Below are 57,424 nucleotides of genomic sequence, written 5' to 3' on the forward strand. Positions count from 1 at the left end.
GGCAGCTGGCGCCGGAGCATCTCCAGCCGCCACGCCGAAATACTGCTGGTGCTGGCCACCTGCAGGCAGGGCCGTTCGGCACCGGAGCTGGCCGAGGACCTCTACGGCGACCGGTCCCGGGTGGTGACGGTGCGGGCCGAGATGTCCCGGTTGCGTAAGCAGTTCGCCGGCCTGATCTCGGGGAAGCCATACCGCTTCGGTGACCCGGTACAGGTCGACGTCAAATACCCGCACGACATGTCGACACTGCTCACTTCGTCAACGGCACCGGCCGTGCGGGCGGCCCGCGGTATACGTTGACGTGGTGTCGGAGTTGCTCGAGTTGCTCGATGGTCTGGAAGGCCAGACGCGGGCCCAGCGTGCCGAGCTGATCGCGTGGCTGGCCGACCAGGGCTTCACGGTCGATCAGATCCGTACCGCGTCCCCGCCGATGCTGCTCGCCTCCCGTCGGATCGTCGGAGATGACGGCCGGTACGTCAGTACACGTGAGATCAGCGACGAGACGGGCATCGACGTCGAACTGCTGCACCGCCTGCAGCGGGCGATGGGATTGTCCACCGTGGAGGATCCCGACGCGGCGGTACATCTGCGGGCCGATGTCGAGGCGGCGGCCTTCGCCCAGCGTTTCGTCGATCTCGGCATCGAACCGGATGACATCGTGCAGGTTTCCCGGGTGCTTGCCGAGGGGTTGAGTCGGGCGGCCGAGGTGATGCGGTATGCGGCGTTGTCCACGGTCCTGGTGCCGGGCGCCTCGGAGCTGGACATCGCCAAACGTTCGCAGGCCCTGGTGACCGAGATGGCCCCGCTGATCGGGCCGATGATCCAGGACATGCTGTTCGTGCAATTGCGCCATGCGATGGAAACCGAGGCCGTCAGCGCCTCCGAACGCGCGGAGGGGTTGCCGTTACCTGGCGCGCGGCGGGTCACGATAGCGTTCGCCGATCTGGTGGGGTTCACCCGGCTGGGCGAAGTGGTGCCGCCGGAAAACCTTGAGCGCCTGGCCAATCGGCTGGCCGATGCGGCACGCGAGGTGGCCGTGCCGCCGGTGCGGCTGATCAAGACGATCGGTGACGCGGTGATGTTCGTCAGCACCGACCCGGCCGTGTTGCTCGATGCCGCACTGGAGTTGGTGGCCGCCACCGAGACCGACGAGGAGTTTCCCCGGCTGCGGGTCGGACTGGCCACGGGCCTGGCGGTGAGCCGGGCCGGCGACTGGTTCGGCAGCCCCGTGAACCTGGCCAGCCGGGTCACCGGGGCGGCCCGTCCCGGCACGGTGCTGGTGGCCGAATCCACCCGGGATGAGATCGCCGACGAATCCCGCTTCACCTGGTCTTTTGCCGGCGCACGGCACCTCAAAGGGATCAAGGACGACGTGAAGCTCTTCCGCGCCCGGATGGCCTGAGTCACCTCGGCAGCTTTATCGAATCTTCATCGAACGACGAGGGGAGCGATATCGATGGTTGGGAGGCTCGATATCGACATACTGATACATGGAGGACAGCCCGATGTGGACACGGACAATTCTTTTGGGTGCGGGAGCGTTGGTGGCGGTTGCCGCCGCGGCAGGCTGTAGCAATCCCGCCGATCAGCAGCAGGCGAGCACATCTTCGGCCGTTGCGACCACCGTTGCGACTACGACCAGCTCGGTCGCGCCGAGCGTCGACGCCCACAATGAGGCCGACGTGATGTTCGCCCAGCACATGATTCCGCACCATCAGCAGGCCGTCGAGATGAGCGACATGCTGCTGGCCAAAGAGGGCATCGATGTGCGGGTGACCGATCTGGCGACCCAGATCAAGACGGCGCAGGGCCCGGAGATCGAGGAGATGCAGGGCTGGCTCAAGGATTGGGGTAATCCGGCGATGCCGCCGATGCCCTCGGACGGCACGGAGCACGGTGGGCACGGCGACATGCCCGCGATGCAGGGGATGGTGTCGGAGGAAGAGATGAACGCGTTGCGCGATGCCCAGGGCGTCGAGGCGGCCAAGCTCTTTCTGACGCACATGATCGCCCATCATGAGGGCGCGATCACCATGGCGCAGGACGAAATCGACGATGGTCAGTTCCCGGCCGCGCTGCGGCTGGCGCGCGCGATCATCGCCACGCAGCAGCAGGAGATCGACACCATGCACGGGATTCTCGACACGCTCTAGCCTGCCCGGGCGGGCAGGGTGATCGTGAAGGTGGTTCCGGTACCCGGCCCGGCGCTGCTTGCCATGATGCGGCCGTAGTGGGCTTCGACGAGGGCTTTGGCGATGGCCAGGCCGATGCCCGAGCCGCCGCGGTCGCGGTCGCGGGCGGTGTCAGCGCGGTAGAACCGTTCGAAAATGTGCGGCAGGTGTTCGACGGCGATGCCGTCACCGGTGTCGGTCACCGTGAGTGTGACGGCGTCATTCGTTGTGGTCGCGGAGATTTCGACATCTCCGCCGGGCGCGGTGTGTCGCAGGGCATTGTCGAGCAGGTTGCCCAGCACCTGCTCGAGCCGGTGTGCGTCGACCCACAACCGTGGCAAGCCCTCTGGGACAACCGACCGCAGGCCGACCCCCTTGGCGTCGAAGCGGTCGCGCGCCACGGCTGTGACCGCCGCGACCGTCGCGTCCACCGACACCGACGCCGGGTCGATGGTGGCCCTGCCGTCCTCGGCCCGGGCCAGGGCGGCCGCATCGTCGGCGAACCGGACCAGCCGGTGCGTTTGTTGACGCAGCATCGAGACGGTCTCGGGGTCAAGGGTTCTCACGCTGTCCTCGACGGCCTCGAAATAGGCTTCCAGTACGGCCACCGGGGTGCGAATTTCGTGCGCCAGGTCGCTGAACAGTCGGCGCCGGCTCGCGTCCACCGTCTCCAGCCGACCTGCCATCTCGTTGAAAGACCGTGCCAGCGAGTCGAAGTCATCACCGAGGTGCGCCGGCGGCACGCGGGAGTCGTAGTGGCCGTCGGCGATCGCGGTGGCCGCTTCGGCGACGTCGGCGACCGATCGCTGCAGACGCCTGCTCAGGTACCAGGTGACCACGAGCGCGGCCAGGGCGGACACGCACAGCGCGACACCCACGGAGATCACCGTGGCGTAGACGTAGGCCTCCTCGGCGTGCATCTGCTCGGCCGAATGGCCGGTCACCCCGGCGCGGTGCAGGTGCTCACGAAACAACGGCGGTCCGACGACCACGGCCACCAGCCCGATGGTGGCCGCTCCCGTGGCCAGCACCAGGGCCTGGGCCAGCAGCAGCCGGACACTCAGCCTCATCGTCCGGTGCCCATCCGGTAACCGACGCCCCGGACGGTGACGACGTACCGCGGGTTGGTCGGGTCGTCACCGAGTTTGCGTCGTAAGTGGCCGATGTGGACGTCGACCAGATGTTCGTTGCCGACGTAGCTTGGCTCCCAGACGGTTTCGAGGAGTTGACGTCGGTGCAATGCGACCCCCGGGCGGGCGGACAAGGCGGCCAGGACGTCGAATTCGGTGCGGGTCAGCATGATCGGTTCCTCGTCGAGGAAGACTTGCCGCCCGGCGACGTCGATGCGCAGCGCCCCGAAAACCCGGGCGTCCGCGGCGGGGGAGGTGGTGCGCGGCCGGCGCAGCATGGCGCGGATGCGGGCGACCAGCTCGCGCGGGCTGAACGGCTTGGTCACGTAGTCGTCGGCCCCGACGGACAGGCCGACGATGGTGTCCATCTCGGTGTCGCGGGCTGTCAGCATCACCACGTAGGCGTCGGAGAATGTACGGAGCCGGCGGCAGACCTCGACGCCGTCGACCCCGGGCAGGCCGAGATCGAGCACCACGACGTCGGGGTCCACCTCCCGTGCCAGCGTGAGGGCATCGAGTCCGTTGTGGGCCATGCTGACCTCGAACTGTTCGCGCGCGAGATAGCTCGCGACGACCCCGGCGAGCGGGACTTCGTCGTCGACCACCAGGGCGCGGTAACCCGCCGGCATTCGCTCCACCTCCTCATGGTGCACCAGAGCCCACATTAATACCCTAGGGGGGTATAGTATGAAAAGAGGCGAGAACAGTCGGAGGAAGGAACAGTCTGATGAGCGTCCAGACCATCACCGTCACCGGGATGACCTGCGGACATTGCGCAACTTCGGTGCGCGAGGAAGTCGGCAGCATTCCCGGGGTCAGCGCCGTTGACGTCGACCTGGCGACCGGGCAGGTCACGATCGACGCGGAACACCGGATCGATCCGGGTGTGGTCAGTGACGCCGTGGCAGAGGCCGGCTACCAGGTCGCGGGCTGAGTCGGAGGCGACATGAACGCGACGCAGAAGATCGCCGGATTCACCGCCGTGCTCGCGGTGGTGTTCGCCGGTGCCCTCGGTCTCGGGGCGGTGCTGGGTCCGGAAAGCCCGCCTGCCGCCGCAGGCCACACCCCTGCCGCAGGCCAGGATGGCTACACGCTGGAGTTGGCCGAGTCGATCACGACTGCGGGAGTGCAGAAGCCGCTGCGTTTCCGCATCACCGACCCGTCGGGGTCCGTCGTGACGAAGTATGTGGACAGCCACGAGAAAGCTCTGCACCTGATCGTGGTGCGCCGCGATCTGGTCGGATACCAGCATGTACACCCAGTGCTCGACGCCGCAGGTACCTGGAGTGTGCCGCTGGACCTGCGCGAGGGCGGCGACTACCGCGTCTTCGCGGACTTCGTCCCGGCCGGCGGCGATGGGCAGACATTGGGTGCCGACCTCCACGTCGCCGGAGACTACCGGCCACGACCACTACCCCCGGCTGACACGACGACGACGGTCGACGGATACACCGTCACGCTGCACGGCGCACCGGTGCCCGGCGAGCCGGCCGAACTGACGCTGTCGGTCAGTCGCGACGGACGCCCCGTCACGGACCTGCAGCCATACCTGGGCGCCTACGGCCACCTGGTCGCGCTGCGCGCGGCGGACCTGGCATATCTGCATCTACACCCCATGGGTGAGCCCGGCGACCCCGCTACTCCCGCCGGTCCTGACATCGGGTTCCACACCACGTTCGCCAGTGCCGGCGAGTACCGGTTGTTCCTGGACTTCAAGCATGAAGATGTGGTTCGCACCGCCGAATTCACACTGGAAGGATGACATCGTGAGCACCACCGCCGACCATGTCGAGCTGAAGATCGGTGGCATGACCTGTGCCTCATGTGCGGCGCGTATCGAGAAGAAGCTCAACAAGCTCGAAGGCGTCACGGCCACCGTCAACTATGCGACGGAAAAGGCGGATGTGGCTGTCGCCGGCGATATTTCGCCCGACCAGCTCGTCAAAGCGGTCGAGGACGCCGGCTACACCGCTCAGCTGCCACAGACAGCACCGGCCGTCGTCGAGGACGATCCGACCGCTGCCCTGCGTACCAGGCTCATCATTGCCGCGGTCCTGACCGTTCCCGTCATCGCCCTCGCGATGATTCCCGCGTGGCAGTTCACCAACTGGCAGTGGCTGTCGCTGACACTGGCTGCACCGGTGGTCGTGTGGGGCGCGTGGCCCTTCCACCGCGCGGCATGGGCCAACCTGCGACACGGCACCGCGACCATGGACACGCTGATCTCGATGGGCACCATCGCGGCGTTCGGCTGGTCGGTGTACGCGTTGTTCTGGGGCACCGCGGGCATGGCGGGTATGACGCATGCGTTCTCGCTTGCCATTTCCCGCTCCGACGGCGCCGGCAACATCTACCTTGAGGTCGCCGCGGGTGTCACCACATTCATCCTGGCCGGACGGTACTTCGAAGCCAGGTCCAAACGCCGTGCCGGCGCAGCGTTGCGGGCACTGCTCGAACTCGGCGCCAAGGATGTCGAGGTGCGCAGAGATGGTGCATCCCACAGGATTCCGATCGACCAGCTCGTCGTCGGCGATGAGTTCGTGGTACGCCCCGGAGAGAAGATCGCCACCGACGGCGTGGTGGTCGACGGGTCATCGGCAGTGGACGCCGCGATGCTCACCGGAGAATCCGTGCCGGTCGAGGTGGGCCCGGGTGATCAGGTGGTCGGTGCGACGGTCAACGTCGGTGGCCGGCTGGTGGTACGGGCCAACCGGATCGGATCCGACACCCAACTGGCGCAGATGGCCAAGCTGGTCGAAGACGCACAGAACGGTAAGGCCCAGGCGCAACGACTGGCGGACAAGGTTTCCGGCATCTTCGTGCCGATCGTGATCGCGCTCGCGGTCGCCACCCTCGGTTTCTGGATCGGGACCGGGGGATCGGTGGCCGCGGCGTTCACCGCGGCGGTCGCCGTCCTGATCATCGCCTGCCCGTGTGCGCTGGGGCTGGCCACGCCGACCGCACTGCTGGTGGGTACCGGCCGCGGTGCACAACTCGGGATCCTCATCAAAGGCCCCGAGGTACTGGAGTCCACCCGTCGGATCGACACCGTGGTGCTGGACAAAACCGGCACGGTCACCACCGGAACCATGACGCTGCTCGACGTCGTCACCGATGACGAGGAACCCACAGAGGTGCTGCGCCTGGCGGGTGCGTTGGAAGATGCTTCAGAACACCCGATCGCCCGGGCGATCGCCAAGGGCGCCAGGGACAAGGTCGGCGACCTGCCTGCGGTGGCGGAGTTCGCCAACATCGAGGGACTCGGTGTGCAAGGGGTTGTCGACGGGCGCGCCGTCGTGGTCGGCAGGAGCGGACTGCTGACGGATTGGGCACAACCACTGTCAGACAACCTTGCCGCAGCCATGCGCGATGCCCAGGCGCAGGGCCGGACAGCAGTCGCGGTCGGCTGGGACGGCCGGGCGCGCGCGGTGCTCGTGGTCGCCGATGCGGTCAAGCCGACCTCGGCCGAGGCGATCAGCCAACTGCGCGCACTCGGGCTCGAACCGGTCATGCTCACCGGTGACAACGAGGCCGCGGCCAAAACCATTGCCGCACAGGTGGGCATCAAGGATGTCTATGCCGAGGTGCTGCCGCAGGACAAGGTCGATGTGGTCAAGCGGCTGCAGGCCGAAGGCAAAGTGGTCGCGATGGTCGGCGACGGGGTGAACGACGCGGCGGCGCTGGCCCAGGCCGACCTCGGGTTGGCCATGGGCACCGGCACTGATGTCGCGATCGAAGCCGGCGACCTGACGCTGGTCCGTGGTGACCTGCGTGCGGTGCCCGACGCGATCCGCCTGTCCCGCAAGACATTGGCCACCATCAAGGGCAACCTGTTCTGGGCCTTCGCCTACAACGTTGCCGCGCTCCCACTGGCCGCCGCGGGGCTGCTGAACCCGATGCTGGCCGGTGCGGCCATGGCATTCTCATCGGTGTTCGTGGTCAGCAACAGCTTGCGGCTGAGGCGGTTCCGCTGACACTTTCCTCGCGGTGGAAACTCGCGGTGCCCTCGGGGAGTCTGTCTACTGAACAGGAACCGGGGTTCCTTCTGACGGCTGGACGATCACGAAGCCCTGGCCGTGGAACGCCACCTGGAGTGCCTCGCCGGAGCCCCGGCCGATCAGCGCGCTCGCCTTGAAGCTGGTCTTCAGTTGGGTCTGCAGGTTCGCCGACCAGGCGACCACGGCATTGGTGTCGGCGAACGTCGGCGCTTCGGCGGCGTCGAGCACCACGGGTGGACCGTCGGTGGTCAGCGCCACCCAGCCGCTACCGCGCAGCGTGGTGTTGAAGAGCCCACCGGTCGCGATGCTTCCACCCTTCACCCGTTCGATGTTCCAGTCGAGGCTCGACGAGAATGCCAGCACATTCTTTCCGCTGATGGACAGGCCGCTGTTGTTGAGCTGCAGTAGATGTACGTCGAATCCCTGGTCGGCCAGGAACACATCACCGTGACCCTGGCAGCGCATCAATGGCAGGCCTTCCCCGGTCAGCGCCTTCTTGAGGAATTTCGACGCACCGCCGCCCTCGAACGCGAAGTCGACATTGCCCTGATAGGCCACCATTGATCCCTGCCTGGCCATGAACGGCTCGCCGAGGCGCACGCGCAGAAGTTTCTGGTTCTGGTTGGCGATCGCGGCGGCTTCTTTCTCGCTGAAGCGGCCGTCGACGAGATCGCCGGAGATGCCTGCGAATCCATCGCCCTGGGGCTGAGCCTGGGGGCGCGATTGAGCCTGAGCCTGCTCTTGTGCCTGGGGCTGGGCGGGGCCCGCGCTCAATGCGGCCGTACCGATCTGGCCGCGGTGTGACACCTGGTCGGTCCAGGACTGGCCGTCCCACCATCGGTACTCGTAGCGTCCTTCGGGGTCCGGCAACCACTGACCATTCATGCGTTCACCGTAAGGCACCGGCGCGGGCGCGACCACTGGCATCCTGGTGGTATGGCAAAGGAAATTGACCCGGTCCGGGCCCGCGGTGCGCTTGCGGTGTTCAAGCAGCACCCGGGCATGGTGCTGTTCGCCGTGTCACCGGTGCTCGTGGCGCTCGGCGTGGTGTGGTGGGTGGCCGGCGCAGGCTGGGCCGCGCTGCTGCTGGTCGCGCTCGTGCTTGCCGGGGGTGCGGCGCTGGTGGTCAAACGCAACTGAGCAATCGGCGAGCGCGCCGACCGACTGTGTTCGCTCGTGGTGAACGCCGCGCCAGCTGCTGTGTAACGGTGTAATCATGTAATCATGAGACATCAACATTCGTCCGGCCGCCGTTCCGGCGGCTGGCAGCAGGCCCAGCAGCCCGACGCGGCTGACGCCGGCGAGTGGTTCGCCGGCCGGCTGCCCGATACCTGGTTCGACGGTGACCCGACGGTGGTCGTCGACCGTGAAGAGATCACAGTCATCGGCCGGTTGGCCGAACCGGCGGACTCCGAGAGCGAGGCCAGAGCCTCCGGGCGGGTGGCCCGATTCCGGGAGGAAACCCGCGGCGAACGGATGCAGATCGCCGACGAAGCTCAGGACCGCTTCGGCCGCAAGGTTTCCTGGGGCGTGGAAGTTGGTACCCCGCCCGAGCGAACCCTGTTCACGCACATCGCGGTTCCGGTGATGACGCGGCTGCGTCAGCCGGAACGGCAAGTGCTCGACACCTTGGTCGACGCCGGGGTCGCCCGCTCGCGCTCCGACGCTTTGGCCTGGTCGGTGCGGCTGGTGGGTGAGCACACCGAAGACTGGCTGGCCAAGCTGCGCGACGCGATGAAGTCCGTCGATGATCTGCGCACCGAGGGTCCCGGGGTTTAAACGCGGGTCATCTCCCAGTACCGGCCGTGCCGGGCGACCAGTTCGGAATGGCTGCCGCGTTCGATGATCCGGCCTGCGTCCATGACCAGGATCAGGTCGGCATCCCGGATCGTCGAAAGCCGGTGGGCGATGATGAAACTCGTCCGGTCACGGCGCAGCTCCGCCATGGCGTGCTGGATCAGCAGTTCCGTGCGGGTGTCCACCGAGCTGGTGGCCTCGTCGAGGATCAGCAGCCGGGGCTGGGCCAGGAACGCCCGGGCGATGGTGATCAGCTGTTTCTCCCCGGCGCTGATACTGCCGGCGTCGTCGCTGACCCGGGTGTCATAGCCGTCGGGCAGGGTGTGCACGAAGCGGTCGACATAGGTGGCGGTGGCGGCCGCGATCACCTCATCCTCACGCGCGTCGGGCCGTCCGTAGGCGATGTTGTCGAAGATGGTGCCGCCGAACAGCCAGGTGTCCTGCAGCACCATGCCGATCGAGGAGCGCAGCGACTGGCGGCTCACCGTGGAGATGTCCACCCCGTCGATGCGGATACGGCCGGAATCGACGTCGTAGAACCGCATCAGCAGGTTTACCAGCGTGGTCTTGCCCGCACCGGTGGGGCCCACGATCGCCACGGTGCTGCCGGGTTCGGCCACCAGCGACAGGTCCTCGATCACCGGCGTGCCCGGCCGGTAGCTGAAGTTCACCCGCTCGAATTCGACCCGGCCACCCCGGAATTCGAGGACCTTCTCGGCGTCGGAGGACTCCTCGTCGGCGTCGAGCAGGTCGAATACCCGTTCTGCGCTGGCCACCCCGGACTGCAGCGTGTTGTACATCCCGGCGATCTGTGTGAGCGGCTGGTTGAACTGCCGGACGTACTGGATGAAGGCCTGGATGCTGCCCAGGGTGATCTGTCCGGTCGCCACCTGCAATCCGCCGACCACCGCCACCGCCACATAGCTGAGGTTCCCGATGAACATCGTCGCCGGTGACACCAGCCCCGAGAAGAACTGCGCGGCGAAGCTCGACTGGTAGACCTCGGAGTTCAGTTCGCTGAAGCGCTGTTGTGCGGCAGCCCGGTGGCCGAACGTCTTGACGATCGTGAAACCGCTGTAGGTTTCCTCGATGTGGGCGTTGAGCCGCCCGGTGTTGCGCCACTGCGCGACGAACAGCCGCTGGGACCGGCGGGTGATCCAGCGGATCACCCACAGGGTCAGCGGCACCGTCACCACGGTGAGCAGGGTGAGCAACGGTGAAATCGTCAGCATCATCACCACCACCGCGACCACCGTCAGCAGTGCGGTCAGCAGCTGGTTGATGGTCATCGACACCGACGACTGCATGTTGTCGATGTCGTTGGTGAGGCGGCTGAGCACCTCGCCGCGCTGGCGGGAGTCGAAGTAGGACAACGGCAGTCGATGCACCTTGTTCTCGACGTCGGCGCGCAGCGCCACCATGGTGCGCTGTACGGCGACGACGAGAAGCCGGGCCTGCAGCCAAACCAGCAGCGCGGCAACCAGGTACAGGCCCAGGGCCAGGGCCAGGGTGCGCGCCACCGCGCCGAAATCGACACCGTGGCCGGGCACCACGTTCATGCCGGAGAGCAGATCGGCGAATGCGGTGTCGCCCCGGGCCGTGGCGGCCTCGATGGCCTGTTCCTTGGTCAGCCCGGCAGGCAACTCGCGGCCGATCACACCGTTGAACAGCAGGTCGGTGGCGTGTCCGAGGATCCGTGGACCGATCACGCTGAGGGCGATACCGGCGATCCCGAGCAGTATCACCGTGATGGCCAGGGCCCGTTGCGGCACCAGGCGTTTCACCAGGCGCAGTGCCGAACCCTGGAAGTCTCGGGTGCGTTCGACCGGAGCCTGCGCGGCGCGGCGCATCGTCGGCCCGGTCATTGCGGCTCTCCGACACCGATGGCCTGGGACTCGGCGAACTCGGCGTAGGTGGGGCAGTCGGTCAGCAGAGTGTCGTGGGTGCCCAGTCCGACGATCTGTCCGTCTTCGATGACGATCACCTGGTCGGCGTCGGTCACCGTGGAGATCCGTTGCGACACGATGACGACGGCGGCGTCGGCGGACACCTCGCGCAGGGCCCCCCGAACCCGGGCATCGGTGTGCACGTCGAGCGCGGAGAACGCGTCATCGAAAAGGTAGATCGGCGGGCGGCGGATGACGGCGCGTGCGATGGCCAGCCGCTGTCGTTGTCCGCCGGAGAAGTTGATGCCGCCCTGCGCCACCGGCATGTCGAGCCCGTCGGCGTGGGTTGCGACGAAATCGGCGGCCCCGGCGACCCGCAGCGCCTCCCACATCTCGTCCTCGGTCAGCAGCTGCCCGGGGGCCGCGCCGTAGCTCAGGTTCTCGGCGACCGTTCCGGAGAACAGGTAACCGCGCTGGGGCACCAGACCGATGACCGACCACAACTGTTCGGTGTCGAGGTCGCGCACGTCGACGCCGTCGACCCGGACCGTCCCCGCGGTGACGTCGTACAGCCGGCACATCAGCGACAACAGCGTCGACTTGCCAGAGCCGGTCGAGCCGACGATGGCGGTCGTCGTACCGGGCCGCACGGTGAACGAGACATTCTGCAGCACCGGACGGTCCGCGCCCGGATAGCTGAAAGTGGCATCCCGCAAGCTGATCTCGCCGGCGATCTCGGTCGGCCGCACCGGGTCTGGTGGGCTGACGATCGCGGGACGGGTGGAAAGCACCTCGGTGACACGCTCGGCGCACACCGATGCGCGCGGGAAGATCACCAGCATGAACGTGGCCATCAGCACGGCCATCAGGATCTGCATGAAGTAGGCCAGGAACGCGATCAGCGAGCCCACCTGCATCTGACCGGCGTCGATGCGGAGCCCGCCGAACCAGATCAGCGCGACGCTGGAGACGTTGATGACCAGCGTGGTGACCGGCAGCATCAGCGCCTGCCAGCGTCCCGCATCGAGCGCGGTGTCGGCCAGGGCATGGTTGGCCTCGGCGAACCGGACGCGTTCGACGGGTTCGCGGGCGAACGCGCGGATGACCCGGATCCCGGACAGCTGCTCACGCATCACCCGGTTGATCCCGTCGATGACGCGCTGCATGCGGTGGAAGATCGGCATCAACTGCCTGATGATCGCGTAGTTGGCCAACGCCAGCACCGGAACACTGACCAGCAGCAGCCACGACAGTCCGGCGTCCTGGTGCAGGGCCATGACGATTCCGCCGATGGACATGATCGGTGCGGTGATCAGCATGGTGCAGGTGAGCTGGAGCAGCTGCTGGATCTGGCTGACGTCGTTGGTGGTGCGCGTCAGCAGCGACGGCGCGCCGAATCGCGCGGTCTCCTCGGCCGAGAACGTCGTCACCTGCCCGAAGATCGCCGAGCGCAGGTCGCGTCCGAAACTCATGGCCGCGCGCGAGCCGAAATACACCGCACCCACCGCGCACACCACTTGTAACGCGGTGACGGCAAGCATCACCCCGCCCAGTTCGACGATGGTCTCGGTGTCGCCCTTGGCCACCCCGTCGTCGATGATCGCGGCGTTGACGGTCGGCAGATACAGCGAGGCCAGGGTGCTGACCACCTGCAGCGTGGCAACCACCGCCAGCAGCCCCCGGTACGGCGGCACGAACTGTCGCAGCAGCGCCAAGAGCATCCAGCTACTGTCGCATACCCGGCTGTGTAGCCACATGCTCGGCCACCGCTGTGGATTGGCTGCCGAAACTCCAGGTCAGTCGGCATGTCGGTAGGTGTGGTTTCACGCTGCCGCTACAGTGCATGGCGTGACTTCCCGCACGGCCGCGAGCCCACGGACCCGCAGCGCCAGGACTTTGGCGGTGCTGGCAGCCGCCATGGTTCCGGTGTTCGCTGCATGCTCCAGCGAAGAACCAGCCAACCCCGGTGTTTCTGAGGATGCACCGCCGGCGCCGCAGGACGCGAAGCACGGCGCGTTCTTTCCGCAGTGCGGCGGCGTCACCGATGAGACAGTGAGTCAGCTGACCGAGGTACCGGGTCTGGTCAACACCGCGACCAACTCGTCGGGCTGCCAGTGGCTGCAAGGCGGAGGCATCCTCGGCCCGCACTTCTCGTTCACCTGGTTCCGGGGCAGCCCCATCGGCCGTGAGCGCAAGACCGAGGAACTTTCGCGTACCAGCGTGGAGGACATCAACATCGAGGGACACAGCGGTTTCATCGCGACCGGCGAGGACCTGTTGCAGGGTGGGGTCAACCTGTGCGAGATCGGCATCCAGTTCGAGGACGACTTCATCGAATGGTCGGTCAGTTTCAGCCAGAAGCCCTTCCCGGACCCGTGCGAGGTGGCCAAAGAGCTCACCCGGCAGTCGATTGTGAATTCCAAATGACCGGCCACATGAGTGTGCGTAAGGGTATTGCCGCGGCCGCCGCCGGGCTGGCGGTGCTTGTCGGGCTGACCGGCTGCACGCGCACGGTGGACGGGACCGCCGCCAGAGAAGGCACCGGGGGCGGGCCCAGCAACAACAACTCCGAGCGGGCCTACCCCAACCTGCTCAAAGAGTGCGAGGTGCTGACCGAGGACATCCTGGCCAAGACCGTCGGGGCCGATCCGCTGGACATCCAGAGCACCTTCGTCGGCGCGGTGTGCCGTTGGCAGGCGGCCAACCCCGCAGGCCTGATCGACATCACCCGGTTCTGGTACGAGCAGGGCAGCCTGGACAACGAACGCAAGGTCGCCGAACAGTTGCAGTACCAGATCGAGGACCGCCGGGTACAAGGCGTGCAGTCCATCGTGATGAGACCCAACGGACTCAACGGCGCATGTGGCGTGGCCAGCGATGCCGCGGGCGTGGTCGGTTGGTGGGTGAACCCGCAGGCGCCGGGGATCGATGCCTGCCCGATGGCCATCAAGCTCATGGAACTGACGCTGTCGACCAACGCCTAGCCCTACCGGGGCACGTGGAACGTGACCAGTTCCGCGCTGCCCAGCGCGAGCTGGTCCCACGGGCCGTGGGTGCGCAGCACCACGATCGACGACGTCGGAAACTTCAGCGAAATCCTCTCGGCCGCATCCGCGTTGGCACCGTCTGACAGGCCCAGCGCCACCGCGGACATCGCGGGTTCGTGGCCGATCACCAGCACCGTGTCCGGGGCCTGGTCGAAACGCGGCTCGACGCCGTTGATCTCGGCGATGAGCGTGCCTGGGGTGGCGTCGTAGATTCGTTCGGCGTACTCGACGGGGGCGTCGATCCCGGTTCGCTCGAGGGTCTGACGGGTTCTGACCGCCGTCGAGCACAACACCGCGTCCACCGTGGGAGCGTGTGCGCGGATCCAGTCGCCCGCCAGCGCGGCCTCCCGGATCCCTCGCGGCGCCAACGGCCGGTCATGGTCGGCCACGCCGTCGGGGTAATCCGACTTGGCGTGACGCATCAACAGCAGGGTGCGGGTGCTCATTGGTCAACGGTAGCTACCAGCCGCGTTCGGCGAGCCGGTGTGGTGCCGCGATGTCTTCGACGTTGATGCCGACCATCGCCTCACCCAGACCCCGCGACACCTTGGCCAACACATCAGGATCGTCATAGAACGTGGTGGCCTTGACGATCGCCGCACCCCGCTGCGCGGGATTGCCCGACTTGAAAATCCCAGACCCCACAAACACACCCTCGGCACCGAGCTGCATCATCATCGCCGCATCCGCCGGCGTCGCGATCCCCCCGGCGGTGAACATCGTCACCGGCAACTTCCCGGCCCGCGCCACCTCGGCCACCAACTCATACGGCGCCTGCAACTCCTTGGCCGCCACGAACAACTCGTCCTCACTCAACGAACCCAACCGGCGGATCTCACCGAGAATCGCCCGCATATGAGTGGTCGCATTCGACACATCCCCGGTACCGGCCTCACCCTTGGACCGGATCATCGCCGCCCCCTCGGTGATCCGGCGCAACGCCTCACCCAGATTGGTCGCCCCGCACACGAACGGCACGGTGAACTTCCACTTGTCAATGTGGTTGGCGTAATCAGCCGGGGTCAACACCTCCGACTCGTCGATGTAGTCCACCCCCAGGGACTGCAGGATCTGAGCCTCCACGAAATGGCCGATCCGCGCCTTGGCCATCACCGGGATCGTCACCGCCGAGATGATGCCCTCGATCATGTCCGGATCCGACATCCGCGACACCCCACCCTGGGCCCGGATATCGGCAGGCACCCGCTCCAGGGCCATCACCGCCACCGCACCGGCACCCTCGGCGATCTTGGCCTGCTCGGGGGTGACCACATCCATGATCACGCCACCCTTGAGCATCTCTGCCATTCCACGCTTCACCCGCGCGGTACCAGTTGCGTTGTGACTCATACGGTGTCAGGCTCCAGATTTCGTGTCGGGGCGGTGCGTGGTTCGGTGTGCCCGTGCAGCGTTGCCGGCCGGTTTCGCAGCCGGAAATGGTAGAGAAGCAGACCGCCGATGGTGACCGCTACCAGGAACAGGATTCCCGACCAGGCGTAGTACCAGTGGAACGGCGGTTCGGGGTTGTAGACCTCCCGGCGCGGCCACAGCAGATTGATGGCCATGGCGATGCCCCACCCGATCGCCACCGCATTGACGGCCAATCCCCAGCGGCCCAACGAATACGCGCTGTCGTCGCCGGGCGATTCCTGCAGCGGCCACTCGCCCCGGAGCCGTTGCCGCAACATCGGAATGGTGACGAGCAGGTAGGCGCAGTAGATCAACGCGACACCGACACTGGCGAGCATGAGATAGATCTGCGGCTGGGTCAGCATGACCACCAGGATCAGGATGGCGAGCACGCCCACGGTGATGGAGGCATTGGTGGGCGTACGGCGCGTCGGATGGACGTAGGCGAGCTTGGCGGCCATCGGCGTGCGGTTGTCCCGCGCCATCGCGAACACCATCCGGATGGCCGCCGCTTCCAGGGCGATGACACACACCGTGATCGCCACGGCCACCGAGATGAGGAACAGTTTGCCCAGCGTTCCGCCCAACACGGACAGCACGATGTACTGCAGACCGCCCGTTGAGGTACCGATCGCCGGGTCGGAAAGGTCTGGGGCGGACAGGATGCCGAACAGCAGGATGAGGCCACCGAGGACGAATGAGGCGGTGATCGCCCGGATGATGGCCCGCGGTGCGGTCCGTTTGGGGTCCTTGGTCTCCTCGCCGAGGGTGCTTGCCGTATCGAATCCGTACATGACCCAGGCCGAGGCGATGGCGGCGATGAGGAACACCCCGAAGTAGCCGAAGGAGTGGTCGGCGCCCAGGCCGTGGGTCTGCAGCAGTTCACCGGGACCCCGCACCACATGCAGGGCCAGGATGATGATCAACAGCACGGCAGCGACGAGTTCGACGAACACTCCGATGCTGTTGATCAGCGTGGCCAGCCGGACACCGAAGGCGTTGACCATGGTGGTGACGGCGATCAGGATGCCCGCGAGCAGTACGCCGTTGAGCGCGAAGTCATGCGGGCCGGTGCCGTCGCCGATGATCTGGAAGCCCGACCAGATCTGGGGCAACGTGACCTGATAGGTCAGTGCCACGGCGGACACCGTGACGATCGACGAGACGGCCATCAGCCAGCCGGCCAGCCAGGCGGAGGTGTGGCCGGACAGCTTCTTCGCCCAGTTGTAGACCGAGCCGGCCACCGGGTAGTGGCTGGCCAGTTCGGCAAAGCACAACGCCACCATCAGCTGGCCGGCGAACACCATCGGCCAGGACCAGGCGTAGGCGGGCCCTCCGGCCCCGAAGCCGAAGTAGAAAAGCCCGAATACGCCGGTGAGTACCGATATGTAGCTGACACCCGCGGCGAAGCTGGCGAACTGGCCGATGCTTCGTTGCAGTGTCTGGGTGTAGCCGTAGGCGTCACCGCCGTCGTTGACTTCGGTCTGTGTGGTCATCGCATTCCTCACTGCATCCCGGCCGGCTCGGACTTCTGCACCAGGGCATCGATCGCCTCGGTCTCCCAATCCCGGATGGCCCCCGGTGTATCGAGCTCCATCGGGTCGGTGCTGAACTGGGGGATGAGCCCGGCGAGCTCCTCCACGATCGCCAACACACAGAACGGGACATGATCGACGCTGTACCCGCCTTCTTGCACCGCAATCAACCGGCCGTCGCACACCTCGTTCGCCACCTCGGAGATCCGGCGCGTCATCCCGCGAAAACCCTCGGTCGTGACACTCATCCGGCCGAGCGGGTCGGCCGCCGACGGATCCTGACCCGCCGAGATCAGGATCAGATCGGGTGCGAAGTCGTGTAGCGCAGGGACGGCGAGCCGGTCGACAGCGCTCAGATAACCGGCGTCGCCCATCCCTGCGGGCAGCGGAATATTCACCGTCGCACCGGATCCCGCTCCCTGGCCGGTGTCGTGCGCCGATCCGCGGCCCGCCGGGTACAGCCCATCCTGGTGCAGGGAGATGTACAGCACCGATCCGTCCTCGTAGAACACGTCCTCGGTACCGTTGCCGTGGTGCACATCCCAGTCCAGGATCGCAACGCGGGAAAGCCCGTGCCTGCGTTGCGCGTGACGGGCGGCGATCGCCACATTGTTGAACAGGCAGAAGCCCATCGCCGTCTCGGCGGAGGCGTGGTGGCCCGGCGGGCGGGCGAGTACGTACGCATTGCGCCCCGCGCCGTCGAGCACCCAGTCGACCGCGGCGACGGTGCCACCCGCCGACAGCAGTGCCGGCTCCCAACTGCCGCGGCCCACGCGTGCCTCCGGTCCGACGAAAACCGGTGTGTCGGACTCGCATCCGAGGCGTATCCGCTCGATGTGATCGTCGGTGTGCACCAGCATCAGCTCGTCTGTGGTGGCTTTCCTGAGCGGAAACCAGTCGAGTTCACGTGCCACGCCGGAGGCTTCGAGCACCGACACCGCCCGAGCCAGCCGCTGTGGGTTCTCGGCGTGGGTCACCTGGAGCCAGGTTCGGACCCGGTCGTCGACGATCATCGACCCGTTGTCGTGGACCAGGCAACGTTCGTCGTACCAGATACCGGTTGACATCTTCGTCCTCCTACCAGTTCACCAAGTCGGTGGTGGTGAGCAGTTCATTACCGCCCTCCAGGACGATGAAATTCTGCTCCGCACCGGCACTTCCGACCCCGGACCAGTGCAGGAACGTCTCGGTGCTGTAGGTTTGGCCCTCGTGGAAGACCGGATCCGACCCGGTCGGGTTCGCGGCCGCCGCGGTGAGCCATGGGTCCTCCCAGAAGAGGCCGACGCCGTGTCCGTAGATCGGCCACATCTTGCCGGGCTGATCCTCCTCGGTGTCCATCGACGCACGCAGTTCATTGCCGAGAGTGGCGATCTCGGAAAACTTGCGGCCCGGCCGGATCTCATTCATCAGCGTGGTGATGATGTAATTGGCGTTCTCGATGAGTTGGCGTTGCCGGGCCGTGCCTTTGCCGCCGACGATGACTGTGCGGCCCGGATCAGACCAGTACCCCTGGAAAACCGGACCGTAGATCCACATGCGCACCATGTCACCCTCTTCGAGCATGACGTTGGGGCTGAAGCCGAGGATCGGATCACCGCAGTGGTTGAACATTGTCGGGCCGCTGGAAACCGGCACCATATGCGGCACGCCACCGTGGCGCATGAGTTCGGCGGTACCGAGGGCGGCGACCTCGGCCTGGGTGACTCCGCCCTTGCTCGCAGCCTGGACCATCACGTCCATGGCCGCGGTGACCTTGACACCGATCTCCCGGTAGCAGTCCAGTTCCAGTGCGCTCTTCTGCTTGCGCACCTCACGCACCAGATCGTCGGCTTCCACGAATTCCACATCGGGCAGTTCGGCCTCCAACAGCCGCGCGTACTTGACCGGCAGAAAGTCGGTGCCGACCATCGCGATTCGCGAAATCGACTTGCTGCGGATGAGTTTCACTACGCCTTGGATCAGGTGCGGCTCCCAGGTCACATTGCTGGCAGGCAGGGGCAGCAACTCGGCCGGAAAATCCGGCTCGTCGACGACCATCTCAGGGAGGTCCTCGGATCCGAGCAGCATCGCCGAGAAGCTGACGCCCATCCACTCGTCGCTGTCGTATTCGTGCCCGGACTGGCTCGAGTAGTAGTTCGACAGGTACAGGATGTCGTTGCAGCGCTCGAACGTGCCCCCGCTGCGCCCCCAGATCAGCGCCCACTCGAAGCCGCGCGTGCGCATGGCGTCGAGCACTCGGCTCCAACGGGTTTCGTATTCGTCCTGGGGAAAGTACATGATTGCTCCTCTGCTTATCGTTGGGCTGGGTAGAGTTCGTCGATCGCTTCGGTGAGAACCCGCTTGTGGGTCTCGACGTCGTCGGCGACATTGGCCGGCGACATCAATGTCATGTTGTGGAACGGCGTGAGCAACACCCCCCGGTTGAGCATGTACAGGTGGAGCAGCTGGTCCTGCTCGAAATCGCCACCGGCCGCAGCCTCGGATCCGTTGTGTGCGCGTTGTGCACTGAACAGATACTCGACCCGGCAGCCGAGTCGCGTCACATGCCAGGGCAGGTCGTAGGCGTCGATGAGTTCGTTGACGTCGTTCTCCAGGCGAACGGCCAGTTCCGTCATGCCCACGAAGGCCTGCTCGGTCAGCACATTGGCCAGCGTGGCCCGAATCGCCGCCAGTGACAGGGCGTTTCCGGCCAAGGTGCCGCCGACACCGCTGACATCGGAGTCCTCGACGGAAACCTGCCGCTCGATGCGCTCGGCGATGTCCGCGGTGAAACCGTAGGCTGCCGAAGGGACACCACTGCCGATCGACTTACCGATGGTCACGAAGTCCGGCTCCAGGCCGTGGGCTTTGGTGTACCCGCCCGGGCCCGAGCAGATGGTGTGGGTTTCATCGATCACCAGCAACGTGCCGTACCGGCGGGTGAGTTCACGCAACGCATCGTGAAATCCCGGTTCGGGCAGCACGATCCCGATGTTGGTCAGCGCGGGCTCGGCGAGCACCGCGGCGACGTCTCCGCCGGCCAAGGCCCGCTCCAGCGCGTCGATGTCGTTGAACTCCACCACCTGCGTGGTCTCACTGGGCGGCACGGCCGGGCCGATGTTGCCCCGCCGTGGGTGCACCGTGCCGTCGACCAGGGTGGCCAGCGACTCGTCAACGCTGCCGTGATAGCAGTGGTTGAACACCAACACCTTTCGCCGTCCGGTGATCAGCCGGGCCAGCCGCAGCACGAAGCGGTTCGCATCGGTCGCGGTCAGCGCGAACTGCCAGAACGGCACACCGAAGCGGCGGGTCATCTCCTCACCGACCCAGATGGCGTCCTCGGTGGGCAGCATGAACGTGATGCCGTCAGCGGCCCGGTCGGCGATCGCGCCCAGCGATCCGGCCGGAGCGTGCCCGGCCATGGCACCGGTATCGCCGTAACAGAGGTCGACGTATTCATTGCCGTCGACATCGACGAGTCGGGCACCGCGCGCGCTGGCGATGAACGGCGGAAATCCGCCCGGCCACTTGGTCATCCAGTTCATCGGAACCCCGCCGAGCAGCGAACGACGGGCGCGTTCGGCCATTTCCAGTGATTTGGGCCGCTCGCGTGCAAAGCGTGCCTCTTCGCGCTCGCGGATCGTCCGGATCCGGTCGCGGTCCACGACACGTGGTTGCGGTGATCGCGTGGCTTCGACGGTGCGGGCGTGCTCGAGCATGGTCCTCCGGTCTGAGTGGATTGGGTTGAAGCCGGTCGTCGTCCTGCGGTTCGACCGTGGCGACGCCGTGCCTACGTATCGATCATGTGCTTCGGCTCACCGGGTATCCAGATCCCAACTGTCTGGACTCCGCCGCCGAGTTTTGACAGTTTGTCGGCGGCCCGCTCGACCGGTTCCCTCGCTGGTTCCTGCCGCCGGCTCGGCGGGGCCACGCCCACTAGCTCGTACATTGCCTGCCTGGCCGACGATTTGTCAGAGGGCATCGGGCCTGTCCTTGACAGGTTGGGCCCACTTCCCACAGATTCAGTGGGATGAGTGATCATCTCGGTGTCACGGTCTGGACGGTGCTGCACCTGCCCGCACTGCAGCGTGGCGCACCACAGATTCTGGCCGGTGACGACCCGGCCCTGGACCGGCCCGTGCGGTGGGTGCATGCGGGCGAGGTGCCCAACATCGCCAGCTTGTTGAAGGGTCGTGAACTTTTGCTGACGACCGGTATGGGGATGGACCGGAGCCCCGACGGGTTACGCCAGTTCATCGACGACCTCAGCAACAGCGATGTCGCGGGACTCGCGATCGAACTCGGCAGGGTCTTCGATAGTTTGCCGCAGGAACTGATCGAGCAGGCCCGGCTACGGAACATGCCGCTGATCGCGCTGCACCGTGAGTTGCCTTTCGTGGAGGTCACCGAGGCGGCGCATCAGGAGATCATGAGCCACCAGGTGCGGCTGATGGAACAAGGCAACGAATTCCACCGCCGTTTCACCGAATTGATGTTGAACGGAGCCGGGGTGGCCCAGATCCTGGAAGCGCTGTCGGAGGCCATCGGCAATCCCGTGGTGCTCGAAAATGCTCGTACGGGCGGGATTTCACATGTCAGTTATTGCAGCAGCGACACCATTGTGTTGGCGGCGTGGGAATCGTTCCGGCGCGGAAGCCATGTCGAGTTCGAAACCATCAGACGAACCATCCCCGGAAGCACCGGAGAAGTCTGGGGAACGTTGACCGCGATCGGGTTGGATTCCCCGCTTGCCGAACTCGACGCGGTCGCCACCGACCGGGCCGTCGGTTTGCTGGCGTTGGGATTGCGGCAGCAGCAGGCCGAGACCGTCCTCGCGCTTCGCGAACGCGGCGATTTCCTGCAGCGGGTCATCACCCGCGACATCGACGATGCCGAGGCCAGCATCCGGCTGGCGGCGATGGGTTTCCCGCGCCGCATGGGCCCGGTGCTGCCGATCGCCATCGCGCATGCCTCGTCGGCGAACCCGCTGGCCGGTGAGGAGGCGGCCTGGGCGCTGGTGTGGCGAGACGTCCGCAAGACGGTCGGCCGGCGCGGACGGCCCATGGTCGTGGGCGCACGCGGTGACGGCGGGCTCACGGTGGCGCTGGTGGCCATCGACGAGACCAGCTCGCGGACCGAGGAAGCAGACTTCATCGCCGAAACCGTGGAGCGGTTCGCCAAACAGCGGTTCGGGGCGTCGGGGCTTGCCGTGATCGCGGTCGGCCGAATCGCCCGCACCTGGAGCCAGGTGCGCCACAGTCTGGCCGAGACCGAGGACACCGCGTTGGCCGCGGCGCACGGGCCGAAGAGGCCGTGGCACGATGCCGCACGTGCCGATGTGGACCGGCTGCTGTGGGCGATGCGCGACCATTCCGCGCTCCGCTCGTTCGTCAGGACGAGCCTGGATCCCTTGATCGAGCATGATCAGGCGCACGGCACCCAGCTCATCGCAACGCTACGTGCGATATGCGACAACCCCGGTCAGAAGAGTGAGACCGCCCGGCAGTTGCACGTCGAACGGCAGACGTTGTACTACCGTCTGGCCCGGATCGAGTCGTTGCTCGGCGTCGACCTCTCCGACGGAGGACAGATCTCCGCCCTGCACCTGGCCCTGCGCGCCCGCGACTACGTCAGGAACGAGGTGGTTGAAGCCTCGGCGAGCTGACGCCCTGCGCACGCGCCGACGCAGGTCCACAGACTTGTCGGTACCCGGCCATACACTCGCCTTGCCTGATAACGAACCGGATGGAGAGGACGGGCCCGAGATGCGTTTCCTGCACACTGCCGACTGGCAGCTCGGCATGACCCGCCACTTCCTCAATGGTGAGGCGCAGCCCCGGTATTCGGCCGCCCGCCGGGATGCGGTGGCCGGCCTGGCCGCGGTGGCCGACCGGACCGGGGCGGAGTTCATCGTGGTGGCAGGCGACGTGTTCGAGCACAATCAGCTGGCCCCGCGTGACGTCAGCCAGTCGCTGGAGGCGATGCGGGCGATCGGGATCCCGGTGTACCTGTTGCCCGGCAATCACGATCCGCTCGATGCGTCGTCGGTGTACACCAGCGCGCTGTTCACCGCGGAACGGCCGGCCAACGTGACGGTGCTGGACCGCGCCGGGGTGCACGAGGTCCGGCCCGGCCTGGAGATTGTCGCTGCGCCGTGGCGCTCGAAAGCACCGACCACCGACCTTCTCGGCGAGGTGCTGGCCGAGCTGCCTGCCGACGGAGTCACCCGCATCGTCGTCGGCCACGGCGGGGTGGACCTACTGGACCCGGACAAGGACAAGCCCTCGGTGATCCGGCTCGCGGCCGTGGAGTCGGCGCTCACGCGCGGCGCTGTGCACTATGTCGCGTTGGGCGACAAGCACTCTCGCACCGAGGTCGGGTCCACCGGCCGGGTCTGGTACTCCGGCTCACCGGAGGTCACCAACTACGACGACATCGAATCCGACCCCGGTCACATACTGCTGGTGGACATCGACGAAGACGATCCGGCCCGCGAGGTGCGGGTCAGTGCCGAGCGGGTGGGCCGCTGGCGCTTTGTGACCTTGCGCCGCAGCGTCGACACCGACCGCGACGTGGCCGACCTGGACATCAATCTGGATCTGATGGGCGACAAGGACCGCACGGTGGTCCGGCTGGCACTGACCGGGTCGCTGACCGTCACCGACAAGGCTGCCCTCGACGCCTGCCTGGACAAGTACGCGCGGCTGTTCGCCGCGCTCACCACATGGGAGCGGCACACCGACATCGCCGTGCTCCCCGCGGACGGTGAATTCGACGACCTGGGCATCGGCGGGTTCGCCGCGGCCGCGGTGGACGAGTTGGTGGCCACCGCGCGATCCGACGCGGACACTGCTGACGACGCCAGGGCCGCGCTGGGTCTGTTGCTGCGCCTGGTGGACAAGGCGAGTGTGGACAAGGCGAATGTGGACAAGGGGAGTGCAGCGTGAAACTGCACCGGCTCGTGCTGACCAATTACCGCGGCATCACCCATCGGGAGATCGAGTTTCCCGATCAGGGCGTGGTCGTGGTCAGCGGGGCCAACGAGATCGGAAAGTCGTCGATGCTCGAGGCGCTCGATCTGCTGATCGAGGCCAAGGACCGCTCGACGAAGAAAGAAGTCAAGCAGGTCAAGCCCACCCACGCCGATGTCGGGGCCGAGGTCACTGCCGAGATATCCACCGGCCCTTACCGGTTCGTGTATCGCAAGCGGTTCCACAAGCGTGCCGAGACCCAACTGACCGTGCTCGCGCCGCGGCGGGAGCAGCTCAGCGGTGACGAGGCCCACGAGCGGGTGCGCACCATGCTCGAGGAAACTGTGGACACCGCGCTGTGGCAGGCGCAACGGGTGCTGCAGGCGGCCTCCACCGCGCCCGTGGATCTGTCAGGATCCGATGCGCTGGCACGCGCACTGGATGTCGCCGCGGGGGAGGCGGTGGCACTGTCCGGTGAGGAACCGCTGCTGATCGAGCGCATCGAAGAGGAGTACCAGCGCTATTTCACCGCGACGGGCCGGCCGACCGGCCAGTGGGCGGCGGTGATCAAGCGGCTGCGCGCGGCCGATGACGAGGTGGCGCAGCGTGCGGCGGCGGTGGCCGAGGTCGACGAGGCGGTGCGGCGGCACCAGGAATTGAGCGACGAGGTCGCCGGTTTGGCCTGCGAGCGTGAACAGGCCACGCAGCGATTGACCACTGCGCGCGCAGCGGCCGACGCGGTGGCCGCGCTCGTCCAGCGCCTCAGAGAGGCCGAGATGGTCGCCGACGCCGCCCGCCTCGCCCACGATGCCTCGGTGGGGGCGTTGACCGAACGGCGGCGGATGCGCGCCGAGATCGATGAGCGCACCAATACCATCGCCGAGTTGCAGACCGCTCTCACCGCCGCAGTCGAGGCGGCCGAGACCGCGGGGCAGGTGCACGAAGCCGCCGAGGATGACGCCGAAGCCGCCCAGACGGCGGTGCGTGCTCAGGAGGATCGGGTCGAGCAGGCCCGGGTTGCGGTGCAGCGGCTTTCCGACCGCGATGAAGCCGATCGGCTGGATGCGCGCCTGACCAGGATCGACACCGCGGCCCGCGAACTCGGCAATGCCGAGCGGGAACTTGCCCTGATCACGCTGGACGACGCCTCGATGCGTGCCATTGAAACCGCGGCCGTCGCGGTCGAGCGGGCCGCCGGCCAGGCTGAACTGGCCTCGGCCCGAATCGAACTGATCGCCGCGCAGGCACATGACATTCGGGTCGACGATGCCGAGGTGGCGCTGCAGGCCGGGGTGGAATGGAGTGTCAGCACCACCGCGGCCACCGAGATCGACGTGCCGGGTGTCCTGACGGTGCGGGTGGTGCCGGGCACGCCTGCCGCCGAAACCCGGGCCCGGCTCGAGGCGGCCCAGGGCGTGCTCACGTCCGCCCTGGATGCCGCCGGGGTCGATGCCGTCGCTGCGGCGCGTACGCTCGACGCCCGCCGTCGCGATCTCATCGGCACCCGGGACCGGTTGCGTGCCACCGTGGATGCCTTGGTCGGCGACGATCACGTGCCGGGTCTGCGCTCCCGGCTGGATGCCCTGCGGGAGGGGCAGCCCGCCGAGGTCGCGTTGTTCGACCTGGATGGTCCGGCGGACATCGCCACGGCCCGAACCGAACTCGATGCCGCCGTGGCCGCACACCGGCAGACCGTTACGCAGTGCGAGACCAGCCGCAAGGTCGTGGCCGCCGCTGCCCGCCGACTCACCGAGAAGACCACCCGCGTCACCGTGCTGAGCGAGAAGGTGACCGCGGCCCAGGCCGAGCTGACGGTGTGCACCGAACGTCTTGAGACGCAACGTGGCACCGTCGCCGACGACGACCTGGCACTGCGGGCTCAAGCCGACGACGAACAAGCCAAGGCCACCTCCTCACGGGTCGCGGCACTGAAAGTCGAACTGTCCAGTGCAGAACCGGATTCCGTCAGCGCCGAGCTCGACGCCGCGATGCGCGACGCCGGCGCGGTGAGCGCCCGGCACGACACCGCGGTCGAAGGACTGCGGGAGGTCGCCACGCAACTGAGGGTGTACGGCACCGAGGGCCGCAAAGGCCAACTCGATGCCGCCGAGACCGAGCGGGAGCACGCCGAGGCCGAATACCTGCGCATGCACCGCCGCGCCCGCGCGGCAGAGTTGCTGCGGTCGGTGATGGCCCGACACCGCGACGCCACCCGACAGCGCTACGCCGATCCGTTCCGGCTCGAGGTGCAACGACTGGGCCGCCTGGTGTTCGGCGAGGATTTCGAAGTCGATGTCGACAGCGATCTACGGATCTGCACGCGCACCCTCTCCGGCCGGACGGTGCCCTACGAGTCGTTGTCCGGCGGCGCCAAGGAACAGCTGGCCATCGTCGCCCGGTTGGCCGGTGCCACCTTGGTCGCCAAAGAAGATGGTGTGCCGGTGATCATCGACGACGCACTGGGTTTCACCGATGCCGACCGGCTGACCAAGATGGGTGCGGTCTTCGACGCGGTTGCCGGTGACGGGCAGGTGATCGTGCTGACCTGCAGCCCCGACCGCTACGCGAGCGTGGGCGGTGCGCACCATATCGAGCTGACTGCCTAGAACTGGGCGTCAGCCCAGCCGCACGCAGGCCGCGATACCGTCGCCGATGGGCAGGGTGATCGACAGATAATCGTCGGATTCGCCCAGGTAGTTCAGCAGTGCCCCGTGCACATCGTGGCCGAAGTCGAGGTTGACGTCGTCGATCAGGATCAAGGTGCCCGGCTGTAGCCGTGGCTCGAGGACCTTGAGCACGGGTAGCGCCAATTCCGGCCAGCCGTCGAGTAGTACCAGATCCACCGGCCCTGCGATGTCGGCCAGGGTTTCCCGCGCATCCCCGACCCGAAGGTCGATCAGATCCGCAACACCCGCGTCGACGAAGTTGCGTTGCGCGGCGGCGGCTTTGTCGGGTTGCAGTTCGGTGCCGATGACGGTGCCGCCGCCGTTGTCGCGCACAGCGCTGGCCAGGTAGATGGTCGATACCCCGAACGAGGTTCCGTACTCGACGACGGCGCGGGCCCGGACGGCGCGGGCGAGCAGATACAGCAGCTGCCCACCGGTTTCGGACACCGACATGTAGACGTCTTTGAACTGCTCGGCGCGTTGCGCGGCGTCGACGTCGATGGAGAATTCGCCGGCGGCGGCGAACACGGCGGGATCGAGTTCCTGTTCTGCGGTCAGAAGCCGTTGGAGCACAGTAGATACCGATTCGGAATGCAATGTGATGGTCATGGCTCTGACGGTATTCTCGATCTGGATTGTCTTCCAGTGCATGCTTGGTAAGGCATAGTTATCAGGATCGGAATTGATTATGGAACCTCAGCTGGACCTCAACTTGCTGCTTGCGCTGGACGCCCTGCTGGATGAGCGCAGTGTCGGCGGCGCGGCGCAACGCCTGCACACCTCGGCCCCGGCGATGAGCCGCACATTGGCCCGGCTGCGGCGCACCCTCGACGATCCGGTGCTGGTGCGTGCCGGCCGCACGATGGTGCCGACCCCGCGGGCCCTGGCGATGCAGGGCGCGGTGCACGACATCGTGGCCCAAGCCAGGGCCGTGTTCACCCCGCCGGACACCCCCAATCCCGCCTCATTGCAGCGGAGTTTCTCGATTCAGGTCGGCGAGGGCCTGTTCAGTACGATCGGCTCCCGGCTGCTCACCCGAATCCGGACTGAAGCACCCGGTGTCACCGTGAAATTCGTGGGGGAGAGCCACGAAGACACGCAGTCGCTGCGGGACGGCAGTGTCGACATCGAAATCGGCCAGATCCGCCGCACCGAACCGGAGACCCTCATCGAGCACGTACTCGACGAGACCTGGGTGGGTGTGGTGCGCTCCGGTCACCAGCTCGCCGGAAAGCGCGTCACTCTCAAACAGTTCGCCGCCGCCGAGCACCTGGTGTTCTCGCGGCGCGGCCGCCTGCGCGGTCCCCTCGACGACCTACTGGCCGAGCATGGACTACGTCGCCGGGTGGTGGCGTGTGCCCCCAACCCGGCCGGGGGCCTGTTTCTGATCCGCGACAGCGATCTCGTCGGGATGCTGCCTGCCCGTATCGGCGGTGACGCCATCGAAACCTTCGGCTTACAGAGCTTCCCCATTCCGTTGACGTTGCCGCCGCTGCGACTGAGTATGGCGTGGCATCCGCGCCATACCGCTGACGGCGCGCACCGGTGGCTACGAGACTGCGTGCGTGACGCGATGCGGGCCTGACGAATTGACGCTTATTCGTCGCTCGATAGGCTGATGAGATGAGGTCTGCCGCGTTGCGATTGCTGGCCGTTGTGAGTGTCCTGACAGCCATGGTGCTTCTGATGTCGTGCAGCGGTGCGAAGCCCGATGCGCAACCCAGCGCATCGGCGTCGGAAACGCCCGCGATCACCGGTGAGCCGCCCGGTTCGAACGGCAGCGACGTCTCGTTCGCGACCAACATGCTTCAGCACCATCAGCAGTCCATTGATCTGTCGGCGCTGGTTCCCGACCGCTCGGCCAACGCTGACGTGGTCGCGCTGGCACAGAGCATCACAGCCGCGCGCCGACCGGAAATCGAGACGATGAAAGTCTTGCTGGTCCAGTGGAAGGAAAGCCCGGACACTGGGAACGGCGAGAGCAACGACCCAGCGCAGGGCATGATCGACGCCGCCACGGTAGCGCAACTGAAGACCATGAGCGGCCAGGATTTCGACGTTCTGTGGTTACAGTCGATGATTGCTCACGCACAGGGCGCGGTGGCGACGGCGAAAGTTGAGGGCACGAACGGCGACAACGTTGATGCCATCGCGCTGGCGAACCGGACAGTCAAGGAACAACAGGCAGAGATCGCGCAGCTGCAACAGATCCTCGCGGCCGGTGGATAGACGAACCAGTTGGGCGGCTTTCGCTACGGGTGGTTGCGGCGCAACTGGTCGGTAAGATTGTTCAGCGCCTCGAGGGCGGCTCCGACGGCGACCTGAACTTCCATGGTCCGAGAGACGCGTTCGCCGCTGGAGCCATCCGAGGCGGCAAGCCCGGGGATGACGAAATGGCGAAAGCGTCGTCGCACCTCATCCTCCGACCGGTCGATCTCCTCGGCGGCCAGGTAGGTCTGCTCGACAAGGTAGTCGACCATTTCGTCGATCTCGATATCGGTACGTACTTCACCCCTCTGCTGGCCCTCAGTCAGGACAGGTCCGATAGCGTCCACGGCGACCTGATGGACACGGGGATCGTGCACTGTCTCGGAGTGTTGGGCAATGAGTGCCGAGATCGAGGGGTCGGACGGCAGCTCACGGGCGGTGTACACCAGGGCAGCTTCGAGCTTGGCGAAAACACCGGTCTTGGACGCCATGACCGTCTCCACCTCTGCGACGTGCCTGCGGGCGCGAAGGAGAGCGACCTGCACGAGCATCTCCGAGACACTGCCCAGTTGGCGGAACGCGGTGGCGCGCGAAACCCCAGCGATCTTTGCCACGACCTCCATCTGCACTGCGTTGATGCCGCGCGCCGCGATCTCGGCGTCCGCCGCGCGGATCAACCGCTCCTTGACCGTGCCGTCATCACGCGGGTGGAGGTCGACGGCGTTCACGGGGCTGAGATTACGTGATCGCACCGGCGACTTTGAGTTCGATGAGGCGGTTGTCGTCGATTCCGAGTTCCCGCAACAGGTCGTCGGTGTGTTCGGCGAACTGCGGGGCCCGTGTCAGCGCTGCGGTGTCGTCGTCGAATCTCACCGGGCTGGCGACCAGTTTTTGCGGATTTCCCTCGGCATCGGTGACGTCGGCGATGCGGGCGTTGGCGTTCAGTGCTTCGTCGTTGGCCATCTCCCAGGCGTCCTGGACTGGTGACCACTGTCCGGTACCGCGGCTCAATATCTCTCTGCATTCGGCGAAGCTCAACTTGGCGATGGCGTCGTGGACGATGCCATAGGCCAGGTCGGCGTGCTCGGCCATCGCCTGCACTGACTGGAATCGGGGGTCGGCGGCGTACTGGTCCAGACCCATCAAGGCGCAGAACTCCGGCCAGTACCGGGTGGGCTGCAGCATCGACAACTGTACGAATCTGCCATCTGAAGTGCGGTAGGCACCGGTCAGCGGGTTGCCCGGGGCCTGGGTGCGACGCTGCACCTTCGGTAGCGGCCCGCCCATCAGCATCGCCATGTTCACGCTGAACTGGGTAGTCCAGGCACCAACCGCGAGAAGCGAAACGTCGAGCACGGACGGTTCGCCGGTCAGGTGCCGCCCGTACAGTGCGGCTGCCACGCCACCCGCGATGGTCATGCCGCCGATGTTGTCTCCGTATGCCCCGGCAGGCATGAATGCCGAGTGGTCGGCATCGGCTGGGTTGAGCCCGTCGGCGCTGCCCCCGCGGGCCCAGAACGCGGTCGCGTCATAAGCCCCGGCGTCACGATCGGGTCCGGTCATACCGAACCCGCTGCCCGCGACGTAGATGATATCCGGATTGACGCGGCGGACATCGTCGACGTCGATACTCAACTTCTGCCGTGCCGAGGGCAGGTAGTTAGTCAGGAACACGTCGGTGCGACGCACAAGTTCGTCGAAAATCGGGCGTCCCTCCGCATTATCGAGGGCCAGTCCGACGCTGCGCTTGCCCCGATTGGGTGCCTCCATGATCGGTGCGAACGACGACCCCGGTTTGCTGGCTGCCGCACCCAGCACTTTGACGAGCCCGCGCTGGGCATCACCGGTCACCGGGTGCTCGATCTTGACCACATCGGCGCCCCAGTCGGCAAGCACCGCGCCCGCCGAGGGTACGAAGGTGAACTGTGCCACTTCTAGAACACGAACTCCGTTGAGCGGCTTACGCATCAAAGGTCCCAAACAAGGGGCAGGGTCTCCAGCCCGAGTTGCGATCCGCTCTCCACCATCTGTGCGCCGGTCGCCACCCGGTAGTCCGGAATACGGCGGTGCCATTCCTCGAGTGCGATCCGGAGTTCTTGGCGTGCCAGGTGCGAACCGAGGCAACGGTGGGGCCCGGCTCCGAATCCGATGTGGTTGTTCGGCGTACGGGTGATGTCCACAGTCTTCGCATCTACGAAGGCCGCTTCATCGCGGGTCGCGGTATTGAGTGGGATGTTCACCATATCGCCGGCCTTCATCGGGCAACCTTGAATATTGATGTCGGACATCACCTTCCGGGCTGGAATCACGATCGCGTAAGCCCGGACGAATTCCTCGACAGCGGTCGGGATGGCGGACGGCTCCGCAACGATCCGCTGCCGGTCGGCATCGTTGCGGGCCAGATGCAAGAACGCCCAGCCAAGGGTGACCGAGACGGTATCGAGACCGGCCATGAACATCAGCAGGCAGAACGACAGCAGATCCTGGTCGGAGACCGGCTCTCCATCGATCTCGTAGGTCAGGGCTTTACTGATGATGTCATCGAGCGGCTGTTCCCGCCGCTCGGCGATGATGGTTGCAAAGCGACCCATCACCGCGAACATCGCGGAGAGCTGCGTCTGCTGCTTCTCCTCGTCGCTGCCGCCGGCATGCAGGATGCCGTGCTCCCATTCGAGGAACTGGTCCAGTTCCTCGACCGGCAAGCCGATCATCTCCAGGAAGATGGTGGTCGGGAAGCGGTTCGCGAAGTCGGCCATGAAATCACAGGAAACCTGCTTTTTCCCCGTCGCGTCGCTTGCCCCAGGCTGCGCGATGATTTCGTCGATGATCTCGTTTGCCCGTTGCCGCACTGTCGATTCCATTTGTGCCACCGCGCGCGGGGCGAACAGTGGGCCCAACTGGCGTCGCCACTGCTTGTGTTCGTCGCCGTCCAGCATCTCGGGTATCCACTTGATCACCGGATCCGGATCCAACGCAGTCACCACGCTATTGGAGAACGCTTCCGGGTTCTGCATCACCTGCAGAATGCCCTCGTAGTTGCAGACGGTCCAGAATCCCGGGCCGAATTCGTTTCGGTACCAGGGAAACTGGGCGCGCAGATCATCGTACCTGGCGAACCAGGTGCCTTCCGGTTCGGTGGTCGTGTAATCGAATGTGGATACCGGAATGGTTCCGGCGTGCTCGCTCGTTGTCACCCTGTCCCCTACCTGCGATTGAAGCGGCATGTCGTCTTAATGATGCGACGAAACTAGGTAGACAGTATCAGGGTGAAGTCGCACGCGCGAGACTTGGAACACATTTTGATGCATACTGTGAAAGACGACACCGACTTGTGCCGGTCGAGCAGGTTACTCGAATCATCAGATGCTCAGTAGATGATGTCGCGAACTCCGGTCTTTTCGTAGCCCTTGAGCAGGGCGGCGCCGGCGTTCTCCATATGTCTGCGCCAATGCGCCTCGGCTTCGGTGCCTTTGCGCGCGGAGACCAGGGTGCTGAGCCGGGAATAGGAGCGAATCAACTTGGTGTACTGGGCTTTCGACACGACGTTCTGCGCGCTCATGAGGGCGGCAGCCATATGCTTCGCGAAAATCTCGTGAAGCATGCCCGCAATCATTGTCAGGGTCGCGTTGTCCGACAACTCCACCAGACTGCGGTGCAGTTCGGTCGTGGCCTCCGCCAGTCGTCCGGACTCCCAGGCTGAGGGGATCTCGTCGATCAGCCGCTGCAGTTCTCGATGGGCGCGCTCGGTACCTTCTTTGGCGAGTATTCCCGCTGCGTACGGTTCGATGCCGATTCGCGCGGTCATCACATCGGCGAGGGTCGTTCCCGACAGGGCGAGCAACAGGCCGGCTGGCCGTGCCACCACTTCGGGGCCGGGGACGCGAACCCGCGCGCCGGTGCGTGATCCGCGTCGCACCTCTACCAATCGGTCAGACTCCAGTACCCGCACGGCTTCTCGTAAGGAAGGCCGACTGACCTGGAAGTGCGTCATAAGGTCAGCCTCGTATGGCAAGAAGTCACCATCCTTCAACTGCCCTTCAACGATCATTCGTCGCAGCGTGTCGGCAACCAGCTCTGCGGTTTTGGGCGACCGGACCGCATTCGGCGTTGCCGGTGTGATGGTCGGCGGCAGGGGTTCCTGTCGAGGCATCGCGGTCCTCCTGATGATCCTGAGAAGTGCTACTCAGTAAACCATGTGAGCCTCATGGCTACGGGCAGTCGATGGCTTTCACTGCAACCCGGAGATGACCCGGACGGCCGCCGCGTCGTAGCCGGCACGGCGTCGGTGATCGACCAGAAAGCTCGGTGGCGCGACGAACGCCAGGTCAGGCAACCGTTCACGGGCGGAAAGCATTTCGCGCGCTTGCTCCGAGTTGCCGCATATTGCGATCGACCACAGCATGTCCTCGGTGACATGATCCGCGATCGTCTCTGGTCGACGGCTGCGGAACGCTGCTCGGATCGCTGCTACCTGGTCCTGCCAACCGTGCAGTTCCACGAGTGAGTCGTACGTTCGGACGGTTAGGTAGAACGCGATTTGCAAGCGCGCGTCGTGAATGGCCCGTTGTGGGTCGTCGTCATCGACTGCGGTGATCAGCCAGCCCCAGCGCCGCAATGAGGCACCGTCGCGGCCGCTTTCTGCGGCCCCGCGGGCCAGCTCCGGATCCACCGACTCGGTCCACCACCGATCGGTGAACAGCCCGTGTCCCAGGACGCCGTCGGCAACGCGCCCCGCCGTGCGCAGCATGATCCTGTTGAACGCCCCGACAAGGATGGGCACCTCGAGTCTGCCCAGTACCGGCGCTCGGATGTCGGCGTCAATCGAGTAGAACCGGCCCTGGTACCGGACGGGCTGACCATTCTCGGCATGGAGGAACGCTTGGATGGTCTCGACGAGTTCGGCCATGCGGGAGGCTGGGTGCTCAGCGTTGACGCCGAACCAGTCACGGTTCATCCGCGAGGTGCCGGCCCCCAAGCCGAGGAACACCCTGCCCGGCGCATGCCTGGACAGATGTCGGACCGCCGCTGCATGGATGAACGGCGAACGTGCGAACGCGTACGCGATGCCAGGACCAACCATTGCCGTCGAGGTCTCGAGGGCCATCTCGGTCGTGCTGACATAGGCGTTGAGATCAGCGAATTCACCGGCGCAGAACGCATTTGCGCCGGCAGCTTCGGCGTGCGCCGCGAGCTCTGGGCCGGGCCAGGGCAGTCCCCAGTTCAATGTGCCCTCACAGTATCGTCGTAGGTGACATAGATTACTTAGTGATATAAGACCATACTTGTTCCCGAGCCACAGCGAAAGCGACAAAGAACCTCAGAGCTATGACGCTAGTGTCAATAGTCCCGAGAGTGGCGGTCCGCAGAAGCGGCATCGACCGAAAAGGCTTTGTGGCAGTGGCGCGTTCACGGACCTAGGTGCTGGCGCCAACTTTTCACAGCGTCGTCTTGAAGGGGCCCACTGTCGCACAAATCGAGCCCTGAGTTGTGAACACCGATCCGCAGCCGGTGCCTGTAGTGATGTATGTCGCGCCCGGCTTGTAGGGGGCGAACACCTCGGCGTTCTCTGGTACCGCGCTGAACCCGCATACGCCTGGTGCGGAAGCTCCTTGGGTCGACAGGCAGACAGTCAAGGAGTTGGGGTTGATTGCCCCGGTGCACGGGTACGGCGTGAGGGTCGCAGTCACCATGCTCGTGCCCGAAACCTGCACGACCTGTGGTCGAGAGAGTGTGTAGTTGCAGGAGGGCTCGGTTGTGTCACCAGGGGCGGGACTGGCGCTGACCGGGGCCGCGCAGCATAGGCCCGTCGTAGTGACTGCGAAGCTGCTGACAATAACGGCGAGGCACCTGATCATGTCCGGATCGTACAAGCGCATCTGCGGTGTGCGGCCGGCAATCGGAGTAATCGTTGCCGTTCGGGGGTGTCGTCTGCGTGCTGGGTTTCGGATGGCGCGAAGGTGATGACCGCCATCGCATCTCGTCCTGCGCGAGCACTGGGAAACGGCCGGCGAAACCGGCGGAACCCTGAAACGCTGTCCCGGCAATGAGTGTGGCAGGTGTTGATATGCCCGGCCGGAGCAACCCGTCGATATCTGAAGTTTGACTCGTGGGGAATGGCATCGCGTCGACACTGGCGCCTGGATCGCACGAACACGACACTTATTTAATCCGATAAATGGATATATGATTTACTGGATGTCATGCCGGTGTGTTGCAGGTACCGATCGAGTTCATTTCTGAGGCTGTCATTAGCGGCGGTTGGAGGTCTGCTGCGGGCGCCCCGGTCGCCCGTGTCGGATCGGTTTCCCCCCGCCGCCTTGCCTCAGACTCGGGCGCCGCACTCCGGCCCTGGGGCGGCCGTAACGGAGTGGGAGCGTCGGGCAGGTGAACGTAGCCGGGCGTGCGACGAACTGCGTATCGGCCGGCGCCTGCTGGTGAATGCCGCAGAGTTGCCTACCGCGCGCCACGCAGGCGTTGTGAGGCCCGATGGCGGCCGCCGTCGCGGGTTTGGCCCGATGGCGCTACCGCACCCGGAACCGGCCCTGCGACGTGCATGTGCGCCTCCGGCGAATTGCCAGGAAAGGGTTGGGCTGCTTGTGGAAGTTCCGTATTTCGCACCGAAAGTTTATTCCACATATGAGAACCAGGCGGCTCATCGGATGATTAATTCGCGTGGCGGAACTTCGTCGCATAAACAATATGTTTTGGCCGTCTAATCGATATTAGATGTTTCTGCAGCAACTATTGAGGGACAGCGAATTCACTTGCTGACCGTCACTGTCTTCTATGGGAGCAGCCACCAAAGTTCACTTTGTCAGCAATCTCTCGGATACGGGTTTGATCGGCCATCCGAAGGGGCTGATGAGACGGAATCCCGTCTTCGTCCGGTCGCTTCTGTTCGCCGTTCTACACGCAGTTCAGCCTGGGAAGTTCATCTTTATTCAGCACATCATTGCAGGTCGTGTGGGGTAGCGGGCAGGTTGAAGGGCGGCGCCTGGCTGCGCGCAGCCGGATCGGTCGATGAGACGCTTTACCGCAGTCGACACATGTCTGCGTCAGCAAAGTTGGCCTGTAGAACTAGGTGGACTTGGTAGTGGACGCTCAGGAATGACATCGAAGGTTGCTCGTATCGAAAATTGTGGTGTACGGTTCACCGGCAGTGCGCTTGTGTCGCGGGTCACAGGCTCACGGGAACTTTTCAGACTTTGGGGACACGGAGGGATTCGGCGATCTTGCCAATCTGGACACAGAGCGGAGGTGCCGCTAGTGATTAATGCGCAATCGGTCGCCAAGCCGGTCCGCGGCATCGGAGAGTTCTTCGCGATGGTGCTGGACACGTTCGTTCAGATCTTCCGGCCACCGTGGGCCTGGCGGGAGTTCATCCTGCAGACCTGGTTCGTGGCGCGCGTCGCGCTGATGCCGACCGTGCTGCTGTCGATTCCCTTCACCGTCCTCACCACCTTCACCATCAACGTGCTGCTGGTCGAGATTGGTGCCGCCGACTTCTCGGGCAGCGGGGCGGCGCTGGGCACGGTCACGCAGACTGGTCCGATCGTCACAGTCCTGGTGATCGCCGGTGCCGGCGCGACGGCAATGTGTGCCGATCTCGGTGCGCGGACCATCCGCGACGAACTAGACGCGCTGCGGGTGCTCGGCATCAACCCCATTCAAGCGTTGGTCGTGCCGCGGGTGCTGGCGGCGACGCTGGTCTCCTTGCTGCTTGCCTCGCTCGTCTGCCTCGTCGGAATCGCCGGCGGTTTCGTCTTCGCGGTCTTCTTCCAGAACGTGACGCCCGGGGCCTTCGCCGCCGGTCTGACGTTGTTGGTCGGTGCGCCGGAAGTGACCGTGGCGTTGATCAAGGCGGCGATTTTTGGTCTGGCCGCCAGTCTGATCGCTTGCTACAAGGGCATATCCGTGGGCGGCGGGCCACAGGGCGTAGGTAACGCGGTCAATGAGACCGTCGTGTACACATTCATGGCTCTGTTCGTCATCAATTTGATCGCAACCGCCGTGGCGGTGAAGGCAGGAGCGACATGAGCTACGCGAGCACCCAGTTTCCCCGACTGCGCCGCACCTTTGTCGGCGTGGCCGACCGGTGGAATGGAATCGGCAGGCAGACACAGTTTTACGGCGAAACCCTCAAGGGAATCAGCGATGCTGTCATCCGCTACAAGGCGGAGATCGTGCGGCTCATTGCCCAGATGAGTCTGGGCGTGGGAGCACTCGCGCTCATTGGCGGCACGATCGTCATCGTCGGATTCCTGACGTTGTCGGCCGGCGCCCTGATCTCGGTGCAGGCGTACAGCCAGCTTGAGGAGATCGGCGTCGAGGCGCTTGCCGGTTTCACCTCTGCCTTTCTCAATGTTCGCCTCGTGGGGCCATTGGTGGCCGGAATCGGCCTGGCAGCCACCATCGGGGCGGGAGCTACCGCACAGCTGGGTGCCATGCGGATCAGCGAGGAAATAGACGCTCTCGAGGTGATGGGCATCCGCGCTGTCGCCTACCTGGCATCCACGCGCGTGGTGGCCGGGATGATCGTGGTAATTCCGTTGTACTGCGTTGCCGTGCTGATGGCATTCATCGCTACCAAGGTCGGCACCACCGCCGTCTACGGCCAGTCCACCGGTATCTACGACCACTACTTCTACACCTTCCTGAACCCGATGGACGTGATTTATTCTTTCCTGCAAGCTATTTCGATGGCGATCGTGGTGATGCTCGTGCACACCTACTACGGCTTCAACGCCTCCGGCGGACCCGCCGGCGTGGGCGAGGCGGTCGGCCGTGCGGTGCGCACATCGCTGATCGCCGCCGTATTCGTGACCCTGTTCGTCTCACTGGCCATCTACGGTCAGTCCGGCGGCCTCAACCTGTCGGGATAGCGCGGTGGAATCGAAAAGGGGACAAGGACTCCACCCTGCCTGGTGGACACTGATCCTGTTCGCGGTGCTGGCATTGATCATCGGCGGTACCGGGGCGATGTTTTCCGGCACTTTCAGGTCCTATGTGCCGGTCGAACTGAAATCTGATCGCGCGGGACTGGTGATGGAGCCGGGCGCCAAGGTGAAGCTGCGTGGCGTGCAGGTGGGCAGGGTCGGCGATGTCAAAGGTGGCACTAATCAGGTGAGCCTCGATCTGGAGATGTATCCCGACCAACTGCAACAGATTCCAGCCAATGTTGAGGCCGAAATTCGTGCGACCACGGCATTCGGAGCCAAGTACGTCGACCTCATCTATCCGAACGATCCAAGCCCCAAGCGGCTGTTCGCCGGTCAGGTGCTGCACTCCGTCAACGTCAGCACGGAAGTCAATACCGTGTTTCAGAACCTGCGGGACGTCCTGCAGAAGATCGACCCGGCAAAGCTGAACGGGGTGTTGTCCGCGCTCGCTGAGGGGGTACGGGGACGGGGTGAGGCGATCGGAGAGGCAACCTCGGCCGCCAACGAGGTACTGCTCGCACTCAATCCTCGAGCAGACACCATTCGCCGGGATTTGCAGTCGCTCAAGGGCTTCAGCGATACCTACGGCGAGGCTGCAGAGAACATCGTGACTGTTCTCGACGCGGCCAGCACTACCGGAGGCGCCATCACCGACAATGCGGCGAACTTGGACGCTCTGCTCGTCGGCGTGCTCGGGCTGTCCCGCAGCGGCATCGACTTGCTAGGGCCCAGCAAGGACAACCTGGTCAAGGCGATTAATGTGCTGGAACCGACCACCGATCTGTTGATGAAGTACAACCCGGAGCTCACCTGTCTTCTGGTCGGCGGTAAGACGGCAATCGACACCGGCTTTCTGGACATTACCGGCGGCGCCAATGGCAAGTCGGTCATCCTCGATGTCGCCTTGCTGCTCGGCGACGATCCGTACCGATACCCGGACAATCTGCCGATCATCGGCGCCAAGGGCGGCCCCGGCGGAAAGCCCGGATGTGGCTCGCTGCCCGACGTGGCGAAGAACTGGCCGGTGCGCTATCTGGTCACCAACACGGGTTGGGGTACCGGCAACGACATGCGGGTCAACCCCGGCATTGGATTCCCCGGGTGGGCCAACTACTTCCCGGTCACCCGGGCTGTTCCCGAGCCCCCCAGCATCCGCAATCCGGGGGGGCCTGCGCCCGGACCGATCCCGTACCCGGGTGCTCCGCCCTACGGTGCCCAGCAGTACGCACCTGATGGGACGCCGCTGCATCCGGGCCTGCCGCCCGCACCGTCACCGGGGGCGCCACGCGACCCGAGCCCGCCGCCTGGAGTGGAGCCGTTCACGCCCCCGGTCCCGGCGCAGAGTCAGCCGACGCCGCTGCCCCAGCCGTCGCCGCCACCGCCACCCCCACCGCCGTTAGTGGGCCCGCCGCCAGGACCGCTACCTGCGGAGGGAGTGCCACCCGCACCCTGATCGTCAGTCGGTACACGAGCATCAGCCACGAGGAGTACAGCCGTGAAAGACAACTTGGGAGGCGCCCTGTGGCGCCTGGCCATCTTCGGCACGGTGTGTGCATTAGGGATCTTCGCGATTTACGCGATCTTTGGCCAGTTGCGCTTTCAGTCCGAGCAGACGTTCAGTGCCGAGTTCACCGACGTGTCGAGTTTGCAGGTTGAGGACTTCGTCCGCATCGCAGGGGTCGAAGTCGGAAAGGTCAAGGACATTAGCCTCAAACCCGACACCACTGCCGTGGTCAAGTTCACCGCTGACGACACGGTGGTGCTCACCGAGGGCAGCCGGGCCGTCATCCGCTACGACGACCTGATCGGTGGACGCTATCTCGCCCTCGAGGAAGGGGTCGGGAACACCAAAAGGCTCAACTCCGGCAGCACCATCCCGACCGCGCGGACCGCTCCGGCTCTAGATCTGGACGCATTGATCGGCGGTTTCCGGCCCCTGTTTCGCGCGTTGGACCCTGACCAGGTCAACGCGTTGACCAGCCAGTTGATCCAAGCGTTGCAGGGCCAGGGCGCCACCATCGGGTCGTTCCTCAGCCATACCGCTGCGTTGACCAGCACGCTGGCAGACCGCGACCAACTCATCGGTCAGGTGATCGTCAACCTCAACACGGTGTTGGGATCGCTCGGTGATCAGAACAAACAGTTCGACAAAGCGGTGACCTCGCTGTCGGAGTTGGTCGGGGCCCTGGGCGGCCGCAAGCAGGACATCACCAACACCGTCGCCTATGCCAACGAAGCGGCGGCGGGCGTCGCGGACCTCCTGGAGAAGGGGCGTCCCCCGCTGCAGAAGGTCGTCACCGAGGCCGATCGAACCGCCGGAACTGTGTTGGCTGACAAAGACTTTGTCGAAAACCTGATCGACACACTGCCCGATGCCTACCAGGTGCTCGGCCGGCAAGGGCTCTACGGTGACTTCTTCAGCTTCTATCTGTGCGATCTGGTGCTGAAGCTCAACGGCAAAGGCGGCCAACCGGTTTACGTGAAACTCGCCGGCCAGGACTCGGGTAGGTGTACGCCGCGATGAAGACATTCTCTGAACGCAATCCTTTTGTCATCGGCGCCGTCGGCGTCGGGCTCACTGTGGCTGTTTGCGTGGGCGCGCTCAATTATGACCGGCTGCCGTTCTTCAATGGAACAAAGGAGTATTCGGCGTATTTCAGTGAAGCCAGTGGTCTGCTGGCCGGCTCCCCGGTACAGGTGTCGGGGTTCGAAGTCGGCAAGGTGGTCAATGTCGAGCTCGATGGCCCGAAGGTGTTGGTCACCTTCGATATGAGAAAAGACGTCAGGCTGGGAGACCGGACCGAGGCCGCGGTAAAGACCAAGAGTCTGCTCGGCGCGAAGTATCTGGCGGTGGTGCCGCGCGGCGATGGACAGCAGATCGACGCCATCCCGGTCGATCGCACCAAGCCGGCCTACCAACTGGCCGACGCACTCGGCGATCTGACCGCGACCATCAGCGGACTGAACACCGATCAACTGTCCGAGTCGCTGGCTGTGCTCGCCGACACGTTCTCCGAGACTCCACCCGAGCTGAAGGTCGCTTTACGGGGGGTCTCGCGGTTCGCCGACACTCTCAGTAAACGTGACTCCGAACTGCGCAACCTGCTTGCCAACGCGAACAAGGCCACGTCGGTGCTGCGGGAGCGCAGCGACCAGGTGGTCAGCCTGGTCGCAGACACCAACGCACTCCTGATTCAGCTACGAACGCAGAGCGCAGCGCTGGATGAGGTGTCCGGCAATATTGTGGCCGTCACCAAGCAGCTCAAAGGCTTCATCGCCGAGAACCGCGACCCACTCAAACCCGCGCTGGAGAAACTCAACGGCGTCCTGACGATCGTCGACGACCGCAAGGAACGAGTCCAGAAGGCCATCAAAGGCCTCAACAAGTACGCCCTCTCGCTCGGTGAGTCGGTCGGCTCTGGACCGTTCTTCAAGGCTTATCTGGTCAACCTGTTCCCGGGTCAGTTCGTCCAGCCGTTCATCGACGCCGCGTTCTCAGACCTCGGTCTGGATCCCAATGTGCTGCTGCCGTCGGAACGCTCGGATCCTCAGGTGGGCCAACCGGGCACGCCCGCGTTGCCCGTGCCGTTCCCTCGGACCGGTCAGGGCGGCGAACCGCGTCTGAACCTTCCCGACGCGATCACCGGTAAGCCGGGCGACCCGCGTTACCCCTACCGCGAGCCCCTGCCTGCGCCGCCGCCCGGAGGTCCGCCGCCAGGACCTCCGGCCGAGGGGCCGCCCAACCAACAATCGACACACACACCGGTCGGTCCGGTGGAGTTGCCGGCTGCGGGACAAACTCCGCCGGTGACTCAGGAGGCAGGGCAGCCGGATCCGCTACCGCCTGGCCCACTGAATGTCGGGCCGGGTGCGCCTGGACCGGCTGGGGTAACCCCAATACCGCTGATCCCACCGGAAGGTAGCCAGTGATGAGAAATTCGCGAATCGCGCGGATCCTCCTCGCGGTCGTCCTTGTTCTCGTCCTGGTCGCTGGTGGCGTCGTGGTGAGCCGCGTCGCAACCACTGCCAGCCGGACCGAGATGGTGGCGTACTTCGCCAACAGCAACGGATTGTTCCCAGGTGATGAGGTGTGGATTCTCGGTGTGCCGGTGGGCAAGGTCGACAACATCGAGCCGCAACCGGACCGCGCCAAGATCGCTTTCCATGTCGACGGCAAGTACAAGGTTCCAGCAGATGCCAAAGCGGTGATTCTTTCGCCGTCGCTGGTCACTTCGCGGGCGATTCAGCTGACTCCGGTGTACACCGGTGGCCCCGAAATGCAGAGCGGAGCGGTGATCGGACAGGACCGAACCGCTGTGCCTATGGAGTTCGACGACTTCCGGGTGCAGCTTGAGCGCCTGGCCAAGACTCTTCAGCCAACCTCCCCCGGTGGGGTCAGCACGCTCGGCGCGTTCGTCAACACCGCCGCGGACAACCTGCGCGGCGAGGGCGCGAATATCCACGACACCATCGTCAAGCTGGCGCAGGCATTTTCGGCCTTGGGCGACCACAGCACGGACTTGTTCAGCACTGTCAAGAGCCTCTCGATCCTGGTCTCTGCTCTGGAGAGCAGCCAGGATCTGATGCGCCAGCTGAATCAGAACCTCGCCTCGGTGACGGGGCTGCTGGCCGATGACCCCAACGAGGTCGGCAACGCCGTCGACTCCCTCAACGGTGTCGTCGGCGACGTGCAGACCTTTGTTGCCGACAATCGCGAAACCATAGGCACGACAGGGGACAAGCTGTCCTCTGTCACCACAGCGCTCTATCAGAGCCTCGATGACCTCAAACAGACGCTGCACATCGCACCCAACGCGTTCCAGAATTTCCTGAACATCTACCAGCCCGCTCAGGGTGCATTGACCGGCGCGCTGGCCCTCAACAACTTCTCCAACCCGATTCAATTCCTTTGTGGAGCAGTACAGGCCGCCTCGCGGCTGGGTGCCGAGCAGTCTGCGAAGCTGTGCGCGCAGTACCTGGCGCCGATCATCAAGAACCGTCAGTACAACTTCCCGCCGATCGGGGAGAACCTCTTCGTGGGCGCACAAGCGCGGCCGAACGAGATCACCTACAGCGAGGACTGGCTTCGACCGGACTACATCCCGCCCACGCCCGGCGCTCCTTCTGCAGCCGGCGGCCCCTTGCCGCCGGCAGGCGCGCCGTTTACCCATTACGGGGAGCCCGCGGCCAACCCGCCCGTCGATGCGCCGTACGTACCGGTCGCGCCGCCGCCACCGCCCGGCCCGGTGGACCAGTCACTGCCCGCGCCGGAACAAACCAACCCGGCCGACGGCTTGCCCGGACTGATGGTGCCGCACGGTGGTGGCGGATGATGGCGACGCGAATCAAACGGCTGAAGCGTGCGGCAGTCGCCGGCCTGGTACTGCTGTTGATCGCAGGATTATCGGGCTGCAGTGACTGGCGCGGCGCAAACTCCCTGCCGTTGCCCGGCACTGAAGGCAAGGGCCCCGGGGCATACAGCATTCAGGCGCAGTTGCCAGACGTGGACAACATCGAGCGCAACTCGCGAGTGCGGGTCGGGGACGTCACCGTCGGCAACGTGACGAAAATCGAGCGGCAGGGCTGGCACGCGCTGCTGACAATGTCGATCAACGGTGACGTTGTGCTGCCCGCCAACACCACGGCAACCGTTGGACAGACCAGCCTGCTGGGCTCACTGCACATCGAGCTGAGTCCGCCGAAGGACTCTCGGCCGGAGGGCCGGCTGAAAGACGGTGCGCTGATTCCGCTGTCGTCGGGCGCCAACTACCCCAGCACCGAGCAGGCTCTGGCGTCGGTGTCGCTGGTGCTCAGTGGTGGCGGGCTGGGGAATATCCAGGACATCACGCAGGCTCTCAGCACAGCCTTCAGTAACCGTGCCGGAGACCTGCGGAGCCTGATCACGCAGTTGGATATATTTATCGCCAACCTCAATGATCAGACCGGCGACATCATTGCCGCATCGGAGAGTCTCAACAATCTGGTCGGTCAGATCGCCGAGCAAAAGCCGGTCGTGGACAAGGCTCTCAAGACGCTCCCCGACGCACTGGCCGTTCTCAACGAACAGCGCGGAAACCTGGTCGAAGCGCTCGATCAGTTGGGCAAATTCAGTGCGCTGGCAGCGGATTCGGTGAACCAGTCCAAGGACGCTCTGGTCAAGAATCTGCAGAACCTCGGGCCGGTACTGGAATCGCTGGCCAACGCGGGCCCGGCGCTGACCCGCTCGCTGGATTTCTTCCTCACGTTCCCGTTCCCGAAGCCCACATTGACCAAATGGCTGCGGGGCGATTACGCCAATCTCACCGCGGTCATCGATCTGACACTGAGCAGGTTGGACGCGTCGTTCCTCACGGGCACTTTCCTGGAGGGTGAGCTGACCGAACTGGAAATGCAGTGGGGCCGCACAATCGGCCAGATGCCCAGCCCGTACACCGCGCGCAACCCGTTGGTTGTTCCCTACCACTTCGATCAGGGGCCGTGACATGCATCTGGATAGACGAATATGGATCCAGCTGGCGATCTTTCTTACGGTGTCGGTGGTTGCGATCTCGGTGATGGCGTTCGGTTATGTGAAGCTGCCGAAATTCCTCTTCGGAGTTGGGACCTACACGGTGACCGTCGAATTGCCCGAGGCGGGCGGACTTTACGAGCGTGCCAACGTGACCTACCGCGGTACCGAAGTCGGTCAGGTCAAGCAGGTCAAGCTGAACAACGGCGAAGTCGAGGCTGTCCTCTCGCTCAAGTCCGGTATCGACATCCCGTCCGATCTCGATGCTCAGGTGCACAGCCAAAGCGCAGTCGGGGAACAATACGTCGCCCTGTTGCCGCGTAACGCGACGTCTGCCCTGCTGAAGGATGGAGACGTGATCGGTCGCGATCGCGCCACGGTGCCGCCTCAACTCGACACCCTGCTCAACGCGACCAACCGCGGCCTCGAGGCGATTCCCGGGGACAACCTCAAGACGACGATCGACGAGGCTTATCTGGCGTTTGGCGGTCTGGGACCGGATATTTCGAGGTTTGTCAACGGCTCGACGAAATTGGCGATCGACGCGAAGCAGAACATCAGTGACCTCACCAACCTGGTCGACAACGCGGCCCCGATCCTGGACACCCAGACCGACACGTCGGACGCGGTTCATGCCTGGGCAGCACATCTGGCCGAGGTGACCACACAGCTCAAGGACAACGACGGGGCGGTACGGGGTATCCTGCAAAACGCGGCCCCAGCCGTTGACGAGGCGCGAGCCCTGCTCGACAGGCTGCAGCCGACGTTGCCCGTGATCCTGGCCAACTTGGTGGCCGTCGGCGAGGTGGCCGTCACGTACCAGCCGAATTTGGAGCAGTTGCTCGTGCTACTGCCCACCGGTACCGAAGCTATCCAAGCGGCCGCTCTGGCGAATCGAAATACCAAGCAGGACTATAAGGGTGGCTTCTTGAGCTTCAACATCAACCTCAACCTGCCGCCAACGTGCACCACCGGCTTTCTGCCGCCCCAGCAGCAGCGGGCCCCGGCGCTGGAGGACTACCCGGACAGCCCGGCCGGTGACCTCTACTGCCGGGTTCCTCAAGACTCGACACTCAATGTGCGCGGAGCGCGAAACACACCCTGCGTGACCCGTCCGGGTAAGCGGGCGCCAACGGTTGCGATGTGTGAGAGCGACGAGAACTATGTGCCGCTCAATGAGGGCTTCAACTGGAAGGGTGACCCCAACGCGACACTGTCGGGGCAGTCGGTGCCTCAGCCCCCGCCAGGAACCCCGGGGTCGACGGCTGCACCGCCGGCCTCAACTCCTCTCCCGGTCGCGGCAGCTGAGTACGATCCTGCGACCGGTACATACATTGGACCGGACGGACAGGTATACACGCAGAGCAATCTCGCTCGCAACGCGTCAAAGGAGCAAACATGGCAGACGATGCTGTTGCCACCGAAGGGGAATTGAGTTCGTCCCTCGCCGAAGACGAGGCGACGTCAGCCGAGATCGAGAATGATGATGCGGAATCTCCATTCTCCGACATTGGCGACGCTGACGCCACCGGCACTGAAACAGCCGATTCCGAACCTGTTTCCGATGGCAGCGGCGCTGGGCATCGCGGGACGCCTACGCTGCGGCCAGCTCTGGTCGTGGGATTGATCACCGTGCTGGCACTGGGCGGCCTCGCGGGCTGGCTCGGTTACCGCACCTATCAGTCTCAGCAAACCAAGAACGAGCGTGCGTTGTATCTGCAGGTCGCCAGGCAAGGTGCGCTAAACCTCACCACCATCGACTTTCAGCACGCCGACGCCGACATACAACGCATCCTCGACTCCGCCACGGGACAGTTCCACGATGATTTCGCCAGCCGTTCGGAGCCTTTCGTCGAGGTTGTGAAACAGGCGCAATCCAAGTCGGTGGGAACCATCACCGAGGCAGGGCTGGAATCGGTTACCGGTGATGAGGCGCAAGCGATCGTTGCGGTGTCGGTCAACACCTCCAATGCCGGTGCTGCCGAACAGCCGCCACGGGCGTGGCGTATGCGCTTGACCGTCCAGAAAGTAGGCGAAGACGTGAAGGTTTCAAACGTAGGGTTCGTATCGTGATCAAACTGAAAGTGCGTCACACCAATGAGGCCGCCGCGGAATCCCCCGTGGAGGAGCATCCATCGGGCGACCAGGTTGTCGGATACAACGAATCCAGCGAAAGTGACGCCGACAACGGCGAAACCAGGCCTGGTGACGCTGATGACGGCTCCGACGACGTCGACGGAGGCGAGGCGACGGCTGTCGGGTCCCGTGGAATCAACTGGATGCGCGTCCTCGTGTACGGCGTGCTGCCGGCCCTGGCGCTGGTACTGGGACTCGCCGTCGGTTTCCTGAAGTGGATGGATTCTTCGGTACGCCACGCGGAAGTCGCCAGCATCGAATCCGTCCAGGCAGCCAAGGATTCCACGGTCGCGCTGCTGTCATACAAGCCGGACACCGTGGATCGGGACCTTACCGCTGCCCGGGACCTGCTGACCGGCGACTTCCGAGACTCCTACACGCAATTGACCGACGACGTTGTGATACCGGGGGCCAAGCAGCAGCAGATCACCGCGGTCGCCACGGTTCCCGCGGCCGCCTCGGTGTCGGCCGATCCAGACCACGCGGTCGCGATCGTCTTCGTCAATCAGACCACCACGATCGGCACAGGCACGCCTACGGGCACTGCCTCCAGCGTGCGGGTGACCCTGGACAAGGTCGGCGACCGATGGCTGGTCTCAGGATTCGACCCGGTCTGATCCGGACCACTCGTGGATCAACCGGTCGACGGTAGTGAGTCGGCCGAGCACTGCAATGGTGTTGTCCAACACCTGCTGAGCGTAATCGGCGGGAGTGCCGCCGACCGCATCTCGTGGCACCACAAGATCGAACCCGGCCTGAGTGATGTGTCCGGCCGAATGGGTGATCGCCAAGTTTAGCGACACTCCCGTGAGAATGATGGTCGTCACGCCGAAACCCTTGAGTACGGGCAACAACTCGGAGTCCAACGTCGGGAACAGGCCGTGGTGACGTGGCAGCACGAGATCGGTGGGCGCCAGCAACTCGGGGACCACCTTGGTAGCGGAGGTTCCCGGCGCCCACTGAGCGGTCACCGGCCCCAACGCCCGCCACAACCGCGCGGTTCCCGTTGGTCGGCCACCCAGGTTTCCCTCGAAGGTCGCGTGCACCACCCGCAGGCCGAATTCGCGTGCGGCATTGAGTAGTCGGCCTATATTCGATACGAGTTCGGAGCTGTCGGCGGCCAGCGCGGGCAGAACGGACTGCGATCCCAGAACACCGTTCTGGCATTCCACACAGACAACGGCGACGGTATTGGGATCGGAGAGTGGTGTGACCATCATTCAGACTTCCTGTAGTTGCGTTAACGTGCCGCGCCGGGCAACTACTACCAGCAGCGACTCGTCTTCAAGTACTCGTTGGTCGAACAACGGGAGTCAGGCCAGCGTCAGCGGGAGCCGCTCCAGTGCGAAGGTCTGTGCGGGGAATTTGATGTGGGGCTCGTAGCCGTCTTCCACCGAGAATTCGGGGATGCGCTTCAGCCATTCGTCAAGGATGAGCGTGAGCTCCATGCGGGCCAGATGAGACCCGAGGCAGCGGTGCGGGCCACCACCGAAACCCCAGTGCCGGTGCACCTTTCCGTCCATCACGACATCGTTGGTGGAGATGTGGTCGCTGTCGTCGCGGTTGATCGCGGCGATGCATAGTCGAACCTGGGTGTCGGCGGGCAGCGTGAAGTCCCCGATGGTGACCTCCTCGGTCGTGACCCGGGGCAGCATCGGTGCGGGCGGTTCCAACCGGACGATCTCCTCGACGAACACACTCATCTGGTCGGGATTCTCGCGCAGCGTGGTGCGCAGTTCCGGATTGCGGGCGAGTTCCAGCAGCGCCGTGCTCATCGCTGCGGTGACGGTGTCCAGCCCGGCGAGCACAAACAGAAAGCTCAGGCCCATCACCTCGGCATCGTCGAGGGCGTCATCGCCGGTGAGCACCTGGGACAGGATGTCCGGCCCCGGGTTCGCCCTCCGCTCGTTGACGGCCTCGTTGAGGTAGGCGAGTAATTCCATTGCCGGAGTCAGGTCGTGGCCTTCGAGTGTCGGCGAATCCGCCAGTGCGATAACCGAATCCTTCCAGGCGATGAGGCGGTCCCGGTCCTCCAGCGGCAGTCCGAACAGCGTCAGGAACACCTGGGACGGATAGGGGATCGCGACGTCGGCCACCACCTCGCACGCGCCCTTCGTCACGACGTCGTCGATGATGTCGAGTGCTTGCTTCTGCAGCGACGGCAGCATCTCGTTCAAGGTCTTGGGGCTGAAGAAGGGCTGCAGGATCTTGCGGAACCGGGTGTGGTCCGGCGGATCGAAGGAGATGGGGACGAGCGGCAGCGGGGCACCGAGTACGTCGAATGCCTTCTTCGAGGAGAAGAGTGCCGGGTTGCGTAGCGCGGCCAGGACGTCCTCACGGTGGGACAGGTAGTACCAGCCGTCGATGTACACCACCCGCCCGGCGTCGCGCACGGTCTTCCATCCGACACCGCGATCGGCGGCCATCGGCAGACCGGCGAACGAGAGCTCAGGCGCACCAACGGGGTTCATATGCATTCCTCGGGTCAGAAAGCCGAGCGGTGCAAGCCGCCGTCGACTTCGATCCAGCTGCCGGTGAGGTATCCGGCAGGTTCAGAACATAGATACGCGATGAGCGATGCGATCTCGTGCGGTTTGCCCATCCGCCCCGCAGGCACGCGGGCCTGGTTCAACATGAACTCGCGCCGTTGTGCCTCGGAGCTGGTACCGAGGTGGTTCTGCAGATAGTCGATCGCGTTCTGCGTCTCGATCCATCCCGGCGCGACGGTGTTGACGGTGACGCCGTACCGGGCGTATTCGTCGGACACGGTTTTGAGCAGGCCTATGGTCGACGGACGACTGGTGTTCGCCACCACGTGATGGATGTTGCCTGTGGGTTCTTTGGCGGTGGCCGAACCGATGTGTACGAAACGCCCCCAGCCGGCCTGTTTCATTGCCGGCAGGACAGTCTGCAGCAGCAGGATCTGGCTCATCGTGTGTGACTCGAAGGACTCGCGATAGACGTTCACGTCGGTGATATCGGCGAAGTCCCCGGGCCGTTGGTATTTGGCCTGGCCGATGACGATGAGCGGAGCGCCGTGCTCGGCACTCACCTCACGCACGGCGTCGGCGAGTTCTTCGGGACTGCTCACGTCGGCGAGGACGCCGAGCGCAGTGCCGCCCTCGGCGCGGATCGTCTCCACTGCAGCGTCGACGTCGGTCTTGGTCCTGGCCAGCACGGCCACCCGGGCGCCCTCATCGGCAAGTAGCTTGGCGACCTCGAAGCCGATTCCCTTGCTGCCGCCGACGATCAGCGCCGAGCGTCCTTCGATTCCGAATTTCATCACTACAACGCCCGGTCAGCGCCGCACGTCCATGCCGGCGTCCACCTTCAACATGCTTCCCGTGAACGAGCGGCCCGCGTCGCTGATCAGGAACAGGATGGCGTTGGAGACGTCGCGCGGCTCGATCAGGGGAATGTCCGGCAGCGCCGTCTGAACGGCGTTGACGATATGCGGGCTCTCCTCGATCACCTTGAACAAGGCCGGGTTGTCGGTGATCATCGGCGTATTGCAGTTGGTGGGCGCCACCGCGTTGACGCGGATGCGGTCGGCGGCGAGCATGGCCGCGTAGGCGCGGACCAGGCCGACGATGGCGACCTTCGACATCAGATAGGCGTCGCTGCCACCGCGGCCGTCGGTGAGATCCAGGAGCGCGATCATCGAGCTGGTCGCTATCAGATTGCCGCCCTCGCCACGTTCCTTCATGTGCGGGATCGCGATCTGGAAGGCGTTCCACACGCCGACCAGCATGATGTCCAGGCCCAGTCGCAGTGCCTCGGACGCGTCGCGCTCGTCGGCGTTGGTGAGCACGACCCCCGCATTGGCGATGACGGTGTCGATATGGCCGAATTGTTCGACGCCGGCGTCGAACGCCGCCTGCAGCGCAGCTTTGTCGCGGACGTCTGCCTTGCGGAAGAGCATCTCCTGACCGGTCTTCTCGACCAGACGGGCCGTCTCCTCGAGGTCGTCGGCAGTCCCCAACTTGTAGGGCACCACGTCGAGGTCTTCGCAGATGTCCACGCCGACGATGTTCGCGCCCTGTTCGGCACACATGACCGCGTGTGAACGGCCCTGTCCGCGGGCGGCTCCGGTGATGAAAACGACGCGGCCGTCGAGTGAACCCATTCCTTGTTCCTCCGGTGATCGATCAATATGGCCGCGCTGAGTCGGCGGCACCCAGTTGTGGTGCGTGTGAATTGCGCCACGTGGTGAATGCTACGCGGAGAGTTTGGAATCATACAACTATTTGGCTAATTTGATGGAGAGCATGCTCATCAACGACCCGGAAGGGATTTTCATGTCCAACAACCTCAACGGCGGCCCGCGACCACCCGACGGCGATTGGTTGGGTACGCCCTTCCTCACCTTCAAGCGGGAAGGTGCCTTCGCCATCTGTACCTTGGATCGCCCACAGGCGCGCAATGCCATGACACCCGCGATGTACTTCGGTATCCGGTACGCCATCAACCGGGTGAACGGCGATCCCGACCTTGCCGGCCTCCTGATCACCGGTACCGGCGACGTTTTCGCGCCGGGCGGCGACCTCGGACAGGGCGGTGAGGACAACTGGATGGACTTCGCCTCGAACCTGGGTATGGATGTCACGCCCTTCGACGTGTTGCGTCAGTCGCCCAAGCCGGTGGTGTCCGCGGTCAACGGCCTGTGCCAAGGTGGCGGTCTGCAGATCGCGATGTGCAGCGATCTGGCCGTCGTCAGTGACCGAGCGACCTTCCGGGTGCCCGAGTTGTTCCGTGGTATCGCCGATACCTACTACAGCCAGGTGCTCGCCCGGCTGATCGGTCCGGTCCGCACCAAGGATCTGATGTTCACCGGCCGGACGCTCACTGCAGAAGAGGCACTCGACTGGGGCATGGTGGCCAGGGTGGTTCCCCACGACGAGCTGCAGGGCGTCGCGAGAGAGCTACTCGCACAATGCTGCCGGACCGCCCCAGGCGCGCGGGGAGTGATCAAGGCGAGCCTGGACAACTACCTGGGTCTGTTCGACCGGATCGGTATGCAGACAAGTCTGTTCGGCCCCGAGGCGCGGGAGGGCTTCCGCGCGTTCAAGCAGAAGAACTCACCGGCCTGGGTGCACCCGGAGTTGCAGGTCGACGGCCGGCTGTAGTGCTCGGCGCACGGTCTGACGCTCGTCGGGGAGTGCCAGACCGTGCGCGTTCCCAACCAGGGTTACTTCGGGGTGAAGCGCTGCGCTCCGTCGAGGCGCATCACTTCGCCGTTGACGTAGCCGTTGCTCAGCAGGAATGCCGCGGCATCGGCGTACTCGTCGGGTGCCCCCAGCCGCTTCGGGAAGGGGATGTTGGCGGCGAACTTCGCGATGGCCTCTTCGCCGACGGACTCCATGATCGGTGTCTTCATGGTGCCCGGCGCTATCGTGTTGACCCTGATGCCCGCCGAACTGAGGTCACGGGCCGCGGCAATGGTCAGTCCGATGACGCCGGCTTTCGCTGCGGCATAGGCGGTCTGGCCGATCTGGCCCTCGTAGCCCGCGACCGAGGCGGTCATCACGATGGCACCCCGCTCACCGTCCGCACGAGGTTCTTCGCCGGCCACCGACGCGGCCACCAGACGGGTCAGGTTGTACGTGCCGGTCAGGTAGAGGTCGATGGTCTTGGTGAAGCCGGCCATGTCGGCAGGGCTGCCATCGCGCTGCACGATCCGTTGTGCGACACCGAAACCGCCGTGAGCGACGACTGCGTAGCGCAGCTGGCCGAGCTGTTTGGCCTGTTCGATGGCGCCGAGGATGCTGTCGTCGCTTGTCACGTCGGTGTTGACGAAGAGCGCCCGGCTGCCCAGCTCGTCGGCCAGCGCTTTGCCCTTGTCGTCGGCGAGATCGGCGATCACCACCCCGAGTCCGTCGGCGTGGAGCCGGCGCACCGCAGCTTCTCCCAGGCCTCCTGCACCGCCGCTGACAATCGCGGACGCACCCTCGAATTTCTTTACCGTCACGGGTTCTCCTTTTCTACTGTTGTGTTAGCGATTTGTGGAGTTCTAGCCGCGGTGACCGCGGCTAGAACTCCACAAATCGCGGTTTGGGATCAGGTCGCGGTGACCAGGTCCCACGGATCTTGTGCAGCCAGGGCCAGCCGGCCCAGTCGACGCGCGTAATGGGTGGTGGTGCCGTAGTCGTCGGCCCAGCTCTGGGCGCGCAAGGTGAAAAGCCACAGTGGATGCTCGCGGGTGACACCGATCGCGCCGTGCAACTGATGCGCGACGGATGTCACCGGCGCGACGGCGCGGCCGACGGTCACCTTGGCCACGGTGATTGCATAGTCGGTGGCAGGGGAATCGAAACCATGCTCGGTAGCCGTGGCAACAGCCAGTTCCACGGCTGCGCGCGCTCTTTCAATCGTCCCGGCCATGCCCGCCAATGACTGTTGCACGGCCTGAAAGGCGCTGAGCGGACGACCGAACTGCACACGCTCGCGAGTGTGTGCTACCGACAGCATCGCGGCAGCGTCCAGCGCCCCGAGGATCTGCACGCAGCGCGCCCACGCACCCCGTCGGACCAGTTCAGCACCCAGCGCCGGATCAACGGCACGCAACTGATCGGCGGGTAGATCGAATGTGATGGCATCGCGGGGTTCGCCTGCGAGGTTATGTCCCTTCTGCATGTTGTCGGCGGTCTCTGCCAAGCCGACATGCAGGCCATCGGGAGAATGAACCGCCAGCAGCACCATCGTGCACGACCGTGCCCACGGCACCGACCGCGCTGTTCCGGTGACCCGGCGACCATCGGTGTCGGCATCGGCGACTGCGACTGTCATCGGCCCGCCCGGTAGTTCGATGCCGGCCTGCAGGGCGAGCCAACCTGCCAACGCGTCGGTTTCGGCCAGCGGCACCGACCCGGCATGGCGGGCCAGACCGTAGAGCGTGATCGCGAGTTCCCGCGGACCGGCGCCCATGTCCGGTGTGCTGGTCAGCCGGGCGAGCCCGGTGTCTTCGAGGATGCTCCACAGGTCAGCATCGAACTGATCCGGCACCTCGCGGTGACCCAATCGAGCGTCGAAAGCGAGCCGACCGAGATTGTCGACGAGTCGGCGAAGTTCGGCATCGTCGTCCTGGCGGCCACCGGAGTCGAACACTCCGCCTGCGAGTGCAGTCACCTCAACCCCATCCCGCGCGCGATCACGCCGCGCAGCACCTCGTTGGTACCGCCACGCAAAGTGAACATGGGCTTGTGCAGCCGGGCCGTTCTCAGCATGGTCTCCACCTCCGGGTCCGGGGGCAACGTCTCGATCAGGTCGGCGATCAATTCGACAGACTCGGCTTCAAAGCGGGTTCCGAGGTCTTTGACCAGTGCCGCCTGGTTCGCGGCGTCGCCGCCGTCGGTGAGCGTGCGGGCCACCGACAGTGACAACTGGCGCAATGAGATCAGTCGGGCCAACAGGTCACCGACGGCAACCGCGGTGCGGTCATCCGGTGTGGGCCCCGACCCGAGCGCGCGAACGGCGGCGAATATCAGGGGTCCGGTCGACAAGATGCGTTCGGGCCCGCTGCGTTCGAACGACAGCTCGGAAGTGACCTGGTGCCAGCCATTCCCGATTTCACCGAGCACGTCGGCGTCGGGAACGAAGACGTGGTCGAGGACCACCTCGTTGAAGTGGTGCGCCCCGGACATCAACGCGATGGGTTCGACGCGGACGCCCTCGGCCGCACAGGACACCAGGAACTGGCTGAATCCGGCGTGGCGATGCTCGATGTCCACGGGGCTGGTGCGGGCCAGCACCACGACCTGATGCGCACGGTGGGCTCCGCTGGTCCACACCTTGGTGCCGGACAGCCGCCAGCCCCCGTCGCTGCGGGTGGCCTTGGTGGCGACGGCGGCCAGGTCGGATCCGGCGCCGTGCTCGCTCATCCCGATCGACGAATAGAGCTTTCCCGCAACGATCTTCGGTAGCAGTCGTTCTCGTTGTTCTTCGCTGCCGTAGGTCAGCAGGCTCGGCGCGACCTGACGGTCGGCGGTCCAGTGCGCGGCCACCGGGGCACCCGCCGCGATGAGTTCCTCGGTCACCACATAGCGGTGCAGGTGCCCCAGCTCGTGGCCGCCGTATCGCTCGGGGATGGTGAGGCCGATAAAGCCCGCCGCGCCAAGGCGCGCCGAGAACCCCTCGTCCCATCCGCCCAGCCACGAATCGACGGCGGCCTGCCAGCCGAACTCAGCGCGGTCCGCGCGCAGAAAATCTCGCACGGCGAAACGAAGTTCGGCCAGTTCGGGCTCGCGAACAGTGACGCCGGCCGCGTTCATCGGCCGACAGCCGACAGGTAGAAGTTGGGCGTCAGGTCCTCTTCGCGGGCGGCCAACCTGTACTCATCCAAGTCGTCATCGTCCCAGCCCTCCTCGCGCAGGATCTCCTCGTCGGTGTAGAAATGTCCGCTACCCGCTGCGGTTGGGCGGGTAACCAACGCGTGCACCGCATCAGACATGATCTGCGGGCTCCGGGCCTGTGCACGGACCGCCGCTTCTCCCATCGCGACCATCATTCCGGTGCTGGCGATGGTGGTGGCCGGCCACACCGAGTTCACCGCGATCGGCACCTCGGCGAACTCGGCGGCCCAGCCGAGGGTGAGCAGGCTCTCGGCGTATTTGCCGACGGTGTGCCCGACGTGGGCGCCGACCCAATGAGGTTCCAGGTTCAATGGGGGAGACACGTTGACCACGTGCGCATTTTTCGATCGACGCAGGTGTGGCAAAGCGGCCTGCACCACCGCGAAGGGCCCTTCGACATTTGTCTCCAGAAGCTTGCGCAGGTTCTTCGGAGGCAGGATCTCGGTTGGCCGCAGATCGAGCGCGCCGGCATTGTTGACGACCACATCGATACCACCGAATGCCGCCGTGATCGTCTCGACTGCCGCTGCCACGGCGGCGGCGTCACGTACGTCGCACGCCACCGCGAGCGCCCGACCGCCGGCACGTTGCACGGCCTCCGCGGTTTCGGTCAGAGTGCCTGCGATTTTGGGGTGGGGTGTTTCCGTTTTGGCGAGCAGCGCCACAGCCGCGCCGTCCTGCGCCGCACGCACGGCGATGGCGGCTCCGATGCCGCGACTGGCGCCGGTCACCACGATGACGCGATCCCTCAGCGTGCGGGTAGCGGGAATGCTCACAGTCCGGTTGTCCTTCCGACGTCACTCGGCCGTATCCTTGAATGCTATAACTATATAGCTCATTAGTTGGCCGCTGTAGCGCGGTCACCGGACCAAGCGAGGCTCTATGACTCAGGTCGCCGCGATCGGCACCTACCTGCCGCCCTGGACCGTGCGCGAGCGCCGGGTGAAAGGGCCCGACGAGGACGCGCTGACCATGGCGGTCGCTGCCGGGCGGGCCGCCGACCCGGATGCCACTGCGCACCGCGTCGTGCTGGTGACGCGCGACTTCCCCCTGCTGGAAGGGGGAAATGGCGCGGTACTGCTGGCAGGGCTGTCGCTGACCGCCGATGTGGCGGTCAGCGAAGTGTTGGGTGGCGCACCGGCCGTGCTCGACCAGATCCTCGGCGCAACCGACGGCACCCTGGTCATCGCCACCGACGACTCGGCGACGGTCACCGCGGCGGCCGCGGTCCTGATCGGTGCCGAAGGCGCCGGAGGTGCCGGGCTCGAGCCGGTTGCGCGGCAGACTCGCAGCCTGCCCACCACCGTGCGTGCTGAGGACGGCACCCGGCACAGCTACGGCGATCCCCGGTTGCAACGGGAGATCGGGGTCAAGTCGACCGTCGTCCGTCTGGGCCTGGCCGACACCCAGACGGTTGTGGCCGTCGTCGGGGCGAAGGCCAGGGACATCGATGCCGGCGGCGCGATCGAGGACCCGAACTCCTCGGCATCCGGAGTGATCCGGGCACTGGCCGCGGTGATCGAAAACCGTCAGGCGGGTGGTCTGCTGTTGGCCGTCGAACAGTCCAGCGTGACGGCGGCGAAACTGACCTGGGACGATGGGACTCAAGCACCTTGGATTGCCCGCGACGAGGCGCAGGCGCGGGAACTGCCCACATTCCGCACTGCCGACGGCACCGGCATCCCGATCTCGCTGCCCGCCTACGCGCGTGCGTTCGAACCCAAGCTGCGCTGGGAGGCGGCAGTATTCGACGAACGGCCCGGCATCGACACCGCGCCACAGTTCCCACCCCGCGCCCGGGTTGCCGAAGACGGTGGGCTGGTCACCGATTACCGGCTGGAACCGTTGCCGCGCACAGGAACCGTCTACACCCAGACCACCATCAGAATCCCGGTGCCGGACCTGCCGAGCCCGTACTCGATCGCTGTCATCCAACTCGACGGCAGTCCCGTGCGCGTGCTGATGAAGGTCACCGGTGTACCCGCGGGCGAGGCCACTATCGGCCAAGCCGGCTCGGTGGTGCTGCGCAAGATCGCCGACCGCGCCGGCGTCCCCGACTACGGGTACGCCTTCTGGCCCGAGACTGCCGAAGGAGGAGTCCACCCATGAGGAACGTCGCGATCGTCGGAGCGGGAATGACCCCGTTCGCCGAGCATTTCGACCTCGGCATCAAGGATCTGATCCCCATGGCCTACGCCGAGGCGGCCGGCAATGTCGACAAGGGCATCAGCAAGGCGGATGTCCAGGCCGCCTGGTTCGGTGAGCTGTCCACCACCGACGGGTTCCCGTCGGGCATCCTGGCCGACACCCTCGACCTGACCGACATTCCGGTGACCCGTGTCGAAAATGCTTGCGCCACAGGTAACGATGCGATCCGCAACGGTGCATTGGCGATCGCCTCGGGACTCTACGACGTGGTGCTGGTGGTCGGCGCGGACAAGGTCCGCGAAACATCGTCGAGCACCACATTCTGGGACTGGGCGGCGATGACCCGCGACAACGCCTGGGACTATCCGCTGGGGCTGGTCGCGCCGGCGAACTTCGCCCTGCACGTCATCCGGTATCTGCACGAGTCGCCTGCGACCAAAGAGCACATGGCGATGGTGGCGGTGAAGAACCACTTCCACGCATTGAAGAATCCGAAAGCCCAACTGCGCTACGAGATCACCGTCGAGCAGGCGCTGGCCGCGCCGAT

General features: G+C 65.2%; 53 protein-coding genes (2 of these 53 only partly in view). 28 read left to right on the forward strand and 25 right to left on the reverse strand.

Going from position 1 to position 57,424, the window contains the following annotated elements; genetic code table 11:
• The 3 genes from M1247_RS05905 to M1247_RS05915 form a co-directional block, all read left to right on the forward strand.
• On the forward strand, window positions 1–300 hold the end of the coding sequence (locus M1247_RS05905) for a GAF domain-containing protein (protein WP_317155339.1). 984 nt of this gene lie to the left of the window's left edge; 300 of the gene's 1,284 nt are visible here — the last part of the coding sequence; its start codon lies off the left edge, out of view; the stop codon is at window positions 298–300.
• A 4-nt stretch (window positions 301–304) separates the two neighbouring features.
• Complete coding sequence (locus M1247_RS05910; protein ID WP_410506817.1) at window positions 305–1,402, forward strand: adenylate/guanylate cyclase domain-containing protein; 1,098 nt, start codon at window positions 305–307, stop codon at window positions 1,400–1,402.
• Window positions 1,403–1,505: 103 nt separating this feature from the next.
• The gene (locus M1247_RS05915) at window positions 1,506–2,153 is read left to right on the forward strand and encodes a DUF305 domain-containing protein (RefSeq protein ID WP_317155341.1); all 648 of its coding nucleotides are present in this window, start codon (window positions 1,506–1,508) and stop codon (window positions 2,151–2,153) included.
• On the opposite strand, the gene M1247_RS05920 is transcribed toward M1247_RS05915, so the two are convergent.
• Together M1247_RS05920 and M1247_RS05925 are read right to left on the reverse strand one after the other, a co-directional pair.
• Window positions 2,150–3,241, reverse strand: coding sequence for a HAMP domain-containing sensor histidine kinase (locus tag M1247_RS05920; RefSeq protein WP_317155342.1), 1,092 nt, complete (start codon window positions 3,239–3,241; stop codon window positions 2,150–2,152). The two genes, M1247_RS05915 and M1247_RS05920, sit on opposite strands and share 4 nt — an antisense overlap.
• Window positions 3,238–3,930 carry a response regulator gene (locus tag M1247_RS05925; RefSeq protein WP_317155616.1) on the reverse strand — a complete coding sequence of 231 codons (693 nt, stop codon included), beginning with the start codon at window positions 3,928–3,930 and terminating at the stop codon, window positions 3,238–3,240. The genes M1247_RS05920 and M1247_RS05925 overlap by 4 nt, the downstream gene beginning before the upstream one ends.
• A gap of 98 nt (window positions 3,931–4,028) precedes the next feature.
• On the opposite strand from M1247_RS05925, the gene M1247_RS05930 reads away from it, so the two are divergent.
• The 3 genes from M1247_RS05930 to M1247_RS05940 are packed head-to-tail and all read left to right on the forward strand — an operon-like array spanning window position 4,029 to window position 7,275.
• On the forward strand, window positions 4,029–4,235 hold the full coding sequence (locus M1247_RS05930) for a heavy-metal-associated domain-containing protein (protein ID WP_317155343.1): 207 nt from the start codon (window positions 4,029–4,031) through the stop codon (window positions 4,233–4,235).
• Between the two features lie 12 nt (window positions 4,236–4,247).
• A complete protein-coding gene (locus M1247_RS05935; protein ID WP_317155344.1) occupies window positions 4,248–5,063 on the forward strand; it encodes a DUF8832 domain-containing protein in 816 nt (271 codons plus the stop codon).
• Window positions 5,026–7,275 carry a heavy metal translocating P-type ATPase gene (locus M1247_RS05940; protein WP_410506825.1) on the forward strand — a complete coding sequence of 750 codons (2,250 nt, stop codon included), beginning with the start codon at window positions 5,026–5,028 and terminating at the stop codon, window positions 7,273–7,275. The genes M1247_RS05935 and M1247_RS05940 overlap by 38 nt, the downstream gene beginning before the upstream one ends.
• Window positions 7,276–7,320: 45 nt before the next feature.
• On the opposite strand, the gene M1247_RS05945 is transcribed toward M1247_RS05940, so the two are convergent.
• Window positions 7,321–8,184, reverse strand: a complete 864-nt coding sequence (locus tag M1247_RS05945) for an AIM24 family protein (protein WP_317155346.1) — start codon at window positions 8,182–8,184, stop codon at window positions 7,321–7,323.
• Window positions 8,185–8,235: 51 nt separating this feature from the next.
• Here M1247_RS05945 and M1247_RS05950 point away from each other — a divergent pair, with 51 nt between their 5' ends.
• Entirely contained in the window at window positions 8,236–8,439 is a 204-nt protein-coding gene (locus M1247_RS05950) for a hypothetical protein (protein ID WP_317155347.1), read from the forward strand.
• An 84-nt stretch (window positions 8,440–8,523) separates the two neighbouring features.
• On the forward strand, window positions 8,524–9,078 hold the full coding sequence (locus tag M1247_RS05955; protein WP_317155348.1) for an ATP-binding transcription factor AbmR: 555 nt from the start codon (window positions 8,524–8,526) through the stop codon (window positions 9,076–9,078).
• Here the strand turns inward: M1247_RS05955 and M1247_RS05960 are convergent.
• The gene (locus M1247_RS05960) at window positions 9,075–10,961 is read right to left on the reverse strand and encodes an ABC transporter ATP-binding protein (protein WP_317155349.1); all 1,887 of its coding nucleotides are present in this window, start codon (window positions 10,959–10,961) and stop codon (window positions 9,075–9,077) included. The genes M1247_RS05955 and M1247_RS05960 overlap by 4 nt on opposite strands.
• Window positions 10,958–12,703 (reverse strand): ABC transporter ATP-binding protein, encoded by a 1,746-nt coding sequence (locus M1247_RS05965; RefSeq protein ID WP_317155350.1) that lies wholly within the window; start codon window positions 12,701–12,703, stop codon window positions 10,958–10,960. Before M1247_RS05965 ends, M1247_RS05960 begins: the two co-directional genes overlap by 4 nt.
• A gap of 118 nt (window positions 12,704–12,821) precedes the next feature.
• Between M1247_RS05965 and M1247_RS05970 the strand changes: the two genes are divergently transcribed.
• The gene (locus M1247_RS05970; RefSeq protein WP_317155351.1) at window positions 12,822–13,409 is read left to right on the forward strand and encodes a DUF3558 domain-containing protein; all 588 of its coding nucleotides are present in this window, start codon (window positions 12,822–12,824) and stop codon (window positions 13,407–13,409) included.
• A gap of 8 nt (window positions 13,410–13,417) precedes the next feature.
• Window positions 13,418–13,966 carry a DUF3558 domain-containing protein gene (locus M1247_RS05975; RefSeq protein WP_410506818.1) on the forward strand — a complete coding sequence of 183 codons (549 nt, stop codon included), beginning with the start codon at window positions 13,418–13,420 and terminating at the stop codon, window positions 13,964–13,966.
• A 2-nt stretch (window positions 13,967–13,968) separates the two neighbouring features.
• On the opposite strand, the gene M1247_RS05980 is transcribed toward M1247_RS05975, so the two are convergent.
• Genes M1247_RS05980 through M1247_RS06005 form a run of 6 tightly spaced genes read right to left on the reverse strand, consistent with a single transcriptional unit; the run spans window position 13,969 to window position 20,672 of the window.
• Window positions 13,969–14,475 carry a SixA phosphatase family protein gene (locus M1247_RS05980; RefSeq protein WP_317155352.1) on the reverse strand — a complete coding sequence of 169 codons (507 nt, stop codon included), beginning with the start codon at window positions 14,473–14,475 and terminating at the stop codon, window positions 13,969–13,971.
• Between the two features lie 13 nt (window positions 14,476–14,488).
• Window positions 14,489–15,379, reverse strand: a complete 891-nt coding sequence (pdxS, locus tag M1247_RS05985) for a pyridoxal 5'-phosphate synthase lyase subunit PdxS (RefSeq protein WP_317155353.1) — start codon at window positions 15,377–15,379, stop codon at window positions 14,489–14,491.
• Window positions 15,376–16,935, reverse strand: a complete 1,560-nt coding sequence (locus tag M1247_RS05990; protein WP_317155354.1) for an APC family permease — start codon at window positions 16,933–16,935, stop codon at window positions 15,376–15,378. Before M1247_RS05990 ends, pdxS begins: the two co-directional genes overlap by 4 nt.
• Window positions 16,936–16,943: 8 nt before the next feature.
• A complete protein-coding gene (locus M1247_RS05995; RefSeq protein WP_317155355.1) occupies window positions 16,944–18,041 on the reverse strand; it encodes a class II histone deacetylase in 1,098 nt (365 codons plus the stop codon).
• Window positions 18,042–18,051: 10 nt separating this feature from the next.
• Window positions 18,052–19,251 carry a M24 family metallopeptidase gene (locus M1247_RS06000; protein WP_317155356.1) on the reverse strand — a complete coding sequence of 400 codons (1,200 nt, stop codon included), beginning with the start codon at window positions 19,249–19,251 and terminating at the stop codon, window positions 18,052–18,054.
• Between the two features lie 14 nt (window positions 19,252–19,265).
• Window positions 19,266–20,672: an aspartate aminotransferase family protein gene (locus M1247_RS06005; protein ID WP_317155357.1), complete on the reverse strand. Its 1,407-nt coding sequence runs from the start codon at window positions 20,670–20,672 to the stop codon at window positions 19,266–19,268.
• Between the two features lie 311 nt (window positions 20,673–20,983).
• Here M1247_RS06005 and M1247_RS06010 point away from each other — a divergent pair, with 311 nt between their 5' ends.
• The 3 genes from M1247_RS06010 to M1247_RS06020 all read left to right on the forward strand — a co-directional run bounded on the left by M1247_RS06010 (window position 20,984) and on the right by M1247_RS06020 (window position 26,530).
• Window positions 20,984–22,618: a PucR family transcriptional regulator gene (locus M1247_RS06010; protein WP_317155358.1), complete on the forward strand. Its 1,635-nt coding sequence runs from the start codon at window positions 20,984–20,986 to the stop codon at window positions 22,616–22,618.
• Window positions 22,619–22,718: 100 nt separating this feature from the next.
• Window positions 22,719–23,900, forward strand: coding sequence for a metallophosphoesterase family protein (locus tag M1247_RS06015; protein ID WP_317155618.1), 1,182 nt, complete (start codon window positions 22,719–22,721; stop codon window positions 23,898–23,900).
• Window positions 23,897–26,530: an AAA family ATPase gene (locus M1247_RS06020; RefSeq protein ID WP_317155359.1), complete on the forward strand. Its 2,634-nt coding sequence runs from the start codon at window positions 23,897–23,899 to the stop codon at window positions 26,528–26,530. Before M1247_RS06015 ends, M1247_RS06020 begins: the two co-directional genes overlap by 4 nt.
• 9 nt (window positions 26,531–26,539) lie before the next feature.
• Here M1247_RS06020 and M1247_RS06025 read toward each other — a convergent pair whose 3' ends face one another.
• The gene (locus tag M1247_RS06025; protein ID WP_317155360.1) at window positions 26,540–27,199 is read right to left on the reverse strand and encodes an O-methyltransferase; all 660 of its coding nucleotides are present in this window, start codon (window positions 27,197–27,199) and stop codon (window positions 26,540–26,542) included.
• A 79-nt stretch (window positions 27,200–27,278) separates the two neighbouring features.
• Here M1247_RS06025 and M1247_RS06030 point away from each other — a divergent pair, with 79 nt between their 5' ends.
• Together M1247_RS06030 and M1247_RS06035 are read left to right on the forward strand one after the other, a co-directional pair.
• Entirely contained in the window at window positions 27,279–28,175 is an 897-nt protein-coding gene (locus tag M1247_RS06030; protein ID WP_317155361.1) for a LysR family transcriptional regulator, read from the forward strand.
• A 38-nt stretch (window positions 28,176–28,213) separates the two neighbouring features.
• A complete protein-coding gene (locus M1247_RS06035) occupies window positions 28,214–28,819 on the forward strand; it encodes a DUF305 domain-containing protein (protein WP_317155362.1) in 606 nt (201 codons plus the stop codon).
• A gap of 23 nt (window positions 28,820–28,842) precedes the next feature.
• On the opposite strand, the gene M1247_RS06040 is transcribed toward M1247_RS06035, so the two are convergent.
• The 5 genes from M1247_RS06040 to M1247_RS06060 form a co-directional block, all read right to left on the reverse strand.
• Window positions 28,843–29,526 (reverse strand): TetR/AcrR family transcriptional regulator, encoded by a 684-nt coding sequence (locus M1247_RS06040; protein ID WP_317155363.1) that lies wholly within the window; start codon window positions 29,524–29,526, stop codon window positions 28,843–28,845.
• Between the two features lie 10 nt (window positions 29,527–29,536).
• Entirely contained in the window at window positions 29,537–30,766 is a 1,230-nt protein-coding gene (locus M1247_RS06045) for a CaiB/BaiF CoA transferase family protein (RefSeq protein ID WP_317155364.1), read from the reverse strand.
• Window positions 30,766–32,022, reverse strand: coding sequence for a cytochrome P450 (locus M1247_RS06050; protein ID WP_317155365.1), 1,257 nt, complete (start codon window positions 32,020–32,022; stop codon window positions 30,766–30,768). The genes M1247_RS06045 and M1247_RS06050 overlap by 1 nt, the downstream gene beginning before the upstream one ends.
• A gap of 143 nt (window positions 32,023–32,165) precedes the next feature.
• Window positions 32,166–32,948 carry a FadR/GntR family transcriptional regulator gene (locus tag M1247_RS06055; protein WP_317155366.1) on the reverse strand — a complete coding sequence of 261 codons (783 nt, stop codon included), beginning with the start codon at window positions 32,946–32,948 and terminating at the stop codon, window positions 32,166–32,168.
• A 78-nt stretch (window positions 32,949–33,026) separates the two neighbouring features.
• Entirely contained in the window at window positions 33,027–34,022 is a 996-nt protein-coding gene (locus tag M1247_RS06060; RefSeq protein WP_317155367.1) for an LLM class flavin-dependent oxidoreductase, read from the reverse strand.
• A gap of 2,099 nt (window positions 34,023–36,121) precedes the next feature.
• Between M1247_RS06060 and M1247_RS06065 the strand changes: the two genes are divergently transcribed.
• Genes M1247_RS06065 through M1247_RS06110 form a run of 10 tightly spaced genes read left to right on the forward strand, consistent with a single transcriptional unit; the run spans window position 36,122 to window position 46,998 of the window.
• The gene (locus tag M1247_RS06065; protein ID WP_410506826.1) at window positions 36,122–36,835 is read left to right on the forward strand and encodes an MlaE family ABC transporter permease; all 714 of its coding nucleotides are present in this window, start codon (window positions 36,122–36,124) and stop codon (window positions 36,833–36,835) included.
• The gene (locus tag M1247_RS06070; protein ID WP_317155369.1) at window positions 36,832–37,680 is read left to right on the forward strand and encodes an ABC transporter permease; all 849 of its coding nucleotides are present in this window, start codon (window positions 36,832–36,834) and stop codon (window positions 37,678–37,680) included. The genes M1247_RS06065 and M1247_RS06070 overlap by 4 nt, the downstream gene beginning before the upstream one ends.
• Window positions 37,681–37,684: 4 nt before the next feature.
• A complete protein-coding gene (locus M1247_RS06075) occupies window positions 37,685–39,190 on the forward strand; it encodes an MCE family protein (RefSeq protein ID WP_317155370.1) in 1,506 nt (501 codons plus the stop codon).
• A gap of 42 nt (window positions 39,191–39,232) precedes the next feature.
• Entirely contained in the window at window positions 39,233–40,261 is a 1,029-nt protein-coding gene (locus M1247_RS06080; RefSeq protein WP_317155371.1) for an MCE family protein, read from the forward strand.
• On the forward strand, window positions 40,258–41,667 hold the full coding sequence (locus tag M1247_RS06085; protein WP_317155372.1) for an MCE family protein: 1,410 nt from the start codon (window positions 40,258–40,260) through the stop codon (window positions 41,665–41,667). The genes M1247_RS06080 and M1247_RS06085 overlap by 4 nt, the downstream gene beginning before the upstream one ends.
• On the forward strand, window positions 41,667–43,070 hold the full coding sequence (locus tag M1247_RS06090; RefSeq protein WP_317155373.1) for an MCE family protein: 1,404 nt from the start codon (window positions 41,667–41,669) through the stop codon (window positions 43,068–43,070). The genes M1247_RS06085 and M1247_RS06090 overlap by 1 nt, the downstream gene beginning before the upstream one ends.
• Window positions 43,067–44,218 (forward strand): MCE family protein, encoded by a 1,152-nt coding sequence (locus tag M1247_RS06095; RefSeq protein WP_317155374.1) that lies wholly within the window; start codon window positions 43,067–43,069, stop codon window positions 44,216–44,218. Before M1247_RS06090 ends, M1247_RS06095 begins: the two co-directional genes overlap by 4 nt.
• A 1-nt stretch (window position 44,219) precedes the next feature.
• The gene (locus tag M1247_RS06100; protein WP_317155375.1) at window positions 44,220–45,680 is read left to right on the forward strand and encodes an MCE family protein; all 1,461 of its coding nucleotides are present in this window, start codon (window positions 44,220–44,222) and stop codon (window positions 45,678–45,680) included.
• Window positions 45,644–46,318, forward strand: a complete 675-nt coding sequence (locus M1247_RS06105; RefSeq protein WP_317155376.1) for an Rv1363c family protein — start codon at window positions 45,644–45,646, stop codon at window positions 46,316–46,318. Before M1247_RS06100 ends, M1247_RS06105 begins: the two co-directional genes overlap by 37 nt.
• A complete protein-coding gene (locus M1247_RS06110; protein ID WP_410506827.1) occupies window positions 46,318–46,998 on the forward strand; it encodes an Rv1363c family protein in 681 nt (226 codons plus the stop codon). Before M1247_RS06105 ends, M1247_RS06110 begins: the two co-directional genes overlap by 1 nt.
• On the opposite strand, the gene M1247_RS06115 is transcribed toward M1247_RS06110, so the two are convergent.
• The 4 genes from M1247_RS06115 to M1247_RS06130 form a co-directional block, all read right to left on the reverse strand.
• Entirely contained in the window at window positions 46,978–47,601 is a 624-nt protein-coding gene (locus M1247_RS06115) for a cysteine hydrolase family protein (protein ID WP_317155378.1), read from the reverse strand. The two genes, M1247_RS06110 and M1247_RS06115, sit on opposite strands and share 21 nt — an antisense overlap.
• A 93-nt stretch (window positions 47,602–47,694) precedes the next feature.
• A complete protein-coding gene (locus M1247_RS06120; RefSeq protein WP_317155379.1) occupies window positions 47,695–48,852 on the reverse strand; it encodes a cytochrome P450 in 1,158 nt (385 codons plus the stop codon).
• Between the two features lie 14 nt (window positions 48,853–48,866).
• Entirely contained in the window at window positions 48,867–49,664 is a 798-nt protein-coding gene (locus M1247_RS06125; RefSeq protein ID WP_317155380.1) for an SDR family oxidoreductase, read from the reverse strand.
• A 15-nt stretch (window positions 49,665–49,679) separates the two neighbouring features.
• The gene (locus M1247_RS06130) at window positions 49,680–50,507 is read right to left on the reverse strand and encodes a mycofactocin-coupled SDR family oxidoreductase (protein ID WP_317155381.1); all 828 of its coding nucleotides are present in this window, start codon (window positions 50,505–50,507) and stop codon (window positions 49,680–49,682) included.
• Between the two features lie 172 nt (window positions 50,508–50,679).
• On the opposite strand from M1247_RS06130, the gene M1247_RS06135 reads away from it, so the two are divergent.
• The gene (locus tag M1247_RS06135) at window positions 50,680–51,507 is read left to right on the forward strand and encodes an enoyl-CoA hydratase/isomerase family protein (protein WP_317155619.1); all 828 of its coding nucleotides are present in this window, start codon (window positions 50,680–50,682) and stop codon (window positions 51,505–51,507) included.
• A 62-nt stretch (window positions 51,508–51,569) separates the two neighbouring features.
• Here the strand turns inward: M1247_RS06135 and M1247_RS06140 are convergent, their stop codons facing one another.
• The 4 genes from M1247_RS06140 to M1247_RS06155 all read right to left on the reverse strand — a co-directional run bounded on the left by M1247_RS06140 (window position 51,570) and on the right by M1247_RS06155 (window position 55,499).
• Complete coding sequence (locus tag M1247_RS06140; protein WP_317155382.1) at window positions 51,570–52,349, reverse strand: SDR family oxidoreductase; 780 nt, start codon at window positions 52,347–52,349, stop codon at window positions 51,570–51,572.
• An 89-nt stretch (window positions 52,350–52,438) separates the two neighbouring features.
• Complete coding sequence (locus M1247_RS06145) at window positions 52,439–53,506, reverse strand: acyl-CoA dehydrogenase family protein (protein WP_317155383.1); 1,068 nt, start codon at window positions 53,504–53,506, stop codon at window positions 52,439–52,441.
• Entirely contained in the window at window positions 53,503–54,648 is a 1,146-nt protein-coding gene (locus M1247_RS06150) for an acyl-CoA dehydrogenase family protein (protein ID WP_317155384.1), read from the reverse strand. Before M1247_RS06150 ends, M1247_RS06145 begins: the two co-directional genes overlap by 4 nt.
• Window positions 54,645–55,499 carry an SDR family oxidoreductase gene (locus M1247_RS06155; RefSeq protein ID WP_317155620.1) on the reverse strand — a complete coding sequence of 285 codons (855 nt, stop codon included), beginning with the start codon at window positions 55,497–55,499 and terminating at the stop codon, window positions 54,645–54,647. Before M1247_RS06155 ends, M1247_RS06150 begins: the two co-directional genes overlap by 4 nt.
• Window positions 55,500–55,611: 112 nt before the next feature.
• Between M1247_RS06155 and M1247_RS06160 the strand changes: the two genes are divergently transcribed.
• Both M1247_RS06160 and M1247_RS06165 read left to right on the forward strand, forming a co-directional pair.
• On the forward strand, window positions 55,612–56,838 hold the full coding sequence (locus M1247_RS06160) for a Zn-ribbon domain-containing OB-fold protein (protein ID WP_317155385.1): 1,227 nt from the start codon (window positions 55,612–55,614) through the stop codon (window positions 56,836–56,838).
• Window positions 56,835–57,424: the 5' portion of a thiolase C-terminal domain-containing protein gene (locus M1247_RS06165; RefSeq protein WP_317155386.1), read on the forward strand. The gene runs 571 nt beyond the window's last position; only the first 590 of its 1,161 coding nucleotides appear in the window; its start codon is at window positions 56,835–56,837; its stop codon lies off the right edge, out of view. Before M1247_RS06160 ends, M1247_RS06165 begins: the two co-directional genes overlap by 4 nt.

This window comes from Mycobacterium appelbergii, assembly GCF_032883035.1.
GTDB lineage: Bacteria > Actinomycetota > Actinomycetes > Mycobacteriales > Mycobacteriaceae > Mycobacterium > Mycobacterium appelbergii.

Bases quoted from the DNA above. Each gene is read 5' to 3' on its own strand.
- M1247_RS05960 (WP_317155349.1), bottom strand. From the start codon at position 10,961: ATGACCGGGCCGACGATGCGCCGCGCCGCGCAGGCTCCGGTCGAACGC.
- M1247_RS05940 (WP_410506825.1), top strand. From the start codon at position 5,026: ATGTGGTTCGCACCGCCGAATTCACACTGGAAGGATGACATCGTGAGC.
- M1247_RS05975 (WP_410506818.1), top strand. From the start codon at position 13,418: ATGAGTGTGCGTAAGGGTATTGCCGCGGCCGCCGCCGGGCTGGCGGTG.
- M1247_RS06065 (WP_410506826.1), top strand. From the start codon at position 36,122: ATGGTGCTGGACACGTTCGTTCAGATCTTCCGGCCACCGTGGGCCTGG.
- M1247_RS05915 (WP_317155341.1), top strand. From the start codon at position 1,506: ATGTGGACACGGACAATTCTTTTGGGTGCGGGAGCGTTGGTGGCGGTT.
- M1247_RS06125 (WP_317155380.1), bottom strand. From the start codon at position 49,664: ATGAAATTCGGAATCGAAGGACGCTCGGCGCTGATCGTCGGCGGCAGC.
- M1247_RS06050 (WP_317155365.1), bottom strand. From the start codon at position 32,022: ATGCCGCTTCAATCGCAGGTAGGGGACAGGGTGACAACGAGCGAGCAC.
- M1247_RS06045 (WP_317155364.1), bottom strand. From the start codon at position 30,766: ATGCGTAAGCCGCTCAACGGAGTTCGTGTTCTAGAAGTGGCACAGTTC.
- M1247_RS06100 (WP_317155375.1), top strand. From the start codon at position 44,220: ATGCATCTGGATAGACGAATATGGATCCAGCTGGCGATCTTTCTTACG.
- M1247_RS06015 (WP_317155618.1), top strand. From the start codon at position 22,719: ATGCGTTTCCTGCACACTGCCGACTGGCAGCTCGGCATGACCCGCCAC.
- M1247_RS06095 (WP_317155374.1), top strand. From the start codon at position 43,067: ATGATGGCGACGCGAATCAAACGGCTGAAGCGTGCGGCAGTCGCCGGC.
- M1247_RS06000 (WP_317155356.1), bottom strand. From the start codon at position 19,251: ATGTACTTTCCCCAGGACGAATACGAAACCCGTTGGAGCCGAGTGCTC.
- M1247_RS06120 (WP_317155379.1), bottom strand. From the start codon at position 48,852: ATGAACCCCGTTGGTGCGCCTGAGCTCTCGTTCGCCGGTCTGCCGATG.
- M1247_RS06025 (WP_317155360.1), bottom strand. From the start codon at position 27,199: ATGACCATCACATTGCATTCCGAATCGGTATCTACTGTGCTCCAACGG.
- M1247_RS05995 (WP_317155355.1), bottom strand. From the start codon at position 18,041: ATGTCAACCGGTATCTGGTACGACGAACGTTGCCTGGTCCACGACAAC.
- M1247_RS06005 (WP_317155357.1), bottom strand. From the start codon at position 20,672: ATGCTCGAGCACGCCCGCACCGTCGAAGCCACGCGATCACCGCAACCA.
- M1247_RS05990 (WP_317155354.1), bottom strand. From the start codon at position 16,935: ATGACCACACAGACCGAAGTCAACGACGGCGGTGACGCCTACGGCTAC.
- M1247_RS05950 (WP_317155347.1), top strand. From the start codon at position 8,236: ATGGCAAAGGAAATTGACCCGGTCCGGGCCCGCGGTGCGCTTGCGGTG.
- M1247_RS06055 (WP_317155366.1), bottom strand. From the start codon at position 32,948: ATGCCTCGACAGGAACCCCTGCCGCCGACCATCACACCGGCAACGCCG.
- M1247_RS05955 (WP_317155348.1), top strand. From the start codon at position 8,524: ATGAGACATCAACATTCGTCCGGCCGCCGTTCCGGCGGCTGGCAGCAG.
- M1247_RS06010 (WP_317155358.1), top strand. From the start codon at position 20,984: ATGAGTGATCATCTCGGTGTCACGGTCTGGACGGTGCTGCACCTGCCC.
- M1247_RS05925 (WP_317155616.1), bottom strand. From the start codon at position 3,930: ATGCCGGCGGGTTACCGCGCCCTGGTGGTCGACGACGAAGTCCCGCTC.
- M1247_RS05935 (WP_317155344.1), top strand. From the start codon at position 4,248: ATGAACGCGACGCAGAAGATCGCCGGATTCACCGCCGTGCTCGCGGTG.
- M1247_RS06130 (WP_317155381.1), bottom strand. From the start codon at position 50,507: ATGGGTTCACTCGACGGCCGCGTCGTTTTCATCACCGGAGCCGCCCGC.
- M1247_RS05980 (WP_317155352.1), bottom strand. From the start codon at position 14,475: ATGAGCACCCGCACCCTGCTGTTGATGCGTCACGCCAAGTCGGATTAC.
- M1247_RS05965 (WP_317155350.1), bottom strand. From the start codon at position 12,703: ATGCTCTTGGCGCTGCTGCGACAGTTCGTGCCGCCGTACCGGGGGCTG.
- M1247_RS05920 (WP_317155342.1), bottom strand. From the start codon at position 3,241: ATGAGGCTGAGTGTCCGGCTGCTGCTGGCCCAGGCCCTGGTGCTGGCC.
- pdxS (WP_317155353.1), bottom strand. From the start codon at position 15,379: ATGAGTCACAACGCAACTGGTACCGCGCGGGTGAAGCGTGGAATGGCA.
- M1247_RS06090 (WP_317155373.1), top strand. From the start codon at position 41,667: ATGAGAAATTCGCGAATCGCGCGGATCCTCCTCGCGGTCGTCCTTGTT.
- M1247_RS05945 (WP_317155346.1), bottom strand. From the start codon at position 8,184: ATGAATGGTCAGTGGTTGCCGGACCCCGAAGGACGCTACGAGTACCGA.
- M1247_RS05930 (WP_317155343.1), top strand. From the start codon at position 4,029: ATGAGCGTCCAGACCATCACCGTCACCGGGATGACCTGCGGACATTGC.
- M1247_RS06150 (WP_317155384.1), bottom strand. From the start codon at position 54,648: ATGAACGCGGCCGGCGTCACTGTTCGCGAGCCCGAACTGGCCGAACTT.
- M1247_RS06115 (WP_317155378.1), bottom strand. From the start codon at position 47,601: ATGATGGTCACACCACTCTCCGATCCCAATACCGTCGCCGTTGTCTGT.
- M1247_RS06085 (WP_317155372.1), top strand. From the start codon at position 40,258: ATGAAGACATTCTCTGAACGCAATCCTTTTGTCATCGGCGCCGTCGGC.
- M1247_RS06030 (WP_317155361.1), top strand. From the start codon at position 27,279: ATGGAACCTCAGCTGGACCTCAACTTGCTGCTTGCGCTGGACGCCCTG.
- M1247_RS06070 (WP_317155369.1), top strand. From the start codon at position 36,832: ATGAGCTACGCGAGCACCCAGTTTCCCCGACTGCGCCGCACCTTTGTC.
- M1247_RS06160 (WP_317155385.1), top strand. From the start codon at position 55,612: ATGACTCAGGTCGCCGCGATCGGCACCTACCTGCCGCCCTGGACCGTG.
- M1247_RS06035 (WP_317155362.1), top strand. From the start codon at position 28,214: ATGAGGTCTGCCGCGTTGCGATTGCTGGCCGTTGTGAGTGTCCTGACA.
- M1247_RS06135 (WP_317155619.1), top strand. From the start codon at position 50,680: ATGTCCAACAACCTCAACGGCGGCCCGCGACCACCCGACGGCGATTGG.
- M1247_RS06105 (WP_317155376.1), top strand. From the start codon at position 45,644: ATGGCAGACGATGCTGTTGCCACCGAAGGGGAATTGAGTTCGTCCCTC.